Source organism: Alistipes megaguti (assembly GCF_944320325.1).
Taxonomy (GTDB): Bacteria; Bacteroidota; Bacteroidia; order Bacteroidales; family Rikenellaceae; genus Alistipes; species Alistipes megaguti.
Map to the genome: position 1 here is coordinate 1 of NZ_CALUHA010000019.1, position 53,839 is coordinate 53,839.

Consider the following 53,839-nt stretch of genomic DNA (forward strand, 5'->3'; position numbering starts at 1 on the left):
ATTATCCGCATTGCGCTGGCCAAAGGTTGGATGAAGAAGGACCCCTTCGCCCAGGTTCACTTCCATTTCGAGCCGGTCGAACGCGAATTTCTCGAGAAACAGGAGCTGAAGGTGCTGCTCAACAAGGAAATCACCATCACGCGACTGGCGCAGGTCCGCGGCATCTTCTGTTTCTGCTGCCTGACCGGTTTACCGCCGGGGAGAACGGGCGTCCCGTCATCGAACAGACTTCGGAAAACCCGGAGAGAGGCGCGCCTCTCTTCCAAAACAGACGGGCTGGAGAAGCGGTTGCTTCCCCGGCCCGTTCATTTTCACTGCGCCGTTCCGGAGCCTGTTTTGCTCCGTTCCCCGGCCTCCGCTTCGGCACCGGCCCGTCAGATGCGCCGCGGATAGCGCCAGAGGATGGCCAGCAGGGTCACCACGCCGAGCACAACCGGATAGTAGAGATAGCGCATGATGGCCAGCGGCGAGAGGCCGGTCAGCCCCGCGGCCATGAGCATCTGCGCCCCGTAGGGCAGCAGCCCCTGCGTGAAGCAGGAGAAGGTGTCCAGCAGACTGGCGCTGCGCCGGCGGCTGACACCGAAACGGTCGGCAATCCGGCGCGCAATGGGGCCGACGGTCAGGATGGCGATGGTATTGTTGGCCGTGCAGAGGTTGGCCAGCGAGACCAGCCCCGCGATAGCCCCTTCGGCGCCGCGGCGCCCCGAGATGCGGCGCGTCATGACCGAAATGATCCAGTCGATGCCGCCGTTCAGACGGATCATCTCCAGCAGGCCTCCGGCCAGCAGCGTGATGATGATCAGTTCGCCCATGCCGGTGATTCCACGCCCCATGCCGCCGCACCACTCCATCAACGAGAAGCTGCCCGTCGCCAGCCCGATCACCCCCGACGAAACGATGCCCAGCAACAGAACCTTCATGACGTTCATACCGGCCACGGCCGTCACCAACACCAACAGATAGGGCACGACACGCATCCAGACCACAGGTTCGGGATCGGTCGGGACATGGGCGACGCTTCCCGTGACGAGGTAGATGCCCAAGGTGACAAGGGCCGCCGGGGCGACGATCCGCACGTTGACACGGAACTTGTCGCGCAGGTCGCACTCTTGGGTACGCGTGGCGGCGATCGTTGTGTCGGAGATGAACGAGAGGTTGTCGCCGAAAAAGGCACTGCCGACGACGATGGCCGTCAGCCAGGCCTCGTTCATGCCGGTCTCACCGGCCAGACCCGCGGCCACGGGGACCAGCGCCACGACCGTTCCGACCGAGGTTCCGATCGAGAACGAGACGAAGCACGAAGCCAGAAACAGCCCCGCGGGAAGGAGACTTCCGGGCAGCAGATGGAGCGTCAGCGCCACGGTGGCATCGACGGCACCCATGCTGCGGGCCGATTCGGCGAAGGCCCCGGCCAGCACGAAGATCCAGATCATCAGCATGATGTTCGGGTCGGAGGCGCCGCGCGAGAAGTGGCCGATGCGTTCGGCAAAGGGCATGCGGCGCATCACGGCCACGGCGTAGACCGAGGCGGCGATGAAGGCCACCGAGATAGGCATTTTGTAGAAATCGCCGGCCAGCAGCGACACCACAAGGTAACAACCCAGAAAGACCAGCAGCGGGGTCAGGGCAAAGAATCCGCCGCGACGTACGGGCGCCGGATTTATCGGAGAGTTTGTCGTATCCATATTACACGGGCATTGATCGATCGGCCGTACGGCCGATCGGCTGCAAAAATAGGGCAAAAAATCGGGAAGGCCAATTTTCGCCCCGCCCGGCATCGATATCGGCACCGGTACCAGTCCCCGCCTACTCTACCCTTCCGGCCTGCAACCGGCAGTCCGCAACCGGCGGTCCGCAGCCGGCAGTCCGCAGCCGACGGTCCACAGCCGGCAGCGGAGCGAAAGCCCTTCCCGACAACAAGACGGCCGGGTCCCGAAAGACCCGGCCGTTCTGCATACAGGAAGACAATACGAATTTCCGTATCAGGGCAGACTCATATCCACGTAGTTCAGGCCTCTGGTTCCGACCTGGTTGTTGCCCTGCGTACGGACATCGTGCTCACCCACCATGTTGTTGCCCGAGGGTGAGGAGTCGATCACCGTGTTGCCCGAACCTTCGTTGAGTTTCCAGTAGCCCACCAGACCTTCGGAGTCAACCGGAACCGAATAGAAGTGATTCTCGGAGTTGATCTCCTCCTTCGAGAGGGCGCGATTCCAGATGCGGACCTCGGACATGTATCCAGGGAAGTAACGATCCGCATTGTACGAATATCCGATCCAGAAGGCCCGGCTGTATTCGCTCTCGTAACCGCTATAGGTAACGCCCAGATTCAGCCCGTTGTAGAGCGAGAGGAAGGATTGATAGGCCAGTTCACCGTCGATGTAGAAGGAGACGTTGATGCCGCTCCATACGACGGCGATGTGGTACCAGTGATCCATTTTGTCAAGCGTCAGGGCCGCATCGGTCTTGTTGCCGCTGTAGGTGGCCAGCTGCAGCTGATTCCAACCCACGCCGACGTCACCCATACGCAGCAGGAACTTGCCCTCGATACCCATGATGGTGGAGAGGCTTCCGGACTTGCGCTCCTCCTGGATGTTGACCAATGCCTCCATCGTACCCGCATCCTTGAGGTTGTTCAGCGCCGAGGAGTTCTTCAGCGTCGAGAAATAGGTACGCGACTTGCGCATGTCGGCCACGCACTCGATCAGGCCCTTGGGCTTTTGGGTCACCTTGACCGTCACCACCTGCGGTTTGGCATTGTCCGGCGCATTCTTTTCGGTCAGCGTCACCTCGCACTCGCGGGCAGCGCCTTCGGTGAGGGCCGCAACCGAGAAGTGCAGCGCACCCTCCGTATAGCCGTCGAAGGTCAGCCAACCGTTGCCCGACTCATTGAGTGCGACATCGAACTCGAGGTTCGTCGTCACGGGGATGTCCAGCTTCTGGGCATCGACACTCAGGAAGTAGGCCGGTTTTTCGGTTGCCAGCTGCGGTTTGACCGTCTGGGTAATCTTCAGGGTGGCCTCACCGCTCTTCAGCCCCTTGATCTTGACGGTAGCCTCACGCGGGGCATCGCCATCGTTCTGGAGCACGGCAAAATAGGCCGTCACCTTGTTTTCCGAGCCATCCTCTGCCGGACGGGCGATCGACCAGGTCAGCCAGCCGTCGTCGGCGCCCGTGATTTCGGCCTTCAGGTCGCGGCTGTCAACATTGGTCTTCAGCTCCACGGCTACCCGATCATCGGCCGTATAGGCCAGCTTCATCTCGCTTTTCGACGTGATCTCGATCAGCTCGGGCTCGACGCCCTGCACCGTAATACGGAAAGCCACCGTCTTGCCACCCATCTTGAAGGTGTAGTCGGCCACCTTCTCCTGTTCGGTCTCGTTGGCCTTGACGTCGAAGATCACCTCGGCGCCATCCTCACCGCTCGTGGCCGAAGGAGTCACGAAGTCCGACTCACCCTCCAGCGTCCAGTTTCCGGAGCTGGTGACCAGCACCGTCACCTTGCCGCCCTCGTGGGTCAGTTGATTCGAGCCTTCGGGATAGAAGATCTCGAGCTGCTCCTCGCTCTGCGAGGCCATCTTCTTGAGGGTAATCTGCAGGGGGGCGCTCTTCGTACCGCAGGTGAAGGTATAGCTGAAGATCTGATCCACCTCCTTCTCGTTGGCCTTCACGGTGAAGGTCACCACGTCGCCATCCTTGCCTTCGGAGGCCGAGGGGGTCACATAGTCGTTCGCCTCCCCCTTGAGGGTCCAGGCGCCCGAGCTGGTCACCAGGACGGGGACCTCACCGCCCTTGCTGCCGACGGTGGTTTTCTGGGGATTGATCGAGATGGCATCCTCAACGGGTTGAGGAGTCACATCTTTGTCGCTGTTGTTGCAGGCTCCGCAGAAGAGGAGTGCCGAAGCTGCGAAAACAAACAATTGGTTCAGTTTCATTTCAGTAGTTTTTGACAATGTTTGCCTGAATTGGTTTTTTGACCTATCGGCATCCGTCGCGGGCGGCAATCCGGACCGGGCCGGAAAGCCCCCGGACGGAGACCGTTCCTATCAGTTGATCGGGTGCGGGTTGGGGTCGTAGCTGCCCTCGCCCAGCTTGTTGTAGACGTTCTTGGGATCCAGCACGCTCTGGCCGTAGCAGCCCTGGGCCATGTTGCGGAACTGCTGCAGCGAGTGGGTGCGGTTGTTGCCGACGGTTCCCGTTCCCGAAGGATCGAAGGCGAACCACATGATCCAGCCGTAACCGCGTTCCATGAGCTGTTTTGCACGATCGGCACTCATCGTCTGACTGTAGTTGAGCTGTACGGAGTATCCGGCGCAACCGCTCAGATCCATCCCCTTGACGGGGCTTGCGGCGCCGCCGTAATCGGCGCAGACGTTGTCGACGAACTCACCGGGCTGGTGCTCGACGCCGTCGATGGTCACCGAAGGCAGCCTCGAAGAGATCTGGCCCAGGTAGTAGAGGTGGATCCAGGTCTCCCACGGGCAGAGCTCCTTCATGGCCTTCTTGGTCTCATAGCAGAGGCGTGCAGCCTGCTGCGAGGAGGCGGAACCCGAAATCCACTGGTTGGTCAAGGAGCCGTACCTCGAGTACTCGTCGTCGAAGCCGATACCGTCGAGTTTGTAGTCGAGGCAGATCTGGGCCAGTTCACGCCCGAACTGCTCGCAGCCCCAGTCGGTCAGACCGGCCACACCGGCGGCATCGTGGTTGCCCAGGATGTCGAGCAGCACCTTGATACCCTTCTTGCGCAGAGGCTGGAGCAGTGTTTCGGAGTTGTCGAGCAGGGCCTGAATGTTGGGGTTGGCCGACATGTAGACCTTCTGCTTCGAGGCATCCCAGTTGATGTTGCCGGCGAAGAGCACCACGGCATCGAAGAAGGGCTGACCGTCCTCGAGCACATACTCCAGGGCATTGAGCGGGTTGCAGTCGTTGACCTCGAAATAGCAGATGTTGCGGATCTTCTTCGAGTTGGCCTTCGAAACGAACAGGTCGACATACGCGGCATCGCTCTTGACGGTCAGGCCTTCGGTCTTGGCCACGGCCTGCAGCGGAATCATGTAGGTGGTCACGTAGGCCAGCTCGTCGCTCGGGCTGACCGTCACCTCGATCGAGGCGGAGGTTTCGCCCTTCTCGATCGTCATGAGGCCGTCGTTGGCCACCGACAGCGCCTCGGCCGGGAAGACCTCATACTCCGTACCGTTGTCGAAGTTGTACTCCTCGACCCGGCGTTCGTCGAAACTGATCATCACCTGAACGTCGTTCGAAACGGCCTTTTCGAGGGTGAAGGTCAGCGTCTTGACCACGGCCTGCGGATTCTCGGCCGGGAATTCGATCTTCAGTTCGTCGGCCGACGAGAGCGAGCCCGTCACGGCCTCGACATCGCCCGAAGCGCCGTCACCGGCCTTCTGCGTCACGGCGATCTTCACGCTCTTCTCCCCCTCGGAAGTCGAGACGACGATCTGTCCCACACGGGCGTCGCCCTCGTTATCGAGCGCATTGACCGTCAGCGTATTGCCCTCCTTCGAGGCGGTCATCCAGGCCTCGGGATAGGTGAAGGACCAGTCGGGAGCGTTGGTCGTAACCGTAAGTTTCACGGCCTGATTGCCGGTAGCCTCGAAGGCCAGCGGGTCGGACGGCGCCACACCCAGCACGATCTCACCCTCCTCGACGGCATCCTGCGTCACATTGATGCGTACGGGCTGTGCATTGCCGGCCGAGATGGTGATACGCCCCGGGCGCAGCGACTCGGAGGTATTGGCCTGAGCATTGACCTTGAGGGTGTTACCCTCCTTCACGGTCGTGATCCAGTCGCTCTTCTCGACGCTCCACGACTCGGCGTCGGTTTCGACCGTCAGGACCACGTCCTCGTTGCCGTCAGCCTTGAACGAGATGTCGGACATCGGCTTCACACTGAGCGTGTTCTGCTTGTCGACCTCCTCGGAATCCTTACACGAGACGAATCCCGTCGATGCAATGGCGAACAGAGCCGCCAAAAGCATCCATCCTGTTTTTTTCATCTTTGATTTGGTTGATTAAAGGTTAGTAAACATGATTTTATGAGTTGTCATTGATATTGCGGGCGACCTCATCGGAGACAGGGCTACTCTTCGGGCAGCGCGACGCTCTGCCAGTCGACCTCGCGTTCGGTCTTGAGGTCGAAACCGTTCGAGGTGTAGTCGCGGACGGTTTTTCCCGAGGTGTTGTCGTCGAACTTCCAATAGGCGACCAGCCCTTCGGAGGCGGGGTCGATCTTGTAGAAGTGGTTCGGGGCATTGATCTCGTCGGCCGGGAGGGCACGGTTCCAGAGACGGACTTCGCTCATGCGGCCGTCGAAGCGGCGCTCGTAGAAGAGGTCGCCGTCGGTCTGCAGCCGGTACGAATGGCCGATCCAGAAGCAGCGGGGCTTGCCGTCGGTTTCGTCCGAGTGCGGGATGGCGAAGTTGACCTTGTCGATGAGAGCCGTACGGCCGTCCGCCGCCGAGACCTCGGCACGCTGCGAAGCCTTGAGGCGGCCGTCGATGTAGACGGCGACGGTTCCGTGATCGAACGTCACGGCGATGTGGTACCAGCGGAAGGGCTTCAGATCGAACTGGCTGTCGGGCGAGTTGGGGATCCGGTTGCGGGCGGGCGAGGTGTCCTCCTCGGAGATCTTCCGGGCGAAGGCCACCTGCAGCTGGTTGGCGGGGCCGTTGTCGCCCAGACGGATCATAAAGAGATCCTCGACACCCATGATCGTCGAGATCTCGCGATTGAACGAGTTGGCATAGATGAGCGCCTCCATCGTGAAGCTCTCCATATCCTTCACGGCCTGGGTGTCGGCCGTCCATTCGGGCCATGCGCAGTTGTTCTGCATGTCGGCCACGACGTTGATCAGCGCCGCCTTCGAGAAGACGAAATAGAGCGTGCGGGCACTCTCGAGTACGGCCATACCGTCGGCCGAGGAGATCGTCACCGGCAGCACGTAGCGCTCACGACTGTCGATGGGCAGCCGGTCGAGGTTCTCGAACGAAAAGGCGACGGGGGCACTCTCGACCGCACCGGCCTCGATCGTGGCCGTCACCTCCGAGAAGGTGTAGTAGCCGCCGTCGGCGGGCAGCAGCCGGGCCGAGTCGTCCTCGTAGAACCTCCGGTAACGGTCAACCAGCTCGGGGGCCACGGTGAAGGCCACCCGGATATCCCGCGCCTCAGGCTGCGCCATGGCTACGGTGAGGTTACAGGTTTCGTTTTTGGTGACATCGAGGTTGTCGCGCTTGACGAAGATCTGATCCGCATAGGAGTTTGCGGAGATGAAGACCTTGTTGTCGAAGTGGTATTTGGCCTCCTCGTCGCCCTTGCAGGCGGACAGCGCCAGGGCGGCCATCAGGCATCCTGCGAATGCAAGTCTCTTTTTCATGGTCACAGTCAGTTTTCGGGGTTGGCATTGCCGGCGGCGGGATTCAAAATGGCCATCGCCTCACGGATTCGCTTGTAGGTCGGTTTGTTGAAATAGTCCTCCTGGGCGTTCGAGACGCAGAGTCCGAGCTTGGTGCACTTGACGGTGCTGGACGTCGAGGGGTCCATGACCCACTCGGCGGCCGTCTGCACCGTGGCGCCCACCTGGGCATCCTCGCCGCCGTCGGCCAGCGCCGGCACCGAAGCCTCGAGGATGATGCGGTCACCCGGCACCTCGTCGGTGAGCTGATCGCGCACCTTGCGCGAGATGGAGACCGTAGCCTTGGCATCCTCGGTGAGGATGATCAGGTAGTTGCAGCGCGAGACGAGCGTCTGCCCCTCGATGCGGGCCACATAGGCCGGATAGCCGCGCAGACAGAGCAGCTTGTCGGGGTGCTGTCCGGCCCAGGCATCGACGGCCTTCACGAAGGGGGCCGCCGGCGAGGCATCGTAACCGCCCAGATAGGAGGCCACGACGCCGTCCAGACCGTATGCCTCGCAGAGGGTCAGCTGACGTTCGGTCTCGGCCTTGCAGTACGAGGCGAAGTGCTCTTCGGTATACTCCTCGCCGGCACCGGCGTCGAGGGCCTCGTCGCGCAGCGTCTCCCAGGCTTCGCGGATGGCGTCGTAGGAGATGACGTTGAGCGTGCGCGTGCCCTTTTCGGCCCGCACCCGGGCCACCTCGCCGACAATCGTCGCATGGAGACCGTCGGCGTGGTTCATGAGCAGGAAGTCCACGCTGTCGGGCATCGACATCGGATGTTGGTTCTGGCGGTTGGGAGCGCCCGGCGTCCCCTCGATGTGCATCATCATCAGGGGGTGTTCCGAGGCCTTGAAGTCACGCAGCGCAGCCAGCGTGGCGGGATCGCTCTGCGACATCTGAGGCAGGAAATCCTTGTTTTCGGGATCCGTCCACTCGCTGCACGAGACCGTCAGGGCCGCGGCAGCCAGGATCGGAAGAAATAGCTGTTTCATGTTACGAAGTTTCATTGGGTTGTTCGACACTTCGGCGGCCTATTTGATCGCCGGGTTGCAGTCCCACCACATGCGGGTGGCCATGTTGTCCGAGCCGCCGAGCAGCTCCACGGCACGGGCGTAGTTTTCGGGGTTGTTGGTCGCCTCGTCGGCCGGATAGGGCATGCGGCGGGCGCCGAGCTCCAGATTGCGGACTCCCTGGGTGTTGTTGCCCACAACGGACTCCACGGCCGGAATCAGATGGGGGAATCCCGTGCGGCGGATGTCGGCCCAGGCCTCGTTGCCCAGGTGGAAGTTGGCGATCCACTTCTGGATGAGGATGCGCTCCTGCATCTCCTCCTTCGAGGCGGCGTCGTTCCAGGCCACGCCCAGCGTCGAGAGCTGCCCGTCATAGGAGGACAATCCGTCGTTGGGGTCGACATAGGGCTGGGGCAGGGTTGTACCGGCCAGGTACTCGTCGACGCCGCCCACACCCCACTGTTCGAACGAGAGGCGCACCCCCTGCTCGTAGAATTCGCGGGCCGTGCCGCCCATCTGCCAGCCGAAGACACCGGCCCCCTCGGCACGCAGGAAGGCCACCTCGGCAGCGTTCATCCACTGCACGGGGGTCGACATGCCGTCGACGAAGTTGACGCCCGAGTAGAGCAGGCCGATGGTGCTCAGGGCCGGAATGACGCCTCCGCGCCGCATGCCGACATACTCCGGAGCATTCTCGCCCGTAAACTGCGCGCGGCTGAAGTACTTCTCGCGCCGGGGATCGTTGTAGCCGTTCATGTAGCAGATGATGTCAGCCGCGGCGTGCGAATCGCCGCCGGTGAGCGAACCGACCGGCGTGTTGTACATGCAGGCCGTGTAGAGCGGATTGCCGTCCTTGCCGAAGGCCAGCGGCGAGAGGGCCGCGTTGTCGTCGTTCGACTGCAGGACGCCGACGGGATGGGCCACGGCCTCCTCGGCAAGCTGCTGCGGGGTGAGCCCCTCCGAGCTGCGGAAATCGGTGTAGACCACACGCATGGCCAGACGCAGCTTCATCGAGTTGGCGAAGCGGCACCATTTGCGGGCCGTACCGTCGAAGACCTGGTCGGTCGTCGAGGTGATGCTGTGGTCGAGGTTTTCGTCGAGCAGGGCGATGGCCTCGTCCAGCTCGTCGAACATCTGCGAGTAGACCTCCGACTGCGGGTCATAGGCCACCTGGATCTTGCCCGTGCTGCCGATCTCGGAGTAGGGAATCGGGCCGTAGGTGTCGGTCACGCGGTTCAGGACGCAGACCTTGACGATCTTCATGATGGCGTGCACCATCGGATCGTCCGAGATGCCCTCGATGTTGGACATGTTGCTGTAGAGCTGCGGGATGACCTTGTCGCTGTAGAGGAAGACGCGGGTCCAGTCGTCCGTAGGGTTATATTTGGAGATGGTCGACGTCCAGCCGTTGTTGGCGTCGGCGTAGTAGCCGCCCTGCGTGCCGCCCAGCAGGCAGTCGGTGAACTGCGCCGTGTTGACGTCGGTGGAGACCACCGTGCCGAACATGGCCGAGAGTCCCGAAGCGATGGCATAGTCCCTGGCCTCCATCTGCTCCTTGGTGACCTCGTGGGGGTTGCTGTTGATTTCGAGGTAGTTTTTCGTGCAGGCTCCCAGGCAGCACACGGCCGCCAGGGCAAGCGAAGCCTTGATCATATCGTATTTCATCGTGCGACGAGTTTTAGAATTTGAGACGCAGGTTGAATCCGACGCTGCGCAGCGAGGGCATCATGAAGTAGTCGATACCCTGATAGTAGTTGCCCGTAGAGGCGATCGATTCGGGGTCGAACGGCGCCTTGTTGTAGATCATCCACAAGTTGCGGCCCACGAGCGAAAGGGTGATTTCGCAGACGTTGCCCAGCTTCTTCTTCGGGATGGTGTAGCCGATCGAGGCCTCCTGCAGGCGGACGTTCGTGGCCGAATAGGTGTAGAACTGCGGGATGGAGTTACCGCCGGCGATGGCCGAGTACCAGGTGTAGGGGTCAACCACGTCGCCGCCGTTGATCCACACGCCGCCGGCGTCACGCGCCGCGGCCGTCGCCTCCGAAACGCCGTAGAGATCCAGCATGGCCTGCGTGCGCGAGTAGACGATGCCGCCCAGACGCGCCGTCACCATGCAGCCGAACGTGAGGTTCTTCCAGCGGAAGTCGTTGCGCCACGAGAGGTTGGCATCGGGCAGCACCGAGCCGAGCTTGACATACTTGTTGACGTCCTGGATCGTCTCGGTCGAGACGGCGCCCGTCTCGTCGATGTAGATGGCATGGTTCTCGTCGTAGCGCAGGTCACGGCGCGAGTAGAGGTCGCCCAGCGTACCGCCCTCCTGCAGCAGGAACTGCGCATCGCCCAGACCGCCCATGTTGAGCCGCTCGATCGAGAAGTGCTCGCCCGTGGCGTAGTTGATGACGTTGTTGGCCAGCGAGAGGATGCGGTTGCGGTTGGTCGAGAAGGTGAAGTTCGTGTCCCAGGTGAAGTCACGCCACGTATTCCGGTAGCCGAGCGCCAGTTCGACACCGCGGTTGAGCACGTTTCCCGACTGGATGATGATCGACGAGAAGCCCGTACCGCCCGACAGCTGCGGGTCGAAGGTCTGATTCGAGGTGTGGGAGTTGTAGTAGGTGACGTCGAGGTTGAAGTGGCGCAGGAAGCGCATCGTCAGACCCACCTCGAACGACTTGGTCCGTTCGGGCTTGAGGTGGAAGGCCGGATACTGCGTCTGGGTGTTCCACGACAGGCCGCTCTCGTTCCACGAATAGAGCGGGTTGGCGATGTAGCGCTCGAAGGCCACACCCACCGAGGCGTACGATCCGCGGACCTTGACATAGGAGAGGTTCTCGGGCATGTTCGGGATGATCTGCGACAGCACCACCGAAAGGCCCACCGACGGATAGAAGAACGACGAGGCGTTCGAGTGGGGACCGGCCAGCTGCGAGGGCCAGTCGTTGCGGCCCGTGAGCGTGAGGTAGTAGGTGCCCTTGTAACCCACCTCGGCCGAGGCGAAGAGCGACTGCGTCTGCTCGCGCCACCCCTCCTCCAGACGGGTGGTCTTGGTCGAGTTGCTCAGGTTCTGGAGGTTGAAGACGTTGGCCAGCCCCTGCTTCTCGCCCGACGTGCCGTCCGAGATCGGACCGCGGATCTTCATGGCGTCGTTCTTCATGTCGGAGAACGAGGCGCCGATGTTGGCCTGCAGCGACCAGTCGTCGCCGAACGTCTTGTTGATGTTGACCAGCGCATCGCCGTAGACCTGGCGGTCCATCGTCTTCGTCACGCCGTACAGACCGTTCGACGACTGCTCGGTGAGCTGCACGTTCGACGAGGCGTACATCTTCTCGGTGTAGGTGTTGTGCGAGTTGTCGATGCGGATGCGGCCCGAGAGGTTCAGCCAGTCCAACACGTCGTACGACAGCTGGGCGCTGAGCATGTAGCGGTCCTTGCGGTTGCCGCGCAGGTTGCGGTAGTTGGCCCAGTAGGGGTTCTGCATCGTGATGCTGCCGTCGCCCATGGGCCAGTACTGCTTCGAGATCTTGTCCACGGGGTCGTAACGCTCGTACATCTTGATATCCTCCCAGTCGTCGCCGCGCGGGAAGAGGTAGGCGCCCGTCAGCGGGTTGTTATACGTACCCTGGTTGATCATGTTCAGGTCCTTCTGCAGCACGTAGCTGGCGCCGACGTCGAGCTTCATGCGGTCGTTGAGAAACGACGTCGTGTTGCGGAACGTGAAGTTGTAACGGTCGTAGCTGTTGTTGGGAACAATGCCCTCGGAGTTGACCGCCGCAGCCGACAGATAGGTCTGGTTCTTCTCCGTACCGGTCGAGAGCGAGACGCTCTCGGTGTTGTTGACTCCCGTGCGGAAGTAGTCCGAGCGGGGATCATACCCCATGCGGTTGACCTCGTTGAGGCGTTTGCCCCAGCTGTAGCTGTTGACGTTGATCGGCGTGGTGAGGTTGCCCGTGCCGTAGCGGTTCTGGAACTGCGGCAGCACGAAGGGCGACATCACCTCGACACCGGCCGTGGCGGTGACCGACAGCTGGCCGGCCTGACCGCGTTTGGTCGTCACGACGATGGCGCCGTTGGCCGCATCCGAGCCGTAGAGGGCCGCCGCCGCGGCACCCGTCAGCACCGAGATCGACTCGATGTCCTCGGGGTTGATGTCGGCAATGGGGTCGGTCGTACCCTGCGAGGCGAACTCCGTGCCGCCGTCCTGCGCCTTGGTGAACATCGGCACGCCGTCGATCACGTAGAGCGCATTGGACGACTGCGAGATGGACTTCGTACCGCGCATGACCACCTTCGAGGCGCCGCCCACACCCGACGACGAGGCGTTGATCGTCACACCGGCCACCTTGCCGTTCAGCGAGTTGATGAAGTTGGCATCCTTGTTGGCCACGATCGACTCGGAGTTGACCTGCTGCACGTTATAGGAAAGGGCCTTTTCGGCGCGCTTGATGCCGAGGGCCGTCACCACGACCGACTCCACCTCAACGGCCTCGGGCTTCAGCACGATGTCGAACGTCGAGCGGTTGCCGACGGCCAGCGTCACGGTCTGATAGCCGATAAAACTGACCGACAGCGCGGGTTGTTCGACCGTCGAGGGGATCGTCAGCGTAAACGAGCCGTCGATACCGGTGGTCGTTCCGACGGTCGTGCCGTCGATGAGAACCGTGGCACCGATGACCCCCATACCGTCAGCGTCCTTCACCACACCCGAAACCGTCGAGGGGGGGGGTACAGCGGCGGGACGCTTCGCCAGAACGATGTTCGGCACGGAGACCCGGTACGTGATGTCCGTATTGCGGAAGAGTTGTGCGAGGGCCTCGTCCAGCGGACGCGCATCAATCCGCAGCGTGACCGTACGCTCCGTATCGATGTCATCGGTATAAAGGAAGAGGAATCCGGTCTGTTTTTCGATTTCGTTCATGACGGTTTTCATCGGGACATTCGTCATGTCGAGCTTCACCGTCACGCTCCGATTCTGGGCCCGGGCGACCGAAAAACCCAAAAATACGGCCAAAACAAGAGTAATCAGGCATTTGACTTGCCTAATACTTGATTTTTTCATAAATTTGTTAAAAGGATAAATAGGTTAGCGATCAAGGTCTGTTTGTCCTTCGATCCGCGGGTGCTGCCACATCCGCGGATTTTTCATGACGTACAGTGGCTTAGAACAAGGGAAAGGGGTTCAATTCATAGGCATTCGGCTTCGTCGGTGAATATAGATGGTATTGGTTTCGTTGTCGTGCGCATAGGTGAAGTCCGAGGTCATCATCTGCAGCAGATCCAGGGCGTGGTCAATGCCATACGAAACGCGGATCTTGCCGTGATAGCGGCGGTCGGTCAGGTTGCCGGGGCCCTCGACGACGATCTGCACGCCGTAGTAGCGTTTGAGTTTGTCGATCACCTCGCCGAAGGTCAGTCCGTTGAGGTTCATCAAACCGTCGACCCAGCGGAAATCGTCCGGATCGGAGATCTTCTCGAGCTGCAGATGGCTGTCGACGAGATTCGCCTCCTCGTTGGGCGAGAGGATCAGGCTCTCGTCGGCATGCTCCCGGTTGCGGATCTTGAGCCGGCCCTCGAGCAGGGCGGCCGAGAAGCTGTGGTTGTCGGCATCGGCCAGAATATTGAACTTCGTGCCGAGCACCTCGGCCTCGCAGGCGAAGGTCTCGACCACGAAGGGCCACGAGGCATCGTGTTCGACCTCGAACATCGCCTCTCCGGAGACTCGGACCTGGCGCCGGCGGGAGGAAAACAGGGTCGGATATTCGAGTGTCGAGCCGGCGTTGAGCCAGACGTGCGAACCGTCGTTGAGGGTCACGGAGATGCTCTGCCCGTTCGGGGCGGTGATGGTCATGAACTCCTGCGAACGCAGATCCATCGCCCGGTGGCTCAGCAGCTGCCCGATACCCAGCCCCACCAGCAGTCCGGCGGCGATGCCGGCGCTCCAGCGCAGGGTCCGCCGCCAGCGGGACATCGGACGGCGAAGGGTCGCGGCAGGCTGTTCCGCAGGGCCGAGGAGGATTGCCACGTTCGAGAGGTAATCCAGACGGTCGAGGCGGCGCTGATTTTCGGGCGACGCGTCCAGCCAGTCGAGCACCTCGACGAGCTCCTTTTCCGAGAGCTCGTTGCGCAAATATTTCTGAAGTGTGAGATCGTCCATCTTTTCGGCGTTGTATAAGGATAACAAACAACCGAAGGGGATGAGTAGTAAAAAAACCGATTTTTTTCATTTTCCGGAAAAATCGGCCCTCAGAGCCATTCCGGGGCGGGTTTCGACGGCGAAAAATTTCGGGCACGGAGATCCGCTCCCCCCCTCCGGAGCGAAGAGTCCGGGAGGGGCGTTCGGAAAGGGACGATAAAAAAAGGAAAGCGGGGACTGTCCGCACCGAAGGGGAGGTCCCGGGCGGTCAGAAGCGGTTCGAAAACAGCCAGAAGATGAGTGTGGCCGGCAAATAGTCCTTCAGCGCCTCGCGCAGAAGATCCAGTGCCCGCCGCATCTCGAAATTGACCCGGCTGACCGTAATGCCCAGCCGGTCGGCAATCTCCTTGTAGGTCAGCCCCTCCTGGCGGCTCAGCAGAAAAACGCGGCGGGTCATCTCGCCCATGCGGGCAATGGCGCCGCCGGACAGCAGGCGGATCTCCTTCGAAAAGATGCGGTCCGGATCGCAGGCCGAGAGCGAGCGCACGTCGGCCATGAGCAACCGCTGGCGGGTCGAATGGAGATCCTGTTCGGCCAGACGATGACGGAGTTGGGCGTTGAGATGGTTCAGACAGCGGTTCTTGACCGAAGTAAGGATATAGGCCGGAATGTTGATATCGGCGGGCAGACTCTCACGAATCTCCCAAAAGGCCATGAAACTGTCCGAAACGATATCCTCGGCCACGGCGGCATTGCGGACATAACGACACGCTACGGCGACAAAACGGGGTTTGAATTCGGAGAAGAATTGCCCGAATTCGGCAGGAGTAAGCAAGAGTTGCAACCGTCCGTTTTCCATCACCATATGTTTCGTCCGACAAATGAGGTCCCGACTACGTTGTACAGATCCGGCCGCCGAAACCGGGAGGGTCCGAACAGGCCTTCCCATGCGCTTCGACCGGATCTCCAGCAAAGGTAATCTTTTTTTACCAAATGCAACCACTTTTTTACGGCACATACGGGCTGTTATGCCGCTCCATGCGGTTCTCCACTCACAATCAGCAACATATAGACACAACGCGCAGTCCGACGGATTTCCGGCCCGTTTCTTGCGGGGTCATGCGTCGATGACCACCAACCGCCCCACCACCGATACGCCCGCCGCGCGGGAAGCGCTGCTGCGGCGCCTTGCCGGGAGAATCCAGCCCGTCAATGCCGCCGCCACGTGCGTCGGCGTACTGCTGGCCTATCTGGTGGGGACCTACGTCACCGGACCCTTTCACGCCGCCTCGCACTGGATGGGGGCCATGCTGGCCTGCACGTCGGTGGTGGTCGTGCTGCAGAAGCCCGGACTCAAACAGTCGCTTCCGGTCGGCTGGATGCGCGTGCTGGGGACCTTCATCGGCGCCCTGATCGCCTTCTGCTACCTGAGCATCTGGCACTTCTCCGTCGCCGGGATGCTCCTGACGATCTTCCTGCTCGAGATCGTCAGCATGCTGCTCGGCATCTACGTCAACGGACACATCGCCACCATCACGCTGATCGTCATCCTGCTCATCTCGCAGGAGAACCCCCGCCTGCCTCCGGCCATCAACTGCGTGCTGCGTTTTCTGGAGTCGGTCGTCGGCGTGGGGATCGGACTGGGAGTGATGTGGGTCTCGGAGTGGTGGCAGCAACACCGGCAGGCGAAAAACGCCCCGCCGACGGGCGGATAACCAGGTCCGGGCCAGGAAGCGGATAACCGGGCCGGAGCCGGCGACAGAGCCCCCCCCCAATACGGAACCGCTTCGTCCGCCGCTACAATCCGGCACGTCCATTTCGCGCGCCGATTTGCATTTTCCGATCCGATTCCCTATATTTGTCCCCGACGGGTCGGCGAACACGCGCGGAATCTGCCGCAACCCCCCGTTTGAAAAGAGGTTACGAAATGCCCCGAAGATGATGGCAGCCATGAATCAGATGATATGTTGTTGTGCAGCGATTGCCAATCGTTGCCGCCGCATCGTGCCTGCTGCCGCGCGGAGGCCGGGACCTCAAAGTGTCTGAAAACCGCATTTCCCAAACAAACATTCAATTCACCCATACGAACGGGGGCAGCAGGAGTTGACTGCAGCCCCCGTTTTCGTATCCAAACCCGAAAAAAGATGGAAACAATCGCAAACTCCGTACTGGAACTCATCGGCCGCACACCGCTGGTCGAACTGCAGCGCCTCGGCCGCCGGACAGACGCCGCGGCCCGCATCGTGGCCAAAGTCGAATCGCGCAACCCCGCAGGGAGCGTCAAGGACCGCGTGGCGCTGGCCATGGTCGAGGCGGCCGAGGCGCGCGGCGAACTGCATCCCGGCGCCACGATCATCGAACCCACGAGCGGAAATACCGGCGTCGGGCTGGCGTTGGTGTGCGCCCTGAAGGGCTACCGGCTCATCCTGACCATGCCCGAGACAATGAGCATCGAACGGCGGCGCCTCGTGGCGGCCTACGGCGCACGCGTGGAGCTGACGCCCGGTGCCGAAGGGATGGCCGGGGCCATTGCCCGGGCCCGGGCGCTGCAGGCCGGGATCCCGGGATCGGTGATCCTCCAGCAGTTCGAGAATCCGGCCAACCCCGAACGCCACTACCGCACGACGGGCGACGAAATCTGGCGCGACACCGACGGACGGGTCGATCTCTTCGTGGCAGGGGTCGGGACCGGCGGCACGGTGAGCGGCACGGGCCGCCGCCTCAAGGAGCTGAATTCGGCGGTGGAGATCGTCGGCGTGGAGCCCGCCGCGTCGCCCGTGCTGTCGGGCGGGCAGCCGGGGCCCCACCGCATTCAGGGCATCGGGGCGGGATTCGTCCCGGCGAACTTCGACCCGACGGTCGTCGACCGCATCCTCCGCGTCGACGATGCACAGGCCATTGCCGCGGCACGGATGCTGGCCCGATGCGAGGGGCTGCTGGCCGGCATTTCGTCGGGGGCCGCCCTCTGGGCCGCGCTGCATCTGGCCCGTCAGGAGGCGCTGCGCGGCAAAACGATCGTCGTCCTGCTACCCGACACCGGCGAACGCTACCTCTCGACCGCCCTCTACGATTTCGACAACTTCAAGGCCGACCTCCAGTTATGAGAATCACCCCCGCTACCCCACAGCCGCAGCGTCCCGCGGGCGCTGCGGCCCCGGCCGGGCTCTCCGACCGGCAGCTGCGGCAACTGGCCGCACGCCTCACGGCGCACGATCCGCACATTCCCGTCCTGGCGGCCGCCGGGATCGACCCCACGGCGCTGGAGCGCATCGTCGAAGGGTTCCGCTCGGTGGTCTTCACCGGGTATTTCGACCGGCGGCCCCCCGAGGTGCAGCTCACCGAGCTGGCCGGGCACCTCACCCGGCAGTGCGCCCGGGCCTTCGCCGTCTTCCACGGCCGCACCCCGGACAACGACTCCCCCGACGCCTCCGCCCCATTCGAATCCACCTCCGGAGAAGGTGCGGATGCGATGCCGCGCGCGAGCGACGCCGCCACGTCCGACACAGCGGCCGAACGGTTCGGCGCGGAGACGGCCCGCCGGCTGCTCGAAATGCTGCCCGAACTGCGCCGCCGGCTGGGAACCGACGTGCGGGCGGTCTGCGACGGCGATCCGGCGGCGTCGGGCTGCGAAGAGGTGATTCTCTGCTACCCGGCGCTGGTGGCCATGACCCACTACCGGCTGGCCCATGCGCTGTGGGAGTCCGGGGTTCCGATCCTGCCGCGGATGATCACCGAACGGGCCCACTCGATGACGGGAATCGACATCCACCCCGGAGCCGTGATCGGCGATTCGTTCAGCATCGACCACGGCACGGGCGTCGTCATCGGCGAAACCTGCATCATCGGCAGCCACGTACGACTCTACCAGGGGGTGACGCTCGGCGCCAAGAGTTTCAAGTTCGACGACGAGGGGCACATCCTGCGCGAGGCACGCCACCCGATTCTCGAGGACCGTGTGGTGGTCTACTCCAACTCGTCGATTCTCGGGCGCGTGCGCATCGGCCACGACTCTGTCATCGGCGGCAACGTCTGGCAAACCACCGATCTGGCCCCTCACTCGCGGGTCATCCAGGGACGGGCCACGATCTCGACCTTCGAGAACGGCGGCGGGATCTGACGACGGGCGGCAACGGACAGCGACAGGAGAACGGCAGCAACGGCAAAATCCGGCCTCCGCGGAAGCCCCGACCGACCCGAAAATGCGTTTTTCTCCCCGGCGGCGGATCAACCTGCGCTCAAAATCACTACCTTTGCGGCCCGGACCGATCCGTCGCCGACGGGTAAGGCCGCGGCATACCGGCATCCGTCCCTTCTTCGCCCGGCATGCCCTTACGCCGCCCCGCTACCCGCAACGATGCACCCGCCCCGCAAAATCTGACAAGCAATGAACGAAAGTGAGAATCGAACGGCACGCCCCGTTCTCTGGAACAGCAACTACGTGAAGGTATGGATCGCCAACTTCATGCTCTTCTTCGCATTCTATCTGCTGGCGCCGCTGCTGCCGCTCTACCTGCGCGACACCTTCTCGGCCGGCAAGGCCATGATCGGCATCGTACTGAGCGGATACACCCTCACGGCCCTCTGTGTCAGACCATTCAGCGGCTTCGTGGTTGACACCTTCCCCCGCAAGAAGGTACTTCTGATCTGCTACTTCTGCTTTGCGCTCTTCTTCGCCGGGTACTTCATCACCGGATCGCTCGTCCTGTTCGCCGCCATCCGCACGCTGCACGGCGCACCGTTCGGCGCCACGACCGTCGCCAGCAGCACCATGGCCGTCGACGTGCTCCACCCCGAACGCCGCTCCGAAGGTATCGGCTACTACGGCCTGAGCAACAACATCGCCATGGCCATCGGACCCTCGATGGGCCTCTACATCTACCACACGATCCACAACTTCGAACTGCTCTTCACCCTCTCGCTGGTGATCGCCTTCGCGGGACTCGTCATCGACTCGACGATCCACTGCCGCGAACGACAGCCGATCCGCCGCGAAAGCAAGGTCTCGCTCGACCGTTTCGTCCTGCTCAAGGGGTGGAGCGAAGGGATCTGCATCGCCGCCTTCGCCTTCTCGTTCGGCGTCATCTCGACCTACATCGCCATCTACAGCCAGGAGGTACTGCACATCACCTCGGGATCGGGCACCTTCTTCATGCTGCTGGCCGTGGGACTGATCCTCTCACGGCTGGTCGGAAGCCGCTCGCTGCGCGAGGGGAAGATCGTCCAGAATGCCTCGGCCGGCATGCTGATGTCGATGTGCGGCTATCTGGTCTTCACGGCCGTGCCGAACCTCTACGGCTACTACGCCGCCGCCCTGATGATCGGCCTCGGAAACGGACACATGTATCCGGCCATGCAAACCATGTTCATCAACCTGGCCCCGCACGAACGCCGCGGTACGGCCAATTCGACGATCCTCACCTCGTGGGACCTCGGCGTCGGGATCGGCATCATCGGCGGCGGCAGCGTCGCCGAACACCTGGGCGGCTACGGGGCGGCCTTCTGGCTGGCCTTTGCCGTCAATGTCGTGGGCGTACTCTTCTTCTTCGCCTACGCCCGCCGCAGCTTCCTGCGCAACCGCCTCCGCTGACCCTCCCCCGGACCGGATAGAGACCGGACGGCCCCATCACAAAAGGTCATTTTGATAAATTATCGCACCTTTTGAACACTTTCCCCGCTGTTGGTGGTGCCGTCGTTCCCGGTCTTTGCCGGTCTACCGAACGGATTGAACGACGGTTGGTACCTTACCGATGCGGACTCGCTCTGCGGAATCGGTATCGCGCAGGTAGACAAAATCCAAGGGGGGAGGAAGGAAAATTTTCCGACACCCCGCACCCCGTCCGGTTATCCGGTCGTAGTTGCCGTCATCGGCGGATCGAAAAGACCTTCGGGGTGTGCGACCCGCTCATGCGGCTCTGCTACGGCGACCGGCGGGACGTGCTGCTGATCATGTCGTCGGGCAACGACGGCCGCAACGTCGATCTGCATCCGATATACCCCGCCGCCACCGACCGACAGGGCCGCGTCTGCGGCTTCTCAAACTACGTCCCGCACGGACGGTTCGAACAACTTCGGAAGCGATGAGCAGTTCAACGTCAACTGGTCGGCGGGCTTCTCGTGGAACATCGACGAGGAGAACTTCATGAAGGGAAACATCAAGAAGGTCGTCAGCTCGATGACGCGGCGTCTGGCAACCGGTTACACGGGCAGCGTCAACAAGACGGTCTATCCGGTCTTCATCATGGACTACGACAACAACTTCCGCATCACCGACACCGATTCGTACCGCATCGGCACGATCCGCAATGCCCCGCCCCCCACCTGCGCTGGGAGCGGACGCGTGACATGAAGGCCGGTCTGGAGGTAGACTTTCTCAAGGAGCGGCTCCACGGTCGACGAGGAGAAATCGACGGCCGTGCTGGGCGAACACTTCGAATTTGTCGGTGAGCCCGAATTTGGCTACGGCAAGGGCATGTTGACGGCCCCCGCCCAGCTGAAGTTCCTCAAGAAGGAGGAGGGCAAGGACAAGATCGTACTGAAGGTCGATCCGTCGGCCGTCCAGTATGTAGCGGGCGATCCGGGCGAGTACACCATCACGATCATCGGTTCGGACTACTTCAAGATCGAAGGTACGTGGTATGTCTACCAACAGCCGACCGACAAGGAGGCGATGAAAGGTTACTGGTACTTCAGCGACGATGCCTTCACGGGATTCCCGGCAGCCACTGAGGCCGATACCTTCACCTTCGATACGGAGAAGAACGTGCTGACCACCTCGCTGCAGTCCGATCTGAAGAACTTCTTCGGCGAGACCAGCAACATGGTCCCTACGGACAAGGAGTGCTCTGTCAGAGACATCTCTGATCGAACGATCGAATACCAACTTCTGCTGATCAATCTGGACAACTGCAACCGCGACTTCTCGGCCACGTCGACCGGCGCCGACAAGAATGCCTACATCGGCGTACGCGTGGTTCAGGCGCAGGATCCCAGTGAAGACACGCTGAAGCTCTACCTGTTGGACTACCAGTCGACCTCGTTCCTCACCTTCCTCACAGCGTATTACATGTACAACGATAAACGCCCCGTGGCCACTACGTCCGGCGTTTACAGGCTCTTCTATCCGAAGAAACAGAAGTAACCGAAAGCCAAGGACAAAATCCGACGAAGGGCGGTGATCAGCGGATCGCCGTCCCTTTGTTTGTGCCCCGAAAGGTCTTCCGAAAAGGTGTTCCGAAAGGGAACGATCTTCTCCGATCCGGACACAACAGACCGCCGCAATGTCCCGCAAACCGAATTTATCGCTATCTTTGTCGGAAGAGAAAAATCTGCTGAGACATGAAACGCATCATCAATCCCTGGCGCGGCATGGAGGGGTACCGCTGCTACGGTTGCGACCCTCACAGCCCCGAGGGGCTTCGCATGGAGTTCTACGAAGACGGCGAGGAGATCGTCAGCCTCTGGCACCCGCGCCCCGAATTCCAGGGGTGGGTCGACACGCTGCACGGCGGAATCCAGGCCACGCTGGCCGACGAAATCAGCAGCTGGGTGGTCTTCCGGAAGTTCCAGACCAGCGGCGTAACCACCCGCATGGAGGTGCGCTACCACCGCCCGATCCACACCTCGGATGACCACATTGTGCTGCGGGCCCGCGTCGAGGAGCAGCGCCGCAATCTGGTGCGCATCGCCGTGCGCATCACCGACAGCGAGGGGCGTCTCTGCACCGAGGCCACGTGCGTCTACTTCCTCTTCCCGAAGGAGAAGGCCCGCGAGGAGTTCCACTTCTGCGACTGCGGGGTCGAGGAGGGCGATTTCGACCCGCTGAACGCCCACTCCGAGGCCGGGAAATAGGCGTTACGGCAAGTCCCCGGGCCGGTCAGCCAGAGGTCCCGGAACCGGGCGAAATACGCTCCGAAACAGCACAGGACACCTCCTGCCGGCACAAACCGACTTCCGACGACGACAGCAAACACGACGGAAAAGGCCGGATCCCCCGTCAATCGGGAGATCCGGCCTTTTCATGTGCCGAACGGAGCGGAAGCCGTGGGGCGTATGGGGAACCCGGAGAGCCTCGAACATCCCGAAGCCCTCGGGAGCCCGGCCCCGGAAGGGCGTCAACCGACTTTCATCACGTTGTCGATACCCAGATTCTTGTAGGTGTCGGCCAACTCCTCCTCGCTACGGTCGGAGATCACCAGCAGCTTGTCGCCCACCATCAGTTCGGTATTCCCGCGCGGGACGAAATATTCGCCGTTGCGGCAGACCATCATCACCAGCGTATTCTCGGGCAGCGAGATATCCTTGAGCGTATGGCCCGCTTCGAGCATGCCGGCGTTGACCTCCACTTCGGTCAGCGCCGACTTCATGTCGTCGTGGTGCATCTCGACGTTGAAGGCCGATTCACGCTCATCGAAGGCCAGCCCCAGCAGGTTGGCCATGCCGCTGACGGTCGTACCCTGGATGACGAGCGAAAGGATCGTCGAGAGGAAGACGACGTTGAAGAGCAACTCGGCATGCTCGATGCCGGCCATCATCGGATAGGTGGCGAAGAGAATCGGCACCGCACCGCGCAGCCCGACCCACGAGATGTACCACCGGGCCCGGGTCGAGAAGTTGCGGAAGGGCAGCAGGCAGGCGAAGACCGACACCGGACGCGCCACCACGATCATGAACAGACCGACGGCGCCGCCCAGCATCAGCACCTCGGGACGCAGCAGTTCGTCGCTGTTGACGAAGAGGCCGAGGGTGAGGAACATGACGATCTGCATGAGCCACGTGAAACCGTCGAAGAAGACCGTAAGCTGCCGTTTCTGGGCGATCTTGTGGTTGCCGACGACCAGACCCGCCAGGTAGACGGCCAGATAGCCGTTGCCCTTGATCAGGTCGGTAAAGGCAAAGGCGAAGAAGATAAAGGCCAGCAGCAGCACCGAATAGAGCGAATGGTTGACCAAGTTGATCTTGTTGAGGGTCCAGACCGCCAGCCGTCCGATCAGATAGCCCGACAGGGCGCCCACAACCAGCTGCACAACCAGATAGACAAGCCCCATACCGAAGCCGACGTTGCCCTCCGAGGAGTTGCTCAGCACGCTGATCAGCAGCACCGTCAGCATGTAGGCCATCGGGTCGTTCGAGCCGCTTTCGAGCTCCAACAGCGGGCGCAGGTGCTGTTTGAGGCCCTGCTTCTTGCTTCGCAGGATGGAGAAGACCGAGGCCGAGTCGGTCGACGATATCGTGGAGGCCAACAACAGCGCCATCGGGAACGACATCTCGAATCCCATCCACGGCGCCACGAGCCAGACAAATCCGGCCAGCACCGCAGCCGTCAACACCACGCCGACCGTCGCCAGCACAATACCCGGTCCGAGAACGGGACGTATCTCCTCGAAGGAGGTGTCCATACCGCCGGTGAAGAGGATGATACAGAGCGAGATCATACCGATGAACTGCGTCATCTCGACCGAGCGGAACGAGATGAGGTTCAGTCCGAACAGCATGCCGACCCCCAGAAAGAGCAGCAGAGCCGGGGCTCCGAAACGATAGGCCACCTTGCCGGCCATCACCGCCACGAAAAGCAGCAGGGCACCGATCAATACGAAATTTTCACCTGTTATTATCATAGAGATGTGGTTATCATACAATTGTCACAAATTCAAGACCAATTCCGGGCAGCATCGCGGGGCTGCATGTCGGAACCGCTGCGGCCGGCCGGGGACCACTCCGCCTGCCGGCCCGGCCCCCTGTCGCAGTCGGCCGCTTACTGCGGGATGAAGATGTAGGTGATCGTCCCGCTCTGGCGGGCCGGTGCCGAGGAGTCGATGTTGAAGAGCGACACGCGGGCCGCCTCAATCGCCGCCTGACGCATGCACTCGTCACCCCCCTCGCGAATGCGGGCCGCCGTGACCTCGCCGGCCCGGTTCACCGTAATCTCGACAATCACCTCACCGCCCTCCTCGCAGCGGTAGGCCGGAATCTCCAGCCAGCGCGACGTCCGCACAGGGTTGGTCAGCGAAAACGAAACCGTCACCCGCCCCTTGACGCGCACGTCGCGATGCTCCGACTCACCACCCTGTCCGCGGCGCTGGCGGATGGCCCGCTCCTCGGCCAACCCCTCCTCATAGGCTTCGCGGTTGGCCCGCATGCGGGCTTCGGCCCCGGCCGCCGCCTCGTTCAACTCGGCGGCATTCGTCCCGCGGTCGTCGCGCAGCTCCTCGTTGAGGGCATTCTCATTCGACGTGCGATTGCGGATGCTGCGCCAGTCGACGGGATCCTGCTCCTGCCGCTCACGCACCTCACGCTCCAGACGGTCGCGCTCCTGCTCCAGTTCAGCCAGCGTCTGCAGGTCGATATACATGCCCTGCTGGCTGGCCCGGCGTCCGACGACGATTTTCGACGACACGAAGACGATCATCAGCACCAGATAGGCAATCAGCGTCACACACAATCCCACCCGATGATCGTAGGCCCACGTTCCGGCATCCTCGCGACGGTTGTCGAACGGAAGCTTCAGACGCGGACGCCGCGGCGCCTTCGGGGGTATCACCTGTGGATTTTCACTCATGGTTGCCGCACGGAATTTCGGACAAAGATAAGGCTTTTTTCCAAAAATTTTATACCTTTGGGCGCAAATATATACGCTACTCCGCTTATGTCAACTAAACAACAAACCCTGAAAGCTCCGATTTCGTTCTCGGGGAAGGGTCTTCATACGGGTGTCCGCGTGAATATGACCATCAACCCCGCCGAGGCCAACACCGGCATCGTCTTCCGACGGATCGACATCGAGGGCCAACCCATAATCCCGGCATTGTGCGACCATGTGGTCGACACCTCGCGCGGCACGACCATCGAATTCGGCGGGCACCGCGTCCATACCATCGAACACGTCATGTCGGCCCTCTGGACGCTGGGCGTCGACAACGCCATCATCGACATCGACGCCGAAGAGACCCCTATCCTCGACGGCTCGGCCGCAGCCTACGCCAAGGCCATCACCGAAACCGGCCTGGTCGACCAGCAGGCCGAACGTTCGTTCTACCACGTCACCGAAAAGATGGTCTACACCATCCCCGAAAAGGGCGTGGCCATCATCCTCTATCCCGACGATGAGTTCGCCGTCTCGGTGCACGTCGACTACAACTCGAAGGTCATCGGAAACCAGTACGCCACGTTCGTTCCCGGCGACGACTACGCCGAGAAGATCGCACCCTGCCGCACGTTCGTCTTCCTGCACGAGATCGAACCCCTGATGAAGATGAACCTCATCAAGGGCGGCGATCTGGACAACGCCATCGTCGTGGTCGAGAATCCCGTCCCCGACGAACAGCTCGAACACCTCAAGAAGATCTTCAACAAACCCGACATCGAGATCAAGTCGGGCTATCTGAGCAACCTCGAACTGCGCTGCAGCAACGAACTGGCCCGCCACAAGCTGCTCGACCTGCTGGGCGACTTCGCGCTGCTGGGCGTGCGCATCAAGGGCCGCGTATGGGCCACCCGCCCCGGACACTTCGCCAACACGGAGTTCATGAAGCAGCTCAAACACGCCATCCGCAAGGCCGGCGAAAAGCCCCGCTTCACCTACGACTGCCGCAAACCGGCGCTCTACGACATCAACGACATCCGCCGCATGCTGCCCCACCGTCCGCCGTTCCTGCTCGTCGACCGCATCTTCTACTGCGACAAGACCGACGTGGCCGGCATCAAGAACGTCACGATGAACGAACCCTTCTTCGTCGGACACTTCCCCAACGAACCCGTCATGCCGGGCGTGCTGATCGTCGAGGCCATGGCCCAGTGCAGCGGCATTCTGGTCCTCAACTCGGTGCCCGACCCGGAGAACTATTCGACCTACTTCATGAAGATCGACAGCGTGAAGTTCAAGCACAAGGTCGTGCCGGGCGATACGCTCCAATTCGAAATCCACCTGCTGGAACCCATCCGCCGCGGCGTGGCCGTCGTCGAGGGCAAGGCCTTCGTCGGCGAGAAACTTGCCTGCGAAGCCGTGATGATGGCCCAGGTCGTCAAGAACAAGAAGTAATCGCAATGTTATGATAAGCAATCTGGCCTACATTCACCCCGATGCCAAAATCGGGAACAACGTTACGGTGGAACCCTTCGCCTACATCGCCGGCGACGTCGTCATCGGCGACGACTGCTGGATCGGTCCCGGCGCCGTGATCCACGACGGAGCCCGCATCGGCAAGGGCTGCCGAATCCACACCGCCGCCTCGATCTCATGCCTGCCCCAGGACCTCAAGTTCAAGGGCGAGGCCACGACGGCCGAAATCGGCGACTACAACGACATCCGCGAGTGTGTCACCATCAGCCGCGGAACCGCCTCGACGGGAACCACGCGCGTGGGTTCGCACAACCTGCTGATGGCCTACGTCCACGTGGCCCACGACTGCGTGGTGGGTGACCACTGCGTCATCGCCAACCGCGTCTCGCTGGCCGGCGAGGTCCATATCGGCGACTGGGTGGTCATCGGCGGCCATGTCGCCATCCACCAGTGGGTGCACATCGGCGACCACTCGATGGTCCAGGGCGGCACGCTGTTGAGTCAGGACCTGCCCCCCTACATCATCGTACGCAACGACACGCTGCGTTTCGCCGGCATCAACAAGGTGGGACTCTCGCGCCGCGGATTCACGCCCGAGCGCATCGGCGAGATCCACGACGCCTGCCGCATCCTCTTCCAGAGCGGGCTGAACTACATGGCCGGTTGCGAGGAGGTCGAGCGGCAGATTCCGCAAAGCCCCGAACGCGACTATCTGCTGCAATTCATCCGCGAATCGAAGCGAGGCATCATCAAACCCTACGCTTCGAAGATTGACAACTGATTTTTCACGCTTTTCGCCAACAAATATTGGTATATCGGAAATATATTACTATATTTGCCGTGTCGAAAGACCGAGAACGCAGCGATAAGGGGACTATATGTCCCCTTATTTCGTGGTTGAACTTACCCGAAACATGATGGATATTCAGAAAATCACGGCCATAGCCGAACGCAAACTCGAAGGTACGGACCTCTTTGTCGTCGACTGTACCTGCAATCCCGCCAACGAGGTCGAACTGACCATCGACAGCGACACGTCGGTCGGAATCGACGCCTGTGCCGAACTGAGCCGCGCCATCGAGGCCGAGCTCGACCGCGACGCCGAAGACTTCTCGCTGACGGTCATGTCGGCCGGTATCGGCTCCGAACTGCGCTCGCTGCGCCAGTATCGCAAGCTGGTGGGCAGTTCGGTGGAGGTGCTGCTGACAAGCGGCATCAAGCTGCTGGCCCGGCTGGACGAGGTCACAGACGAGGGCATCACCCTCTCCTACGAGGAGAAGCAGGCCGTCGAGGGCAAGAAACGCAAGCAGCTCGTCAAGGTAAGCCGCACCTACCCCTTCTCCGAAATCAAGTACACGAAGGAGTGGCTTGACTTCAAATAGCGAGGGGGGGGGTGAGAGCCGAGCGAGAGAAGAGGAGAAGAGAAGCAAGCGAGAAGGGGCATAGCAAGTGCCGAAGCCGTATAAAAGGAGCAGGGCCGCATAACAAAAAAGGGGCCGGGCCACGTAACGAAAAAGGGACCGGGGCCGCATAATATAAGGTTTGGGCAGGCGCCGGGCCGTACAACAAACAAGCAATGAGGCTCCGGGAACGCGCCGGGCTGCAAAACAATAGAGACGAAAAAATCAAAATCGAAAAACAAGATAATCATCCCATGGACAATCTCAACCTTATCAGCAACTTTGCCGAGTTCAAGGAGCTGAAGAACATCGACAAGTCGACGATGATCGGCGTGTTGGAGGACGTCTTCCGCCACGCGCTGCAGAAACAGTACGAGACGGACGAGAACTTCGACGTGATCATCAACCCCGAAAAGGGCGACCTGGAGATCTGGCGTAACCGGACCGTCGTCGAGGATGGAGCCGTCGAAAACCCCAATACGCAGATCGCCGTCTCGGAGGTCAAGGCCATCGACCCCACCTACGAAATCGGTGACGAATATGCCGACGAGATCAAACTCTCGTCGTTCGGCCGCCGCACGGTGCTCTCGCTGCGCCAAAACCTCGCCTCGCGCATCCTCGAACTCGAAAAGGCCAGCCTCTACGAAAAATATTCGGAGAAGGTCGGCGAAATCATCACCGGCGAGGTCTACCAGGTCTGGAAGAAGGAGGTGCTGATCCTCGACGACGAGGAGAACGAACTCATCCTGCCGAAAGCCGAGCAGATCCCCAACGACTTCTACCGCAAGGGCGATACGATCAAGGCCATCGTCAAGTCGGTGGAGATGAACAACAACCAGCCGCGGATCATCCTTTCGCGTACGGCCAACCAGTTCCTCGAGCGGCTGTTCGAGCAGGAGGTGCCCGAAATCTACGACGGTCTGATCACCATCAAGAAGATCGCCCGCATCCCGGGCGAACGCGCCAAGGTGGCCGTCGAATCCTACGACGAACGCATCGACCCGGTAGGCGCCTGCGTCGGCATGAAGGGTTCGCGCATCTACTCGATCGTCAAGGAGTTGCGCAACGAGAACATCGACGTGGTCAACTACACGGCCAACCCGCAGCTGATGATCCAGCGTTCGCTCAACCCCGCCAAGATCTCCTCGATCACCGTTGACGAGGAGAAGAAGACCGCTTCGGTCTACCTGAAACCCGACCAGGTGTCGCTGGCCATCGGCAAGGGAGGTCTGAATATCCGTCTGTCGAAGATGCTCACGGGCTACGACATCGACGTCTACCGCGAAGTCGAGGAGGAAGATGTAGCCCTGACGGAGTTCGCCGACGAGATCGACGGCTGGATCATCGACGCCCTGAAGGCCGCCGGCTGCGATACGGCCAAGAGCGTACTGGAACTCCCCGTAGAGGAGATCGCCGCACGTGCCGACCTCGAACTGGAACAGGCACAGAAGGTCGTCGAGATTCTGAAGGCCGAATTCGAATAATCATCAAGGAAGAAAGGAGAACAGGACAATATGGGTAATGAAAGAAAATTAAGACTCATTCAGGTTGCCAAGGAGTTCAAGGTCGGACTGAACACCATCACGGACTTCCTGCAAAAGAAGGGCATCAAGAGCGACGGGTCGCCCAACACGCTGGTCGACGCCGAGACCTATGCCGTTCTGGAGAAGGAGTTCGGCTCGAACCGCAGCGCCGTGAATGCCCGGGAATCGGTTCGTGAACGCATCGCGCAGAAGCAGACGACCATCACCCTCGAGGAGGCCCGCAAACAGGAGCGTGAAGAGGAGAAGGAGGTGGTCATCAAGAGCCACATGATCCACGTCAAGGACGAGATCCAGCAGCCGAAGTTCCTCGGCAAGATTGATCTCTCGGCCAAGCGTCCCACCGTGCAGACGCTGAACCAGACGGCCAAGGCCGCCGAGAGTGCCGTGGCCGAACAGCCCGAGACGCCGAAGGCCGAAACGCGTCCGACGACTCCGGCTCCCGAAAAGCCGGCCCAGCCGGCCGCACAGCCCGCTGCCGAGGCACCGAAACCCGCAGCACAGCCCGCACCCGCTCCGGCCGTAAAGAGTGAGCCGAAGAGCGAGCAGACGCCGAAGGCCGAAGCACATCCGACGACGCCGGCTGCCGAGAAGCCGGCCCAACCGGCCGCACAATCCGCCGCCGAAGCGCCGAACCCCACGGTACAGCCCGCATCGGCACCGGCCGCACAACCGGCCAAAAGCGAGGAGACTCCGAAACCCGAAGCTCCGAAAGACAATATCTTCCGTCCGGCCACGGTGACGCTGACCGGTCCGCAGGTGCTGGGAACGATGGACGTCTCGGGCTTCGTTCCGGGCGGCAAGCACAAGCGCAAACGCCTGCAGAAGGAGAAGGTCGACGTGAACCGTGCCCAGAAGAGCGGCGGTCAGGGCGGTCAGAACAATCGCGGCAGTCAGGGCGGCCAGAACAACCAGGGAGGCCAGAACAACCGCGGCAGTCAGGGCGGTCAGAACAATCGCGGCAGTCAGGGCGGTCAGAACAATCGCGGCAGTCAGGGCGGCCAGAACAACCAGCCGCGTCCGGGCGAGGGACGTCGCAACAAGAACAAGAATACCCCGAAACCGGTCCTGCGTCCGGAAGTGAGCGATGAGGAGGTTTCGAAGCAGGTCAAGGATACGCTGGCCCGTCTGACGGCCAAGGGCGCCAAGAGCAAGAGCGCCAAATACCGTCGTGACAAGCGCGAAGCCGTGGCCGAGCGCATGAATGAGGAGGTACAGCGCGAAGAGAAGGAACGTTCGACGCTTAAGGTCACGGAGTTCGTGACCGTGAACGAGTTGGCGACAATGATGAACGTCTCGCCCACGGAGGTCATCACGGCCTGCATGAACCTCGGACTGATGGTGTCGATCAACCAGCGTCTGGATGCCGAGGCTCTGGTGGTTGTGGCCGAGGAGTTCGGCTTCAAGATCGAGTTCGTCTCGGCCGACATCCAGGAGGCCATCGCCGACGAGGAGGACAAGGAGGAGGATCTCGTTCCGCGTCCGCCCATCGTGACGGTCATGGGCCACGTCGACCACGGTAAGACGTCGCTGCTGGACAACATCCGCAAGACAAACGTCATCGAGGGCGAGGCCGGCGGTATCACGCAGCACATCGGTGCCTACAGCGTCGAACTCAACGGGCAGAAGATCACCTTCCTCGACACGCCGGGTCACGAGGCCTTCACGGCCATGCGTGCACGCGGTGCGGCCGTTACGGACGTGGCCATCATCATCGTGGCCGCCGACGACAACGTCATGCCGCAGACCATCGAGGCCATCAACCACGCCCAGGCGGCCGGAGTGCCGATGGTCTTCGCCATCAACAAGATCGACAAGCCCAACGCCAACCCCGACCACATCAAGGAGCAGCTGGCACAGATGAACTACCTCGTGGAATCGTGGGGCGGCAAATACCAGGATCAGGAGATTTCGGCCAAGAAGGGCATCAATCTGGACAAGCTGCTGGAGAAGGTGCTGCTCGAGGCCGAGATGCTCAACCTGCGTGCCAACCCCAACAAGAAGGCCGTCGGCACGGTGATCGAATCGACGCTGGACAAGGGCCGCGGCTATGTCTCGACGGTGCTGGTGCAGAACGGTACGCTGCACGTCGGCGACGTGATCCTCTCGGGAACCTACACGGGCCGTGTCAAGGCGATGTTCAACGAGAACGGCAAGAAGGTGCAGGAGGCCGGACCGTCGACCCCGGTACAGGTGCTGGGTCTGAACGGCGCCCCGCAGGCCGGTGACCTGTTCAACGTGATGGACGACGACCGCTCGGCCCGCGAAATCGCCAACAAGCGCGAACAGCTGCAGCGCATGCAGGGCATCATGACCCAGAAGCACGTCACGCTGGACGAGATCGGCCGCCGCATCGCCATCGGCTCGTTCAAGGAGCTGAACATCATCGTCAAGGGCGATGTGGACGGTTCGGTGGAGGCCATGTCGGGCTCGCTGATCAAGCTCTCGAAGGAGAGCGTGCAGGTGAACGTGATCCACGCCGCCGTGGGTCAGATCTCGGAGTCGGACGTCCTGCTGGCCGCCGCCTCGAACGCCATCATCGTGGGCTTCCAGGTGCGTCCTTCGGCCTCGGCCCGCAAACTGGCCGAAAAGGAGGAGATCGAAATCCGCCTCTACTCGATCATCTACGACGCGATCAACGATATCAAGGATGCCATCGAGGGCATGCTGGAACCGGTGATGAAGGAGGAGATCGTCGCCTCGGCCGAGGTGATGGAGATCTTCAAGATCTCGAAGGTCGGCACCGTTGCGGGCTGCGTAATCCGCGAAGGCAAGCTGCAGCGTACGACACCTATCCGCGTGATCCGCGACGGTATCGTCATCTACACCGGCAAACTGGGTTCGCTCAAACGCTTCAAGGACGACGTCAAGGAGGTCGGCGTAGGTCAGGACTGCGGTCTGAACATCGAATCCTACAACGACATCAAGGTCGGCGATATCGTCGAGGGATACGAGCAGGTCGAGGTAAAACGCAAATAACACGGCGGAGCTCCCGAGAGGCGTATTCCGGCCTGTCACAACAAGAAAAATACGACACACTAACTGTAAGTCAAACCACTTAGAAATTTTTTGGCAGAAATGACTAACCCTATCCATTTCACGACTCCCGAGGAGGCCGTCAAGGTCATCAAATCGGGCGATCACGTGCATCTGAGCTCGGTAGCTTCGGCCCCTCAGTGTCTGATCAACGCCATGTGCCGCCGCGGTGAGGCCGGCGAACTGAAAGACGTGCACATCCATCACCTGCACACCGAAGGTCCGGCACCCTATGCCGATCCGAAATTCGAGGGTATCTTCCAGCTCGATTCGTTCTTCGTGGGCTCGAACGTGCGCAAGGTGACCCAGAGCGGATATGCCGACTACATTCCGGTCTTCCTGAGCGAGACGCAGAAACTCTACCGCTGCGGCGCCGTACCGTGCAACGTGGCCATGATCCAGGTCTGCCCGCCGGACAAGCACGGGTATGTATCGCTCGGTACGTCGGTTGATGCAACGCTGGCCGCCGTCGAGTGCGCCGACCACGTCATCGCCGTGGTGAACAAGCACGTGCCGCGCGCCTTCGGCCAGGCCATGATCCCGATGTCGAAGATCGACACCTTCGTCGAGGACGACACGCCGCTGATCGAGGCCAAGTTCACGGAGCCCAACGAGGTCGAAACGGCCATCGGCAAGCACTGCGCCGCACTGATCGAGGACGGCGCCACGCTGCAGATGGGTATCGGTGCCATTCCGAACGCCGTGCTGAGCCAGCTGGGCAACCACAAGAATCTGGGTGTGCACACCGAAATGTTCGCCGACGGCGTACTGCCGCTGGTCAAGAAGGGCGTCATCAACGGTGAGGCCAAGAAGACCGATCCGGGCAAGATGGTTTCGACGTTCCTGATGGGTTCGCAGGCCGTCTACGACTTCATCGACGACAACCCGGGCGTGCTGATGATGGACGTCGGCTACACGAACGACCCCTACATCATCTCGCAGAACGACAACTTCGTGGCCATCAACTCGGCCCTGCAGATCGACCTCACGGGTCAGGTCAGCGCCGACTCGCTGGGTACGAAGTTCTGGTCGGGAGCGGGCGGTCAGATCGACTTCGTCTACGGCGCTTCGCTGTCGAAGGGCGGAAAGGCCATCATCGCCATGCCTTCGATCACGAACAAGGGCGTCTCGAAGATCTGCCCGACGCTGCTCGACGGTGCCGGTGTCGTGACGTCGCGTTTCCACGTACACTGGGTCGTTACGGAGTACGGAGCCGTCGATCTCTACGGCAAGTCGATGCAGGAGCGTGCGCGTCTGCTGATCTCGATTGCCCACCCGTCGGCCCGCGAGGAGCTCGACCGTGCAGCCTTCGAGCGCTGGGGATCGCACCACCACTACATCAAGAGCTACATGGGCAAATAACCGGCCCACGGCCCTTTGCAAAAAAAGCCTCTCCGGAATCGGAGAGGCTTTTTTTTTGCATGCAGAGATGCGCGGCAAGGGGGATCTCATGGAACGCTCCTGAGCAGATCGGTCAGAACTGCGGGGAAAGGAGTCTGCCTTGGCGGCGAACCGGCCGGCCGCTACCCCGCCGGAGGATGCCGGCCACCACCCCTGTCGGGCACTGACAGATGCCGGCCCACTAAACGTTCCGGCCACTACCCGGGGGATGCCAGCTCACAACCGCGCGCCGCCCTACCGGACAAATGAACCGGAATGGCGGGCGGAATTTCCGCAGGCATCGCGGACCGTCAGTTCGTAGGTATGGCGACGATGGGCTGCAGGACGATCGAAGCGATGAACGAGGGTTCCTTTCATTGGGAAACGGTCGCAGGGGACCCATTCGCCGTCGATGAGGAGCGTCCAGGAGGCGATGCCCGAGAAGTTGTCCGACGTGCGGAAACGCAGTTCGGCGGCCGAGGAGAGCGACGCACCGTCGGTAAAGAGCGGACGGACGGTCGGGGGCAGCGTGTCGGCCACGACGAGCAGATCGCCTGTCGTGCGCGTGACGGCCGTCACGGCCCCATTCGAATAGGTTCCGCCAACGTGATAAAGACCACCCTTGCTGCCGCGACCGGCCAGGACGGCATGCAACCGCAGACGGGGCGGCACCTGAGTCCGGATGGTCACCAACGCCGAGCTGTAAAGGGGCGTCGTGGCCTCAAGAAAACGGTAGACGGGCGACAGGACGACGACTCCGGCGCGACTCTGCGGCTGATCGAGACGCCGGGGATGGACGAACAACGGTTCGTAGAGCGAACCCTTCTGGATACGGGCCACGGCCTCGTCGCCGATCCGTACCAGGGAGTTCCGCCCCGGGAAGAGGGCCACGGCCGCGGAATCCACCTCGGCACGGAACTCCTCGCGACGCCCCACGATCGGGAACTCGATCGAGGAGCGGTTGCCGCTGTCGTCCTCGACCTCGATACGGATGCGGCGGCTGGCGCCCGGCTCACACCGCACCACGCCCCGTTCGACCATCCGCGGGTAGAAGAGGTCGGGAGCCCCGGCCAGCTGGGCCAGCCGGATCACCTCGTTGCGCGAACCGATCTTGAGCGGATAGCAGCTCACGGCGTCGCAACAGCGCGACAGATCGTGCGTAAAGCCATCCATGCGGTACTCGAAATAGGGTTGATCGTCGCAGCGGGCCTCAACACGCCAGACGCCGAAGGTGTTGTAGACGCCGTTGCGGCGGTCGGAGGTCTCGAGGATAAAGTATCCGCGGCGTCCGACTTCGACCGGTTCGCCGCGCGTCAGCCGGTAACGGCCGTCGGCATCGCGCACGACGGCATAACTCTCCGCGGGGCTCCGCACGGGAACTCCGTCGAGCGTGTCGACCTCCACATAATGGATGCGCAGGATGCGCGGCGGGAGGTTGTCCTCGGGGCGGACAATACGCTCGCGAACCGGGTTGTGGAGGCGCTGCGTCGGGGTGTCGCGGATCTCGTAGTGAAGGTGGGGCCCCATCGACGAACCGCTGTTGCCCGCGTAGCCGATGACATCGCCCTGATGCACGGGCCAGCGGTCGGGCTCGAACCAGAGGTCGACGCCGTTCGCACGGCGGGCGTAACGCTCCGAGCGGAGGCACTCCTCGAGGTCCTTGCGAAAGCGCTGCAGATGGCCATAGACGGCCGTCGTACCGTTCCGGAGCGTCAGGTAGAGCGCCCGTCCGTAGCCGCCCGCCGAAACCGTCATGCGCGAAACATAGCCGTCGGCCACAGCCACCAGCGGATGGCCCTCCTCGCCGTCGGTCTTGATGTCCACACCGGCGTGGAAGTGTCCCGGGCGCAGTTCGCCGAAATTGGCCGAAAAGAGCCGCGAAGCCTGCTGTACGGGAAAAATATAATCGTCGGGATTGAGCCGCTGCCCGCGGTTCGCAGTTTGGGTTTGAGCCGAGGCCCCGACGCACGTCGCGGCCAGAAGCATCGTTGTCAGAAATCGTCGCATGTATCCGTATCCTTGACCAACTGCGCGGCCGCATCCATCACGGCCTCGTAGTCGTAACCGAGCGAAAGCCCGTATCGTATCAATTTGGTTTTCAATTCGTAGGCAGTCGTGTGCTTCACCGTCCGGGCCTTGCGCGCAAGCTGTTCCGCCAGGCGCTGCCCCATGGCCGAACGGTCGGCCTGGGCCAGCGCCGCGTCGATCACCTCACGCCGGATGCCCTTGCGCTGAAGCGCCGTGCGGATCTTGTACTCGCCCCAGCCGCTCAGCCGCAGCTTCTCGCGCACGAAGGCCTCGGCATAGCGCGTATCGTCGATGAAGCGTTCGCGCACCAGCCGCGCCAGCACCGCCTCGGCATCACGCTCCGCCAAACCCCAGCCGCGCATCAGCCGTCGGGCATCACCCTCCGACTTCTCGGCCCGGGCACAGAGCCGCATGAGCGAGGTGAGGGCCTGTTCGGGTGTTTTCGTCCGCTTTTCGCGCGGTGTGTTTATCTTTCGAGTCGGCTGCATGTCATTCGTTCCTTATCGAAGAGGTCCCGGTAGATTTCGGTGGCCGTATATCCCTCGGCCGCAAGCATGTCGGCCATCTGTGCGGCGGCGTGTTCGTAGATCTCGAACCAGAGGCGCCCGCCCGGTCGCAGCATCCGCCGCCCGGAGTGCGCAATGGCACGGTAGAAGCGCAGCGGATCGTCGTCCGGCACGAACAACGCCAGTGCCGGCTCGTAATCGCGCACGTTGGGGTGCATCGCCCCGCGGTCGCTCTCGGGGACATAGGGAGGGTTTGAGACGATCACATCAAATCGTTCGGGAAATTGCTCCGCCAGATCGGTCAGTGCATCGGCCCGCCGCAGCGTCACGCGGGCCCCGAGCCGGCGGCAGTTCTCGGCGGCGACCTCCAGCGCCTCATCCGAGATATCGGCGGCATAGACTTCGGCTGCGGGGAGCTCCAGCGCCAGCGAGACGGCAATACAGCCGCTTCCGGTCCCCACGTCGAGGATCCGGAGCCCACGGCCCGCAAGCGGAGTTCGCAAGGGCGGTTCACACTCCCCCGCTTCGCCGGCTCGTCCCCGCACACTGTGGACGATGCGGTCGACCAGCTCCTCGGTCTCGGGGCGCGGGATCAGCACCCCCCGGCGCACCGCAAAGCGACGTCCGTAGAATTCGCTCTCGCCAAGCACGTACTGCAGGGGTTCGCCCGCGGCCAGTCGTTCGACATCTGCACCCAAGCGTCCGAGCTCCCCCGCCCCGTACGACGCACCCTTCTCACACGACGCCCCCTTCTCACGCGACGTTCCGTCCAGCCCTTCCAGGCCCTCCGGCTTTTCAGCCCCTCTCGCCCGCAGTTCGGCCCCGGGGTCGGTCAGCAGCGCCGAGAGCGAGATGCCTTCCCGCCCGGCAACCAGCAGGCGGGCCAGGTTCCGGGCCTCGCGGGCATCATAGAGACCCGTCAGGCGGGCCGTAATGCGTTCGATGGCTTCGCGGCGTGTCATCGGCTTCTCCAGAGATCGGCCAACGCAATGGCAACGGCTGCCTCGACAACCACCGCTCCGCGCAGGGCTACACAGACATCGTGACGTCCCCGGATCTCGAGCGGCTCAACGCGGTCGGTCGTCAGATTGTAGGTCTCCTGCGGTCGGGAGATGCTCGGCGTGGGCTTCAACGCCGCACGCACCACCACCTCGTTGCCGTTCGTAATGCCGCCGTTGATTCCACCGGCATGGTTCGTCGCCGTGTGCCCCTCGCCGTCGAGGATCGGGTCGTTGTTCTGCGACCCGCGGAGACGGCTTCCGGCAAATCCGCTGCCGAACTCCACCCCCTTGACCGCCGGAATCGAGAAGAGCAGGTGTGCCACCCGGCTCTCGACCGAATCGAAGAAGGGTTCGCCGATCCCGACGGGCACTCCCGCGACACGGCATTCAACCACGCCGCCCAGCGAATCGCGCTCGGCCGCCGCCTCGCGCAGCAGCTCGTCGAAACGCGCCGGATCGTCACATCCGCCGATCTCCGTAAGGCGCGTGGCGAAACGCACCCCTTCGGGCAGCATCTTCTTGGCCACCACCCCCGCGGCCACCAGCGCCACGGTCAGCCGCGCCGAAAAGTGGCCGCCGCCCCGCGAATCGTTGTATCCCCCGAACTTGCGGAAGGCCACCCAGTCGGCGTGCGACGGGCGGAAATGGCGCTCGACATTGGCGTAGTCCTGCGAGCGGGTGTTCGTATTGGCGAAGGTCACGGTCAGCGGCGCACCGGTCGTATGGCCGTTGTAAAGTCCCGAGACGATCATCGGCCGGTCCGTCTCGCGCCGCGGCGTCGTCCCCCGCGCACCGCTCCGGCGGCGGGCCAGATCGACCTCGAAATCCGCCTCCGAAAGGGACAATCCGGCCGGCACTCCATCCATCGAGATGCCGACCTGCGCACCGTGTGACTCGCCCCAGATGGCGAGCCGGAAATTCACTCCGTATTGATTCATGATCTGTTCTGTTTTAGTCGGCCGGGACTCACGATTCGCGGACCCGGGCCAGATCCTCGAAGAAGGTCGGATAGCTCTTGGCCACCGACTCGGCCCCTTCGATCGTCACCTCGCCGTCGGCCCTCAGCGCCGCCACGGCCAGCGACATGGCCATGCGGTGATCGCCGTGGCTCTGCGTGCGGGCGGCATGGATCGCCCCGCCGCGGATACGCATGACATCCACTTCCGAGAGGTCGACCTCGATGCCCAGCCGGCCGTACTCCTCGCAGATGGCCTCGGCGCGGTTGCACTCCTTGTATTCGAGGCGCGACGTGCCGCGGATCGTGCTCACCCCTTCGGCTGCGGCGGCCAGCGCGGCCAGCGCCGGGAAGAGGTCGGGGCAGTTCGTGGCATCGAACTCGAAGCCGTGCAGCGGACGGTGGGCCACCGTCACCGACTCCTCATCGTTGATCACGGCCGCGCCGGCCCGCACGAGCGCCGTACAGATGGCCGTATCGGCCTGTTTGGAGAGCATCGAGACGTTGCGTACGGTGATCTCACCGGCCGTGGCGCCGGCCACGAGCAGCATGGCCGCAGCGCTCCAGTCGCCCTCGATGCTGAAATAGGTAGCGGCAAAATGCTGGTTGCCGGGGATGTAGAACTCCTCGTAGTCGCGCTGGCTGATCTCCACGCCAAAGCGCGCCGCCGTATCGAGCGTCATGTCCAGATAGGGGGTCGAGACGGCGTTGCGCACGTGAAGCGTCGTGTCGCTGGCGGCACGCGGCAGGGCCAGCAGCAGCCCCGTGATGAACTGCGAGGAGACCGAACCGTCGACCTCCACCTCACCGCCGTGCATCGGTCCGCAGACCTCCACCGGCAGGAATCCGTCGTTGTCGTGCACCGTGACACCCAGCTGCCGCAGCGGTTCGAGCATCATCGTCATCGGACGCACGAGCAACGTGCCGCGTCCGACGATGCGGATCGGCGTCCGGCAAAGCGAGGCAATGGGGGTAAAGAGGCGCGTGGCGAGGCCCGATTCGCCCACTTCGAGCGTCCGGCCGTGGGGATTCAGACCACCGCGGATCGAGAGCGACGTGGCGTCGACCTGTTCGACGCGGGCGCCGAGCGTACGGATGCAGTGCAGCGCCGAGCGCGTATCGTCGCAGAATTCCAGATTGCGCAACACCGTGGGTTCTTCGGAGAGCAGGGCTGCAGCCAGAGCACGCTGTGCATAACTTTTCGAGCAGGGCGGCGTCAGCGTGCCTTTGACGCGGCCTGGCGGAACCGTTTTGTCCATATATCTATCAACCTACTAACCTTCTGTCCTTCTGTCGGCAGACCTCCACGAGCAAGGAACGAGGCCTCTTCGAGCGCCCGACTCGCAATCGCCCTGCTTCACAGTCATCCCCGTCTCACAATCGCCCCGCTTCACAATCACCCCATCTCACAGCCGCATCTTGTCTCACAGCCGGGAAGCCCTCCAACCATTCGCTTCTTCTACCCCCCCCCTTCTCGGGCGGTTCTCAATGCTTGTCACCGCGAATCTCGTCGACCGCCTTCCGAGCCTCATCGACCGCCTTGCGGGCCTCAGTTTCGGCCCGGTCGGCCTCATCGACCGCCAGGCGGGCCTCTTCATCGGCCTTCTGCGCCTCGTCGACCGCCTTGCGGGCCTCATCCACCGCCTTGCGAGCCTCCTCCGAGGCCGCCTGGCGCAACTCTTCGCCCTTGCGGTTCTTCATCTCCTGGGTCAGCTGGTGGCTCTTCTTCAACTCGAAGTGCTGTCCGAGGTAGACCTTGCGCACCATCGGGTCGGCGGCCAGCTCCTCGGCCGTACCCGTCTTGAGGATCTTGCCCTCGTAGAGCAGGTAGGTGCGGTCGGTGATGGCCAGCGTCTCGTCGACGTTATGGTCGGTGATGATCACTCCGATGTTCTTGTGCTTCAGAGTCGCCACGATCGACTGGATATCCTCCACGGCAATGGGGTCCACCCCGGCGAAGGGTTCGTCCAGCAGGATAAAGGCCGGATTGATGGCCACGGCCCGGGCAATCTCCGTACGGCGCCGTTCACCGCCCGAGAGCTGGATACCCAGACTCTTGCGAACCTTCTGCAGGCGGAACTCCTCGATGAGCGCCTCGACGCGCTCGTTCTGGTACTCCTTCGAGTAGTCGGTCATCTCCAGCACGGCGCGGATGTTCTCCTCGACGGTCAGCCGGCGGAAGACCGACGCCTCCTGGGCCAGATAGCCCACGCCCAGCTGGGCCCGACGGTAGACCGGCAGCGAGGTCAACTCGCTGACCTGGCCCTGGTCGGTCTCCAGAAAGATCCGGCCCTCGTTGGGTTTGATGAGCCCCACGATCATGTAAAAGGTGGTGGTTTTACCCGCTCCGTTGGGGCCGAGCAGGCCGACGATCTCGCCCTGATTCACATCAATCGACACATGGTCGACAACCGTTCGGGCCTTGTATTTCTTGACCAGTTCGCTGGTGTAAAGTCGCATGACGCAGGATATAATTTTTTACAAAGTTATGCTTTTTTCCGAAAAAATTTTTATCTTTACGTTGAATTTTCTTTTAAAGCATACAAACGGCGAAATGAAACAGTTCGATTCATCCCTGTTGCATGACAAGTTGAAGGAATATTTCGGCTTCTCGTCATTCAAAGGGAATCAGGAGGCGGTAATCCGCAACGTGCTGGAGGGCAAGGATACTTTCGTGCTGATGCCTACGGGCGGCGGCAAATCGTTGTGCTACCAGTTGCCCGCACTCCTGATGGACGGCGTAGCGATCATCATCTCGCCGCTGATCGCCCTGATGAAGAATCAGGTCGACTCCATGCGCACCTTCTCGGCCGAATCGGGCATCGCCCACTTCCTCAATTCGTCGCTCAACAAGACCGCCGTGGCCCAGGTGCGCCAGGACGTGCTCGACGGCAAGACCAAACTGCTCTATTTCGCCCCCGAATCGCTCACCAAGGAGGACAACGTCGCCTTCCTGCGTAAAATAAAGGTGTCGTTCTACGCCATCGACGAGGCCCACTGCATCTCGGAATGGGGACACGACTTCCGCCCCGAGTATCGCCGTATCCGCCCGATCATCAACGAAATCGGACAGGCCCCGCTGATCGCCCTCACGGCCACGGCAACGCCCAAGGTGCAGATGGACATCCAGAAGAACCTCGGCATGACGGATGCCCAGGTCTTCAAGTCGTCGTTCAACCGCCCGAACCTCTACTACGAGATCCGCCCCAAACACAACATCGACCACGAAATCATCCGCTTCATCAAACAGAACGAGGGCAAGAGCGGCATCATCTACTGCCTGAGCCGCAAGAAGGTCGAGGAACTCACCGAACTGCTCATCGCCAACGGCATCCGCGCCCGGGCCTATCATGCCGGCATGGATGCCGCCACACGCGCCGCCAATCAGGACGACTTCCTCATGGAGCGGGTCGATGTCATCGTCGCCACGATCGCCTTCGGCATGGGCATCGACAAACCCGACGTGCGCTACGTGATCCACTACGACATGCCCAAATCGCTCGAAGGATACTACCAGGAGACCGGCCGCGCCGGACGTGACGGCGGCGAAGGCTACTGCCTGGCCTTCTACAGCTACAAGGATATCCAGAAACTCGAGAAATTCATGCAGGGCAAGCCCGTTGCCGAACAGGAGATCGGCAAACTGCTCCTGCAGGAGACGGTCTCCTATGCCGAGAGTTCGATGTGCCGCCGCAAGACGCTGCTCCACTACTTCGGCGAAGAGTACACCGAGGACAATTGCGGCAACTGCGACAACTGCCGCAACCCCAAACCCAAGGTCGACGCCCGGGCCGCCCTGAAGATGGCTCTCGAGGCGTTGCGCGACATCGGCGACAAGTTCAAGTCCGACTACCTGATCAACGTGCTCGTGGGCAAGAATACGGCGCTGATCAAAAGCTACGGCCACAACACCTCGAAATGGTTCGGAGCCGGCGCCGATCACGACGCACGCTTCTGGGGCGCCGTGCTGCGCCAGGGGCTGATCCTCGGACTGATCGACAAGAACATCGAAAACTACGGACTGATCTCGATCAACAAAAAGGGCGAGAACTACATCGCCATGCCCTACCCCGTGACCATCACCCTCGACCACGACTACGACGAGGAGGAGAAGGAGGCCGAAGCCGTCGCCCCGATGGGCAAGGGCGGAGCTGCCGACGAGGAGCTCTTCGCCATGCTGAAGGATCTGCGCAAGAAGGTCGCCAAACAACACGGCCTGCCGCCGTTTGTCATCTTCCAGGACCCCTCACTCGAGGATATGGCCATCCAGTACCCGATTACGCTCGAGGAGATGCAGAACATCACGGGCGTAGGTGCCGGCAAGGCCCGGAAATTCGGCGAGGAGTTCATCAAGCTCATCAAGGCCTACGTCGAGGAGAAGGAGATCATCCGTCCGCAGGATATGGTCGTCAAGGGAGTGGCCAGCAAGTCGGGCAACAAGATCTTCATCATCCAGTCCATCGACCGCAAGATGGATTTCGAAGATATCGCCCGGGCCAAGGACCTCGATTTCGACGAGCTGCTCACCGAAATCGAAGCCATCGTCAATGCCGGCACGAAACTCGACATCTCCTACTATCTGAAGGAGTTCATGGACGAGGACAAGATCCAGGACATCTACCTCTACTTCAAGGAGGATGCCGAGAGCGATTCGCTGGATGCCGCCATCGAGGAACTGGGCTCCGACTACACCGAAGAGGAGATCCGTCTGGTCCGCATCCAGTTCATCTGCGAACAGGGCAACTGACCCGGGGCCGAAGCGGGGGGGGGCCGCCAGAGGGAGAAGAGAGGAGGGAGAAGAGAGAGAGAAAAAAGAGGAAGAGAAAGAAGGAAGAAGGGAGAAAAGGAAAAAAGAAGGGAGAGAAGGGGAAGAGAGAAGGAGAGAAGGAAAGAAAGCAGAGAGCCACAGGAAAGAAGGCCGCAGAGAAGATGATGCAGGGGAGTACGGAACAACCCGGACAGCAGAGAAGGACCGCAAGGGAAGAAACGGACCGCCCTGCCGGCCGCAAAAAGAGGACCACATGCCAGTAGGCAGGAATACTGCCGGAAAAAACCGGAAGTCCCAACCTGTTTCGAAGCCCCTCCAACCGAAAGGAAGAAGTTGTATGGAACCCGCGGGAAAGACCCGGGGCCGGAGAGATCCAACCACACTCCGGATGAGAGATTGATAGAACCTAAAGACCACGCCTATGAACAAAAAGACCTTTACACTTGCCATTGTTTTTCTGGTGTTGACGCTGGTATGGCTCGGAACCAATATCTATTGGCGCGTGACCCATTCCAACTGTGTGAATACATTCGATTTCATTGTGGGCATTCTCTTCGTGGCGGCAGCCGCGGGGATGGTCTACAACGAATACCACAAGAAAAAGCGCAAACACCTCGACGAGGTGGACAAGTACAAAATTCCGTAGCCGATGCGAACGATCGACCGAATGATGGCCATTCTGGCCGGTATGTTTTTTCTGGCTGCCGTGGTCTCGGCATGGCGCGTCACCATGGATGACGCACAGGAGTTGTGGTACCTTCCGGTACTGATGGCCCTGGCCTCGGCGGCCATGACGTTCGGAGCTCTGCAGCATCGGCGCCGCAAAACCGTAAAAAAAGAGGAATAACAGTATGAAGATCAATTTCATGCAGGTGATCCGCCTGGTCGGAATGGTAGTGGCCATCGCCGGAATCATCTACGCACTGGAATTCATGGAACGCGGCATTGCCGTCTGGTTCTGGGTGCTGCTGCTGGGCATCGGATTCGTGGGTCTGCTCTACACCTTCCGGCTCACGCAACGCCGTGCGGCCCGCGAGGAGCGTGCCCGTGAACGCAGTGAAAAGAAAAAACGCAGTCGCCGACCGAAAAAATGACCGAAGTACGCGCCAAAAAGTCTCTGGGCCAACATTTTCTGGTCGATCTGAACATTGCACGCAAGATTTGCGACTCGCTCTCGGGTGGGACACCCGAGGCTCCCTGCCCGACACTTGAGGTGGGGTGTGGAATGGGTGTGCTCACGCAATTCCTGCTGCGCCGCGCCGACCTCGTGACCTGGGGTGCCGAGATCGATACCGAGAGTGTCGAATATCTTCATGCGCACTACCCGGATTTCACACCCCGGCTGATCGAGGGCGATTTTCTGAAACTCGACCTGCGCGAGCGCTTCCCCGGGGGGCTGCACCTGATCGGCAACTTTCCCTACAACATCTCGTCGCAGATCTTCTTCAAGGTGCTGGAAAACCGCGATCTCGTTCCCGAATGCGTGGGGATGATCCAGAAGGAGGTAGCCGTGCGGATCGCCGAGCCGCCCGGATCGAAGGAGTATGGCATCCTGTCGGTACTGTTGCAGGCGTGGTACGACATCGAGTACCTCTTCACGGTCAACGAGACGGTTTTCAACCCGCCCCCGAAGGTCAAAAGTGCGGTGATCCGCCTGCGCCGGAACGCCGTAAAGAGGCTCGACTGCGACGAAACGCTCTTCATCAAGGTTGTCAAGGCCTCGTTCGGACAGCGGCGCAAGATGCTGCGCAATTCGCTGAAGGCGGTCTTCGGCGACTTCGGCGGTGCGGAGCACCCCTTCTTCACACGGCGTGCCGAGACTCTGTCGGTAGCAGAATTTGTCGAATTGACCCGCTGGGTGTCAGAACGGCTGAAGAACTGATCGAGGGCTGGCGGGGTATCAGAAACTCTCCATGGTCCTACCCCCAAAAACCGACATCCCAAGCCGGCGGGGCGGGAGCGAGGAAGAGACTCGGAAACCCCATAGAGGTCCATCCGCCTCTAAAACCGGCTTCCCAAGCCGGCGGGGCCGGCCACAACCGTTACCAGATCCTCGCGGGCCAGATACTTGCGGGCCAGTTTCAGCACATCGTCCGGGGTCATGCTCCGGATGCGGCGGATGTTCTCGCCGATGATGTGGTTGTCGGTCCCGCAGAGGATATTCTCGATCGTGACGTCGGCAATGCCGAACGGCCCGTCGAGAATCCGCATCATCTCACCCGTCATCATGTTCTTCACCAGCGCAAGCTCCTCCTCGGGCATGGGTTCCGTGCGCAGGAGTTCGATTTCATGGTATATTTCCCCGAGCGCCTGGCGCGTCACATCGGTTCCGACCTGCGTCGCCACGGCAAAATAACCGGCCCGTTCGAAATTGACCATTGCAGCCACCACACCATAGGTATAACCGTTTCGTTCGCGGAGATTCTGCATCAGACGCGATCCGAAGTAACCGCCCAGAGCCGTGGCCACGACCTGCATTCCGACGAAATCGGGATGCTGCCGCGGGAAGAGCAGCCGTCCGAGCCGCAACGATGACTGCACGGCCCCGGGATGGTCGACAAACGCCTCATGAACGGTCTCCGGGGCCGGAAAGCGAGGATCCTCCACCACGCCTCGGCGCGGAAGCCGACCGGCCAAATTGCCCAAAGCATGCAGTTCGTGGTCGCCGATGCGGCCGCTGCAGACGACAAAGCAACGTTCGGCCGTGTAGAAACGGCGGTAAAACTCCACGACATCCCGCCGCGTGAGCGAATCGTAGAGTTCCTCCGACGAAGAGATGCCGTAAGGATGACGCGGCCCGAAGAGCGCCCGGGCAAAGGCCTCGCGGGCCTCGACATCGACTTTCGTGCGGTCGATCGCCAACCGCTGGCGACGTTTGGCGGCGTACGTACGCAGCTCCGCCTCGGGGAAGGCCGGACGGAGCAGAATCTCCTCGGCCACGGCGAGCGTATGTTCGAAAAATTTCGAGAGCGTGGCAAAACTGATATAGGCATAGTCGCGGTCGATATTCACGTCGTACCACGAGCCGTAGTAGTCCAATTGTTCGGCGATCTGCTGCGCCGAATGCTCGGTGGAGCCTTCGGCCAGGAGATTGGCCGCCGCCGAGGCCGAGAAGGGAACCGTCTGCACGGCCGATCCGGCCCGGAAGACAAACGAAAAGCGCAGCACCTCGAAATCCTCCGAGGCCAGCGTGTAAAGGGCCACGCCGTTGGCAAGCGTGTGTTTTTCGGCCAGCTGTATGTCAACTTCCGAAGGGGTAATGCGGGGCGGTCTCATTTTCGGGCACGGTAAATCAGGGTGGAACTGTTTTCGGGACGCAGCACGCGACTGCAGAACGAGCGTATGTCGTCGGGCGTAACGGCCCGGTAGCAGTCAACCTCCCGGTTGATGAAGGCCAGATCGCCGAGCAGTTCGTAAAATCCGAGGTTCATGGCCTTGTTCATGACATTGAGTTCGCCAAAGAGCGTCGTGGCCTCGAACTTGTTCTTGACCTTTTCGATCTCGTACTCCGTGGCGGCATCGCGCAGCAGGGAGTCGATCTCCTGGCGGAAGGCCGTCTCGACGGCTTCGGGAGTCGTTCCGGGGAGCAGCTGTCCCGTGAAGACGAACAACCCGGGATCGAGATCTCCCGTGACGTAGGCATTGACGCTCGAGAGCAGCTGCCGCTCCTTGACAAGCCAATTGTAAAGACGTCCCGAATCGCCGCCCGCCAACAGATCGGAGATCAGGTCGGCCGTCTGGAAATCGGGATCGCGGCGCCGTCCCATGTGGTAGGCCACGGAGACGGTCGTGGCCGGTACATCGCGTTCGACCTCGCGGCGCCGGGCCTCGCGCTGAGGCAGCTCCTGCGGAACGGGATCCGCAGCCGACGGCCGGTCGGCAAGCGGTCCGAACCACTTTTCGGCCAGCGCAAGCATCCGCTCCTCGTCCAGGTCGGCCGAGATCGACAGCACGGCATTCGAGGGGTGGTAGTGGCGCCGGTAGAAGGCCTCCACGTCGGCGAGCGTCGCCTGCTCGATGTGGTCGGGTGTCCGTCCGATCGTGGCCCAGCGGTAGGGATGGGTTCGGTAGGCCAGATCGCGCAGCAGCATCATCTGATCGCCGTAGGGCTGGTTGAGGTAGCGTTGACGGAACTCCTCGATCACCACGCGCTTCTCCGTTTCGAGCTTTTCGGGCGTAATGTCGAGCCCCTCCATACGGTCGCTCTCGAGCCAGAGCGCCGTTTCGAGATTGTCCTTCGGAAGGGTGATGTAGAAATCCGTATAGTCGTTGTTCGTAAAGGCGTTGTTGTCGCCCGAGGCCATCTGCACCGGCAGGTCGAAGTTGGGCACCTGACGCGTGCCGCGGAACATGAGGTGTTCGAACAGGTGGGCGAAGCCCGTGCGGGCCGGGTTCTCGTTGCGCGCCCCCACCCGGTAGAGGATGTTCACGGCGGCGAGTTTCGAGGCGCGGTCGCGGTTGACCACGACGACCAGTCCGTTGGCCAGCGTTTGTCGGATATAGGGAATCATGTCCGCAAAGGTAACAAAAAAGCGGCAGTCGATCAAACCGCGCGGCCGCCGGAGATGCCCCGCGGGGAAGCGGCCCGCACGAAGCGCCTCCCGCCGCGGGAGAGGGGCTCGAACGGAGGGTCGCCGAAGAGCACCCCGGGTAATGCATTATTGGTTAACCAGTTTCGCAAGTCGGTGATTTCCCGCTGGTTGGTGTTAAAAAAATAACAGTTTTGTTGTTATTTTTTTAACATCAAAAACGGTAAAAAATTACACGTTTTTGAACAAAAATAGACTTCGAATTTCCACCGAAATTCGTATCTTTGCAACGCCCGAACGATTCGGGACAAGCCATAAGAAGGAAAAAAACACACATATCATCCAAAATCTTAACTGAAATGGCAGAAAAGAAATTCATTACCTGTGATGGTAACTACGCTGCAGCCCACGTGGCCTACATGTTCTCGGAGGTGGCAGCCATCTACCCCATCACGCCGTCGTCGACGATGGCCGAACTCGTGGACGAGTGGGCCGCCCAGGGACGGAAAAACATCTTCGGTGAGACCGTGAAGGTCGTAGAGATGCAGTCGGAGGCCGGTGCCGCCGGTGCCGTTCACGGCTCGCTGCAGAGCGGAGCCCTGACCTCGACGTTCACCGCCTCGCAGGGTCTGCTGCTGATGATCCCCAACATGTACAAGATCTCGGGCGAACTGCTCCCGGGAGTCTTCCATGTCTCGGCCCGCGCCCTGGCTGCCCAGTCGCTGTCGATCTTCGGCGACCACCAGGATGTCATGGCCACCCGTCAGACGGGCTTCGCCATGCTGGCTACGTCGTCCGTTCAGGAGGTGATGGACCTGGCCGGCGTTGCCCACCTGGTTGCCATCAAGTCGCGCGTTCCGTTCCTGCACTTCTTCGACGGATTCCGCACCTCGCACGAGATCCAGAAGATCGAACTCATCGACGAGGCCAAACTTACTGCGCTGCTCGACCGCGACGCCCTGAAGGCCTTCCGCGCCCGTGCGCTCAACCCCGAGCACCCCGTAACGCGCGGTACGGCCCAGAACCCCGACATCTACTTCCAGACGCGTGAGGCCGCCAACAAGTTCTACGAGGCCGTGCCCGACATGGTTGCCGACACGATGAAGGAGATCTCGAAGATCACCGGCCGCCAATACAAGCCCTTTGTATATTATGGTGCCGAGGATGCCGAGAACATCATCATCGCCATGGGTTCCGTAACGGAGACCATCAAGGAGACGATCGACTACCTGCGCGCCAAGAAGGGCGAGAAGGTCGGCGTGATCACCGTACATCTCTACCGTCCGTTCGCGGTCAAGTACCTGATGGAGGTTCTGCCCAAGAGCGTAAAGCGCGTCTGCGTGCTCGACCGCACGAAGGAGCCCGGAGCCAACGGCGATCCGCTCTACATGGACGTTGTCGAGGCCTTCGCCAACTGCAAGAACCTGCCGTGCGGCCAGATGCCGCTGATCATCGGCGGCCGCTACGGTCTCTCGTCGAAGGATACCACCCCGGCTCAGATGCTGGCCGTCTTCGAGAACATGAATCTCCCGGAGCCCAAGAACCAGTTCACCGTGGGTATCACCGACGACGTGACGTTCCGTTCGCTGCCCGTCGGCGAGGAGATCTCGCTGGCCAAACCCGGCACGTTCGAGGCTCTCTTCTTCGGACTGGGCGCCGACGGTACGGTGGGTGCCAACAAGAACTCGATCAAGATCATCGGCGGTTCGACCGACAAATACTGCCAGGCCTACTTCTCCTACGACTCGAAGAAGTCGGGCGGCTACACGTCGTCGCACCTGCGCTTCGGCGACAAACCCATCACCTCGCCCTATCTGGTGACGACGCCCGACTTCGTGGCCTGCCACGTTCCGTCGTATGTCGACAAGTATGACGTGCTGAAGGGCCTGAAGCCCGGCGGCTCGTTCCTGCTCAACTCGGTTCACGACGCCGAGACCACCTGCGCCACGCTGCCCGACCACATGAAGGCTTACCTGGCCAAGAACAAGATCAACTTCTACATCATCAACGCCACGAAGATCGCCGCCGAGCTGGGTCTGGGATCGCGTACGAACACCATCATGCAGTCGGCCTTCTTCAAGATCGCCAACGTGATTCCGTTCGAGAAGGCCGTCGAGGAGATGAAGCACGCCATCCTGAAGACCTACGGAAAGAAGGGCGAGGATATCGTCAACATGAACTACGCAGCCGTTGACGCCGGCGGCAAGGAGGTCATCAAGATCGAGGTTCCGGCCGAGTGGGCCCAGATCGAGGACAAGGGCTTCCAGACGCCGTCGCACGCTTCGTATCCGGAGTTCGTGCGCAAGATCGTCGAGCCGATCAACGGCCTGAAGGGCGACGACCTGCCGGTATCGGTCTTCAACGGCCGTGAGGACGGTACGTGGGAGAACGGTACGGCCGCCTACGAGAAGCGCGGTATCGCCGTCAACGTACCGGAGTGGCAGATCGCCAACTGTATCCAGTGCAACCAGTGCTCGTATGTCTGCCCCCACGCAGCCATCCGTCCGTTCCTGGCCACCGACGAGGAGGCCGCCGCTTCGGGCATCGAATGGAAGCAGGGTCTGGGCGAGACGAAGGCCTACAAGTTCCGCGTGCAGGTATCGCCGCTCGACTGTACGGGTTGCGGCAACTGCGTCGACATCTGCCCGGCCAAGGGCAAGGCGCTGGTTATGCGCCCGCTCGAGGAGCAGATGCCGCAGGCCAAGAACTGGGACTACGTCACGAAGAATATCGGTTACAAGAACGTGGTCGACAAGACCAAGTCGGTGAAGAACCTGCAGTTCGCACAGCCGCTCTTCGAGTTCTCGGGAGCCTGCGCCGGCTGCGGCGAGACGCCCTACATCAAGGCGCTGACGCAATTGTTCGGTGACAAGATGATGGTCGCCAACGCCACGGGCTGTACGTCGATCTACTCGGGTTCGGCACCTTCGACCCCCTACTGCACCAATGCCGAAGGCAAGGGTCCGGCCTGGGCCAACTCGCTCTTCGAGGATAACGCCGAGTTCGGTCTGGGTATGCACCTGGGTATCGAGAAGCTCCGCGACCGCATCCAGATGACGATGGAAGAGGCCATCGCCAACTGCACGAAGTGCTCCGACGAGCTGAAGGAGGTCATGAAGGAGTGGATCGCCAACCGCGGATCGTCGTCGAAGTCGGCCGAGGTTACGGCCCGTCTGATTCCGATGATGGAAGCCTGCGGCTGCGACTACTGCAAGAAGATTCTCGAGCACAAGGATTGGCTCATCAAGAAGTCGCAGTGGATCATCGGCGGCGACGGCTGGGGCTACGATATCGGTTACGGCGGTGTTGACCACGTACTGGCTTCGGGTCAGGATGTCAACATTCTGGTAATCGATACGGAGGTCTACTCGAACACGGGCGGTCAGTCGTCGAAGGCTACGCCGGTGGGCGCCGTAGCGAAGTTCGCATCGAGCGGCAAGCGGATCCGAAAAAAGGATCTGGGCGCCATGGCGATGACCTACGGCTACGTCTATGTGGCCCAGGTATCGATCGGCGGCTCGCAGCAGCAGCTGTTCAACGTGCTGAAGGAGGCCGAGGCCTATCCCGGCCCGTCGCTGATCATCGCCTACGCACCGTGTATCAACCACGGCATCAAGGGCGGCATGGCCCGCACGCAGGCGGTTGGCAAAGAGGCCGTAGCCTGCGGATACTGGCACCTGTGGCACTACAACCCGCAACTGGAGACGGAGGGCAAGAATCCGTTCGTATTGGATTCGAAAGAGCCCGACTGGACGAAGTTCCACGACTTCCTGATGAAGGAGGTACGTTACACGTCGCTCCAGAAGTCGTTCCCGGCCGAAGCCGAGGAGCTCTTCCAGGCAGCCGAGGAGAACGCCAAGTGGCGTTACAACGGCTACGTTCGCCGCTCGAAGATGGAATACTAATCGTGGACCCCGGAAGGGGAAACCACCCGACACATTCGGAGACCGTGGAGTTGATCCACGGTCTCTTTTTTTAACCTTGAGACCTCCGAATTTGCCACCGCCGGACATGGAAAAAGATTTCGCTCCACAGGAGGCGTTTTCTGCCACGGGTAAGCAGGCTGAAGCAACCCGCCGCCCCATCCCGTAAAAGCCGCAGAACGGAATATAAAAGGCCATTGCGCGGGGAGTGAGAGGATCCGGACAACGCGCATAAAAAAGCGGAGCCTTTGTGAAGGCCCCGCATCCGGGATCAATGTCAGCGATCGGTTGATCCACCTGTAGCAGGCTCGGTCCGTGTAGTTTTCGCCGGGATAATCGAAAGCAACATTCAATTCGGAAGCCGCCAGTTTTTCGATTCGCCATACCACGGGTTGAGCCGAAGTGGCAGTGGCAATCACAATCGTGTTGGCTTCAACAACGTAGGTTGCATAGATGAGAGAAGGGGGATTCCCATTTGCCTGACAGCTGAACACACAGGTTCCGTCTTCACGGAATTCAGTCGTCGCAACAAAGCCGTATTCGGCGCAGTACTCATTGTCCCAGGTTCCGTCCTCACCGTCATACATGCGGGTCATCTCCCAGGTTCCGACCAATTGCGAGAGATCGATGGTGTGGTCATCCTCGACCTTCGAGCACCCGCTCGCCAAATCAGAAGTTATAACCCAGTTGAATCGAGAAGTTGCGGTTGTGGAATTTCGCCTCCTTACCCCACTCCTTGTCGATGGCCATATTCACGAGACCCAGATCGTAGACAATACCGACGTAATAGTGCTCCCGAAGGGTCACACCGGCACCGAACGAGAGTCCGAAATCGAACCGTTTGGCACCGAAACGGGCCTCGTTCTCGGTTGATTCACCGAAGAAGGGATATTTCTGGCTCTCGGACAGACCGTCGGAATCGCTGTACGAATCCTTGCATTTTCCACCCAGCCCGAAGGCAAAATGGGGGCCGACATGAACCTGCACATTCACCGACTCGCTCACATCGGCGCGGAACGAGGCCAATACGGGAATCTGCAGATACATGGGACGATATTTCGTGGAGGCTTCCTCGCTGTAACCCGCCTCACTGTAGGAGGACTTCTCCTTGGCACCGCGCGTCGTGAAGAGGAGCCCGGGCTGCACGTAGAAGCCGTTGGTGATCGGAATATCGACTACCGCACCGACCTGGAAGCCGACCCTCGAATTGAAGTCGAGCTTGTCGCCCGAATCGGGGCTGTATTGCCCGGCAATCTTCGAAACATTGAGACCGGCACGAACGCCGTAGGAGATTCCGCCCTTCTGATCCGAACCGAACATATCGCGGATCTCCTGAGCAGAGGCCGTCGCCATGCAACCGATGAGCAAAGCGGCCATCATGAAGCATTTCTTCATTTTGATAGATGATTTGAACACATCCGGACTCCGGGGATGCAGTTGTCCAAAAAGAAAGAGTGGAGTCGTTCGTTTATCTGACGGGAGGCTCTGGTAAGCCCAAGGACAAATAAACAATACCCCACACCTGTATAGCAGAAGGCGAACACCTTACATGCCAATACAAGTGATGAGTGCGTCGTTTTCCTTGTCCTAATTGAAATTTTCCAGATTTCCCGTCAAGGATAAAAGCGAAACACTTTCATCAAACATGTCTGCCGTTGCCAGGCAACGACACAACAAAGATAGAAAATGTTTTGCAAAGCACAACATCATCGGGGTATTGCGAAACAAATTTCGCAGAAATTTCGCAGAAAATCAATATTGACAATCTGCTTTGTTTGAATAAGATGGGAGATTACATACCGGAAGCAGAACAAGGCAGATGGACAGTAGCCGCTCCTCACATCACTGCCCGGAGCCTCCAACCTCACGCCCATTGCACCGTGACACGCCTCTCGCCCGTCTCACGACAGATCTCCGACCGGAGCCTCCCGCCTCCATCCTGTCGCAGTTCTTACCGCGGAGCGTCAGCCAATCGTCACCATACACGTTTTTCTTTTTTTTCCCCCCCCCTCCCTCTCCGGGCCCGTCGCCCATCGCTTGATGTCTCCCCACCACTCCTCTCCGCGCCGGGAGGGGTTCGTTGCAGGGCACAAAAAAAAGGTCAGACCTTACGATCTGACCTTGAAGAGGCGGCTACCTACTCTCCCACGGGATAACCGCAGTACCATC

Annotated in this window: 40 protein-coding genes and 2 pseudogenes; 21 read left to right on the forward strand and 21 right to left on the reverse strand. The window is 61.2% G+C overall.

All coding sequences use genetic code 11. The annotated features are described in order from the left end of the window. A pseudogene (locus tag PUQ42_RS06400) lies at nucleotides 1-393 on the forward strand (hypothetical protein); the annotation flags it as partial. Here the strand turns inward: PUQ42_RS06400 and PUQ42_RS06405 are convergent. The 9 genes from PUQ42_RS06405 to PUQ42_RS06445 all read right to left on the reverse strand — a co-directional run bounded on the left by PUQ42_RS06405 (nucleotide 375) and on the right by PUQ42_RS06445 (nucleotide 15,413). Next, a complete protein-coding gene (locus PUQ42_RS06405) occupies nucleotides 375-1,685 on the reverse strand; it encodes a Na+/H+ antiporter NhaC family protein (RefSeq protein ID WP_273372075.1) in 1,311 nt (436 codons plus the stop codon). The pseudogene PUQ42_RS06400 and the gene PUQ42_RS06405 sit on opposite strands and share 19 nt — an antisense overlap. 297 nt (nucleotides 1,686-1,982) lie before the next feature. Further along, nucleotides 1,983-3,935, reverse strand: coding sequence for a LamG-like jellyroll fold domain-containing protein (locus PUQ42_RS06410; protein ID WP_273372078.1), 1,953 nt, complete (start codon nucleotides 3,933-3,935; stop codon nucleotides 1,983-1,985). 111 nt (nucleotides 3,936-4,046) lie between these two features. After that, nucleotides 4,047-6,014, reverse strand: a complete 1,968-nt coding sequence (locus PUQ42_RS06415) for a BACON domain-containing protein (protein WP_273372081.1) — start codon at nucleotides 6,012-6,014, stop codon at nucleotides 4,047-4,049. A gap of 83 nt (nucleotides 6,015-6,097) precedes the next feature. Beyond that, entirely contained in the window at nucleotides 6,098-7,390 is a 1,293-nt protein-coding gene (locus PUQ42_RS06420; protein ID WP_273372084.1) for a DUF1735 and LamG domain-containing protein, read from the reverse strand. Nucleotides 7,391-7,398: 8 nt separating this feature from the next. Then, entirely contained in the window at nucleotides 7,399-8,403 is a 1,005-nt protein-coding gene (locus tag PUQ42_RS06425) for a glycoside hydrolase family 18 (protein WP_273372087.1), read from the reverse strand. A gap of 39 nt (nucleotides 8,404-8,442) precedes the next feature. After that, nucleotides 8,443-10,086, reverse strand: a complete 1,644-nt coding sequence (locus tag PUQ42_RS06430; RefSeq protein WP_122120545.1) for a SusD/RagB family nutrient-binding outer membrane lipoprotein — start codon at nucleotides 10,084-10,086, stop codon at nucleotides 8,443-8,445. Nucleotides 10,087-10,099: 13 nt separating this feature from the next. Continuing rightward, nucleotides 10,100-13,474, reverse strand: a complete 3,375-nt coding sequence (locus tag PUQ42_RS06435) for a SusC/RagA family TonB-linked outer membrane protein (protein WP_122120544.1) — start codon at nucleotides 13,472-13,474, stop codon at nucleotides 10,100-10,102. Nucleotides 13,475-13,594: 120 nt separating this feature from the next. Then, entirely contained in the window at nucleotides 13,595-14,569 is a 975-nt protein-coding gene (locus PUQ42_RS06440; protein WP_087311850.1) for a FecR domain-containing protein, read from the reverse strand. Between the two features lie 247 nt (nucleotides 14,570-14,816). After that, nucleotides 14,817-15,413: an RNA polymerase sigma-70 factor gene (locus tag PUQ42_RS06445; protein ID WP_232009179.1), complete on the reverse strand. Its 597-nt coding sequence runs from the start codon at nucleotides 15,411-15,413 to the stop codon at nucleotides 14,817-14,819. A gap of 262 nt (nucleotides 15,414-15,675) precedes the next feature. Here PUQ42_RS06445 and PUQ42_RS06450 point away from each other — a divergent pair, with 262 nt between their 5' ends. The 8 genes from PUQ42_RS06450 to PUQ42_RS06485 all read left to right on the forward strand — a co-directional run bounded on the left by PUQ42_RS06450 (nucleotide 15,676) and on the right by PUQ42_RS06485 (nucleotide 22,396). After that, complete coding sequence (locus tag PUQ42_RS06450) at nucleotides 15,676-16,263, forward strand: FUSC family protein (RefSeq protein ID WP_273372093.1); 588 nt, start codon at nucleotides 15,676-15,678, stop codon at nucleotides 16,261-16,263. Between the two features lie 429 nt (nucleotides 16,264-16,692). Further along, nucleotides 16,693-17,652 (forward strand): cysteine synthase A, encoded by a 960-nt coding sequence (gene cysK / locus PUQ42_RS06455; protein ID WP_087405387.1) that lies wholly within the window; start codon nucleotides 16,693-16,695, stop codon nucleotides 17,650-17,652. Beyond that, a complete protein-coding gene (locus tag PUQ42_RS06460; protein WP_273372099.1) occupies nucleotides 17,649-18,665 on the forward strand; it encodes a serine O-acetyltransferase in 1,017 nt (338 codons plus the stop codon). Before cysK ends, PUQ42_RS06460 begins: the two co-directional genes overlap by 4 nt. Nucleotides 18,666-18,932: 267 nt before the next feature. Next, the gene (locus PUQ42_RS06465) at nucleotides 18,933-20,135 is read left to right on the forward strand and encodes an MFS transporter (RefSeq protein WP_122120540.1); all 1,203 of its coding nucleotides are present in this window, start codon (nucleotides 18,933-18,935) and stop codon (nucleotides 20,133-20,135) included. Nucleotides 20,136-20,437: 302 nt separating this feature from the next. After that, the gene (locus PUQ42_RS06470) at nucleotides 20,438-20,629 is read left to right on the forward strand and encodes a hypothetical protein (protein WP_273372103.1); all 192 of its coding nucleotides are present in this window, start codon (nucleotides 20,438-20,440) and stop codon (nucleotides 20,627-20,629) included. Between the two features lie 58 nt (nucleotides 20,630-20,687). Beyond that, a complete protein-coding gene (locus tag PUQ42_RS06475; RefSeq protein ID WP_273372106.1) occupies nucleotides 20,688-20,894 on the forward strand; it encodes a hypothetical protein in 207 nt (68 codons plus the stop codon). Between the two features lie 66 nt (nucleotides 20,895-20,960). Then, complete coding sequence (locus PUQ42_RS06480) at nucleotides 20,961-21,686, forward strand: hypothetical protein (protein WP_273372109.1); 726 nt, start codon at nucleotides 20,961-20,963, stop codon at nucleotides 21,684-21,686. Between the two features lie 197 nt (nucleotides 21,687-21,883). Further along, nucleotides 21,884-22,396 carry a PaaI family thioesterase gene (locus PUQ42_RS06485; RefSeq protein WP_087311840.1) on the forward strand — a complete coding sequence of 171 codons (513 nt, stop codon included), beginning with the start codon at nucleotides 21,884-21,886 and terminating at the stop codon, nucleotides 22,394-22,396. A gap of 263 nt (nucleotides 22,397-22,659) precedes the next feature. On the opposite strand, the gene PUQ42_RS06490 is transcribed toward PUQ42_RS06485, so the two are convergent. Together PUQ42_RS06490 and PUQ42_RS06495 are read right to left on the reverse strand one after the other, a co-directional pair. After that, on the reverse strand, nucleotides 22,660-24,162 hold the full coding sequence (locus PUQ42_RS06490) for a potassium/proton antiporter (protein WP_273372113.1): 1,503 nt from the start codon (nucleotides 24,160-24,162) through the stop codon (nucleotides 22,660-22,662). A 137-nt stretch (nucleotides 24,163-24,299) separates the two neighbouring features. Next, nucleotides 24,300-25,103, reverse strand: coding sequence for an energy transducer TonB family protein (locus PUQ42_RS06495; RefSeq protein WP_122120536.1), 804 nt, complete (start codon nucleotides 25,101-25,103; stop codon nucleotides 24,300-24,302). A gap of 87 nt (nucleotides 25,104-25,190) precedes the next feature. Between PUQ42_RS06495 and PUQ42_RS06500 the strand changes: the two genes are divergently transcribed. From PUQ42_RS06500 to PUQ42_RS06525, 6 genes are all read left to right on the forward strand, one after another. Continuing rightward, nucleotides 25,191-26,582 (forward strand): bifunctional UDP-3-O-[3-hydroxymyristoyl] N-acetylglucosamine deacetylase/3-hydroxyacyl-ACP dehydratase, encoded by a 1,392-nt coding sequence (locus tag PUQ42_RS06500; protein WP_122120535.1) that lies wholly within the window; start codon nucleotides 25,191-25,193, stop codon nucleotides 26,580-26,582. 10 nt (nucleotides 26,583-26,592) lie between these two features. Next, nucleotides 26,593-27,384 carry an acyl-ACP--UDP-N-acetylglucosamine O-acyltransferase gene (gene lpxA, locus PUQ42_RS06505; RefSeq protein WP_122120534.1) on the forward strand — a complete coding sequence of 264 codons (792 nt, stop codon included), beginning with the start codon at nucleotides 26,593-26,595 and terminating at the stop codon, nucleotides 27,382-27,384. 133 nt (nucleotides 27,385-27,517) lie between these two features. Beyond that, nucleotides 27,518-27,985: a ribosome assembly cofactor RimP gene (gene rimP / locus PUQ42_RS06510; RefSeq protein WP_087405391.1), complete on the forward strand. Its 468-nt coding sequence runs from the start codon at nucleotides 27,518-27,520 to the stop codon at nucleotides 27,983-27,985. Nucleotides 27,986-28,257: 272 nt separating this feature from the next. After that, nucleotides 28,258-29,487 carry a transcription termination factor NusA gene (nusA, locus tag PUQ42_RS06515; RefSeq protein WP_087311828.1) on the forward strand — a complete coding sequence of 410 codons (1,230 nt, stop codon included), beginning with the start codon at nucleotides 28,258-28,260 and terminating at the stop codon, nucleotides 29,485-29,487. 30 nt (nucleotides 29,488-29,517) lie between these two features. Further along, the gene (infB, locus tag PUQ42_RS06520; RefSeq protein WP_273372121.1) at nucleotides 29,518-32,523 is read left to right on the forward strand and encodes a translation initiation factor IF-2; all 3,006 of its coding nucleotides are present in this window, start codon (nucleotides 29,518-29,520) and stop codon (nucleotides 32,521-32,523) included. Nucleotides 32,524-32,622: 99 nt separating this feature from the next. Beyond that, nucleotides 32,623-33,942: an acetyl-CoA hydrolase/transferase family protein gene (locus tag PUQ42_RS06525; RefSeq protein ID WP_087311824.1), complete on the forward strand. Its 1,320-nt coding sequence runs from the start codon at nucleotides 32,623-32,625 to the stop codon at nucleotides 33,940-33,942. A 273-nt stretch (nucleotides 33,943-34,215) separates the two neighbouring features. Here PUQ42_RS06525 and PUQ42_RS06530 read toward each other — a convergent pair whose 3' ends face one another. The 6 genes and pseudogenes from PUQ42_RS06530 to lptB form a co-directional block, all read right to left on the reverse strand. After that, nucleotides 34,216-35,967 carry a M23 family metallopeptidase gene (locus tag PUQ42_RS06530; protein ID WP_273372127.1) on the reverse strand — a complete coding sequence of 584 codons (1,752 nt, stop codon included), beginning with the start codon at nucleotides 35,965-35,967 and terminating at the stop codon, nucleotides 34,216-34,218. After that, on the reverse strand, nucleotides 35,952-36,476 hold the full coding sequence (locus PUQ42_RS06535) for a regulatory protein RecX (RefSeq protein ID WP_273372129.1): 525 nt from the start codon (nucleotides 36,474-36,476) through the stop codon (nucleotides 35,952-35,954). Before PUQ42_RS06535 ends, PUQ42_RS06530 begins: the two co-directional genes overlap by 16 nt. Next, nucleotides 36,455-37,456 (reverse strand): peptide chain release factor N(5)-glutamine methyltransferase, encoded by a 1,002-nt coding sequence (gene prmC / locus PUQ42_RS06540; RefSeq protein ID WP_273372132.1) that lies wholly within the window; start codon nucleotides 37,454-37,456, stop codon nucleotides 36,455-36,457. Before prmC ends, PUQ42_RS06535 begins: the two co-directional genes overlap by 22 nt. Further along, nucleotides 37,453-38,433, reverse strand: a complete 981-nt coding sequence (locus PUQ42_RS06545; protein WP_273372135.1) for a chorismate synthase — start codon at nucleotides 38,431-38,433, stop codon at nucleotides 37,453-37,455. The genes prmC and PUQ42_RS06545 overlap by 4 nt, the downstream gene beginning before the upstream one ends. 28 nt (nucleotides 38,434-38,461) lie before the next feature. Beyond that, on the reverse strand, nucleotides 38,462-39,709 hold the full coding sequence (gene aroA, locus PUQ42_RS06550) for a 3-phosphoshikimate 1-carboxyvinyltransferase (RefSeq protein WP_273372138.1): 1,248 nt from the start codon (nucleotides 39,707-39,709) through the stop codon (nucleotides 38,462-38,464). Between the two features lie 409 nt (nucleotides 39,710-40,118). Beyond that, nucleotides 40,119-40,910 (reverse strand): annotated as a pseudogene (lptB, locus tag PUQ42_RS06555) (LPS export ABC transporter ATP-binding protein); the annotation flags it as partial. A gap of 94 nt (nucleotides 40,911-41,004) precedes the next feature. On the opposite strand from lptB, the gene recQ reads away from it, so the two are divergent. From recQ to rsmA, 5 genes are all read left to right on the forward strand, one after another. After that, entirely contained in the window at nucleotides 41,005-43,197 is a 2,193-nt protein-coding gene (recQ, locus tag PUQ42_RS06560; RefSeq protein WP_087405397.1) for a DNA helicase RecQ, read from the forward strand. 442 nt (nucleotides 43,198-43,639) lie between these two features. Beyond that, entirely contained in the window at nucleotides 43,640-43,864 is a 225-nt protein-coding gene (locus tag PUQ42_RS06565; RefSeq protein ID WP_087405398.1) for a hypothetical protein, read from the forward strand. 3 nt (nucleotides 43,865-43,867) lie between these two features. After that, complete coding sequence (locus PUQ42_RS06570) at nucleotides 43,868-44,065, forward strand: hypothetical protein (protein WP_087312357.1); 198 nt, start codon at nucleotides 43,868-43,870, stop codon at nucleotides 44,063-44,065. Nucleotides 44,066-44,069: 4 nt separating this feature from the next. Further along, nucleotides 44,070-44,312 (forward strand): hypothetical protein, encoded by a 243-nt coding sequence (locus PUQ42_RS06575; RefSeq protein ID WP_087312359.1) that lies wholly within the window; start codon nucleotides 44,070-44,072, stop codon nucleotides 44,310-44,312. Further along, entirely contained in the window at nucleotides 44,309-45,100 is a 792-nt protein-coding gene (gene rsmA, locus PUQ42_RS06580; RefSeq protein ID WP_273372144.1) for a 16S rRNA (adenine(1518)-N(6)/adenine(1519)-N(6))-dimethyltransferase RsmA, read from the forward strand. Before PUQ42_RS06575 ends, rsmA begins: the two co-directional genes overlap by 4 nt. Before the next feature lie 119 nt (nucleotides 45,101-45,219). Here rsmA and PUQ42_RS06585 read toward each other — a convergent pair whose 3' ends face one another. Then, nucleotides 45,220-46,494 carry a M16 family metallopeptidase gene (locus tag PUQ42_RS06585; protein WP_273372147.1) on the reverse strand — a complete coding sequence of 425 codons (1,275 nt, stop codon included), beginning with the start codon at nucleotides 46,492-46,494 and terminating at the stop codon, nucleotides 45,220-45,222. Beyond that, a complete protein-coding gene (locus PUQ42_RS06590; protein ID WP_273372150.1) occupies nucleotides 46,491-47,729 on the reverse strand; it encodes a M16 family metallopeptidase in 1,239 nt (412 codons plus the stop codon). Before PUQ42_RS06590 ends, PUQ42_RS06585 begins: the two co-directional genes overlap by 4 nt. A 377-nt stretch (nucleotides 47,730-48,106) precedes the next feature. Here PUQ42_RS06590 and nifJ point away from each other — a divergent pair, with 377 nt between their 5' ends. After that, nucleotides 48,107-51,652: a pyruvate:ferredoxin (flavodoxin) oxidoreductase gene (nifJ, locus tag PUQ42_RS06595; protein WP_122120522.1), complete on the forward strand. Its 3,546-nt coding sequence runs from the start codon at nucleotides 48,107-48,109 to the stop codon at nucleotides 51,650-51,652. On the opposite strand, the gene PUQ42_RS06600 is transcribed toward nifJ, so the two are convergent. Both PUQ42_RS06600 and PUQ42_RS06605 read right to left on the reverse strand, forming a co-directional pair. Continuing rightward, nucleotides 51,649-52,338, reverse strand: a complete 690-nt coding sequence (locus PUQ42_RS06600) for a lipocalin-like domain-containing protein (RefSeq protein ID WP_273372154.1) — start codon at nucleotides 52,336-52,338, stop codon at nucleotides 51,649-51,651. The two genes, nifJ and PUQ42_RS06600, sit on opposite strands and share 4 nt — an antisense overlap. A 1-nt stretch (nucleotide 52,339) precedes the next feature. Next, complete coding sequence (locus PUQ42_RS06605) at nucleotides 52,340-53,065, reverse strand: porin family protein (protein ID WP_273372157.1); 726 nt, start codon at nucleotides 53,063-53,065, stop codon at nucleotides 52,340-52,342. Between the last annotated feature and the right edge of the window lie 774 nt (nucleotides 53,066-53,839).

Bases quoted from the DNA above. Each gene is read 5' to 3' on its own strand.
- rimP (WP_087405391.1), top strand. From the start codon at position 27,518: ATGATGGATATTCAGAAAATCACGGCCATAGCCGAACGCAAACTCGAA.
- aroA (WP_273372138.1), bottom strand. From the start codon at position 39,709: ATGGACAAAACGGTTCCGCCAGGCCGCGTCAAAGGCACGCTGACGCCG.
- prmC (WP_273372132.1), bottom strand. From the start codon at position 37,456: ATGACACGCCGCGAAGCCATCGAACGCATTACGGCCCGCCTGACGGGT.
- cysK (WP_087405387.1), top strand. From the start codon at position 16,693: ATGGAAACAATCGCAAACTCCGTACTGGAACTCATCGGCCGCACACCG.
- PUQ42_RS06585 (WP_273372147.1), bottom strand. From the start codon at position 46,494: ATGAGACCGCCCCGCATTACCCCTTCGGAAGTTGACATACAGCTGGCC.
- PUQ42_RS06465 (WP_122120540.1), top strand. From the start codon at position 18,933: ATGAACGAAAGTGAGAATCGAACGGCACGCCCCGTTCTCTGGAACAGC.
- PUQ42_RS06460 (WP_273372099.1), top strand. From the start codon at position 17,649: ATGAGAATCACCCCCGCTACCCCACAGCCGCAGCGTCCCGCGGGCGCT.
- PUQ42_RS06440 (WP_087311850.1), bottom strand. From the start codon at position 14,569: ATGGACGATCTCACACTTCAGAAATATTTGCGCAACGAGCTCTCGGAA.
- nifJ (WP_122120522.1), top strand. From the start codon at position 48,107: ATGGCAGAAAAGAAATTCATTACCTGTGATGGTAACTACGCTGCAGCC.
- PUQ42_RS06535 (WP_273372129.1), bottom strand. From the start codon at position 36,476: ATGCAGCCGACTCGAAAGATAAACACACCGCGCGAAAAGCGGACGAAA.
- PUQ42_RS06475 (WP_273372106.1), top strand. From the start codon at position 20,688: ATGAAGGGAAACATCAAGAAGGTCGTCAGCTCGATGACGCGGCGTCTG.
- PUQ42_RS06500 (WP_122120535.1), top strand. From the start codon at position 25,191: ATGTCAACTAAACAACAAACCCTGAAAGCTCCGATTTCGTTCTCGGGG.
- PUQ42_RS06490 (WP_273372113.1), bottom strand. From the start codon at position 24,162: ATGATAATAACAGGTGAAAATTTCGTATTGATCGGTGCCCTGCTGCTT.
- PUQ42_RS06570 (WP_087312357.1), top strand. From the start codon at position 43,868: ATGCGAACGATCGACCGAATGATGGCCATTCTGGCCGGTATGTTTTTT.
- PUQ42_RS06410 (WP_273372078.1), bottom strand. From the start codon at position 3,935: ATGAAACTGAACCAATTGTTTGTTTTCGCAGCTTCGGCACTCCTCTTC.
- PUQ42_RS06430 (WP_122120545.1), bottom strand. From the start codon at position 10,086: ATGAAATACGATATGATCAAGGCTTCGCTTGCCCTGGCGGCCGTGTGC.
- PUQ42_RS06420 (WP_273372084.1), bottom strand. From the start codon at position 7,390: ATGAAAAAGAGACTTGCATTCGCAGGATGCCTGATGGCCGCCCTGGCG.
- PUQ42_RS06530 (WP_273372127.1), bottom strand. From the start codon at position 35,967: ATGCGACGATTTCTGACAACGATGCTTCTGGCCGCGACGTGCGTCGGG.
- PUQ42_RS06405 (WP_273372075.1), bottom strand. From the start codon at position 1,685: ATGGATACGACAAACTCTCCGATAAATCCGGCGCCCGTACGTCGCGGC.
- PUQ42_RS06545 (WP_273372135.1), bottom strand. From the start codon at position 38,433: ATGAATCAATACGGAGTGAATTTCCGGCTCGCCATCTGGGGCGAGTCA.
- PUQ42_RS06525 (WP_087311824.1), top strand. From the start codon at position 32,623: ATGACTAACCCTATCCATTTCACGACTCCCGAGGAGGCCGTCAAGGTC.
- PUQ42_RS06415 (WP_273372081.1), bottom strand. From the start codon at position 6,014: ATGAAAAAAACAGGATGGATGCTTTTGGCGGCTCTGTTCGCCATTGCA.
- PUQ42_RS06575 (WP_087312359.1), top strand. From the start codon at position 44,070: ATGAAGATCAATTTCATGCAGGTGATCCGCCTGGTCGGAATGGTAGTG.
- nusA (WP_087311828.1), top strand. From the start codon at position 28,258: ATGGACAATCTCAACCTTATCAGCAACTTTGCCGAGTTCAAGGAGCTG.
- PUQ42_RS06425 (WP_273372087.1), bottom strand. From the start codon at position 8,403: ATGAAACAGCTATTTCTTCCGATCCTGGCTGCCGCGGCCCTGACGGTC.
- lpxA (WP_122120534.1), top strand. From the start codon at position 26,593: ATGATAAGCAATCTGGCCTACATTCACCCCGATGCCAAAATCGGGAAC.
- rsmA (WP_273372144.1), top strand. From the start codon at position 44,309: ATGACCGAAGTACGCGCCAAAAAGTCTCTGGGCCAACATTTTCTGGTC.
- PUQ42_RS06450 (WP_273372093.1), top strand. From the start codon at position 15,676: ATGACCACCAACCGCCCCACCACCGATACGCCCGCCGCGCGGGAAGCG.
- PUQ42_RS06485 (WP_087311840.1), top strand. From the start codon at position 21,884: ATGAAACGCATCATCAATCCCTGGCGCGGCATGGAGGGGTACCGCTGC.
- recQ (WP_087405397.1), top strand. From the start codon at position 41,005: ATGAAACAGTTCGATTCATCCCTGTTGCATGACAAGTTGAAGGAATAT.
- PUQ42_RS06445 (WP_232009179.1), bottom strand. From the start codon at position 15,413: ATGGTGATGGAAAACGGACGGTTGCAACTCTTGCTTACTCCTGCCGAA.
- PUQ42_RS06435 (WP_122120544.1), bottom strand. From the start codon at position 13,474: ATGAAAAAATCAAGTATTAGGCAAGTCAAATGCCTGATTACTCTTGTT.
- PUQ42_RS06565 (WP_087405398.1), top strand. From the start codon at position 43,640: ATGAACAAAAAGACCTTTACACTTGCCATTGTTTTTCTGGTGTTGACG.
- PUQ42_RS06495 (WP_122120536.1), bottom strand. From the start codon at position 25,103: ATGAGTGAAAATCCACAGGTGATACCCCCGAAGGCGCCGCGGCGTCCG.
- PUQ42_RS06590 (WP_273372150.1), bottom strand. From the start codon at position 47,729: ATGATTCCCTATATCCGACAAACGCTGGCCAACGGACTGGTCGTCGTG.
- infB (WP_273372121.1), top strand. From the start codon at position 29,518: ATGGGTAATGAAAGAAAATTAAGACTCATTCAGGTTGCCAAGGAGTTC.
- PUQ42_RS06605 (WP_273372157.1), bottom strand. From the start codon at position 53,065: ATGAAGAAATGCTTCATGATGGCCGCTTTGCTCATCGGTTGCATGGCG.